At 64.9% G+C, this 46,787-nt stretch carries 44 protein-coding genes, 1 tRNA gene and 1 pseudogene; 31 read left to right on the top strand and 15 right to left on the bottom strand.

What is annotated here, in order from left to right; translation table 11 throughout:
- Positions 1 to 17 precede the first annotated feature (17 nt).
- A complete protein-coding gene (gene argH / locus DM373_RS22870; RefSeq protein WP_110995743.1) occupies positions 18 to 1,412 on the bottom strand; it encodes an argininosuccinate lyase in 1,395 nt (464 codons plus the stop codon).
- Between the two features lie 298 nt (positions 1,413 to 1,710).
- Here argH and DM373_RS22865 point away from each other — a divergent pair, with 298 nt between their 5' ends.
- The 7 genes from DM373_RS22865 to rsd all read left to right on the top strand — a co-directional run bounded on the left by DM373_RS22865 (position 1,711) and on the right by rsd (position 8,076).
- A complete protein-coding gene (locus tag DM373_RS22865) occupies positions 1,711 to 2,454 on the top strand; it encodes a LytR/AlgR family response regulator transcription factor (protein ID WP_110995742.1) in 744 nt (247 codons plus the stop codon).
- Between the two features lie 111 nt (positions 2,455 to 2,565).
- Positions 2,566 to 3,507 (top strand): hydroxymethylbilane synthase, encoded by a 942-nt coding sequence (gene hemC / locus DM373_RS22860; protein WP_110995741.1) that lies wholly within the window; start codon positions 2,566 to 2,568, stop codon positions 3,505 to 3,507.
- Positions 3,504 to 4,271: a uroporphyrinogen-III synthase gene (locus tag DM373_RS22855; protein ID WP_110995740.1), complete on the top strand. Its 768-nt coding sequence runs from the start codon at positions 3,504 to 3,506 to the stop codon at positions 4,269 to 4,271. The genes hemC and DM373_RS22855 overlap by 4 nt, the downstream gene beginning before the upstream one ends.
- 44 nt (positions 4,272 to 4,315) lie before the next feature.
- Complete coding sequence (locus DM373_RS22850; protein WP_110995739.1) at positions 4,316 to 5,413, top strand: uroporphyrinogen-III C-methyltransferase; 1,098 nt, start codon at positions 4,316 to 4,318, stop codon at positions 5,411 to 5,413.
- Positions 5,410 to 6,648 carry a heme biosynthesis HemY N-terminal domain-containing protein gene (locus DM373_RS22845; protein WP_110995738.1) on the top strand — a complete coding sequence of 413 codons (1,239 nt, stop codon included), beginning with the start codon at positions 5,410 to 5,412 and terminating at the stop codon, positions 6,646 to 6,648. The genes DM373_RS22850 and DM373_RS22845 overlap by 4 nt, the downstream gene beginning before the upstream one ends.
- Before the next feature lie 219 nt (positions 6,649 to 6,867).
- Entirely contained in the window at positions 6,868 to 7,374 is a 507-nt protein-coding gene (locus tag DM373_RS22840) for a disulfide bond formation protein B (RefSeq protein ID WP_110995737.1), read from the top strand.
- Positions 7,375 to 7,605: 231 nt separating this feature from the next.
- On the top strand, positions 7,606 to 8,076 hold the full coding sequence (gene rsd / locus DM373_RS22835; protein WP_110995736.1) for a sigma D regulator: 471 nt from the start codon (positions 7,606 to 7,608) through the stop codon (positions 8,074 to 8,076).
- 1 nt (position 8,077) lies between these two features.
- Here rsd and DM373_RS22830 read toward each other — a convergent pair whose 3' ends face one another.
- The gene (locus DM373_RS22830; RefSeq protein ID WP_110995735.1) at positions 8,078 to 8,737 is read right to left on the bottom strand and encodes an FKBP-type peptidyl-prolyl cis-trans isomerase; all 660 of its coding nucleotides are present in this window, start codon (positions 8,735 to 8,737) and stop codon (positions 8,078 to 8,080) included.
- A 224-nt stretch (positions 8,738 to 8,961) separates the two neighbouring features.
- Here DM373_RS22830 and DM373_RS22825 point away from each other — a divergent pair, with 224 nt between their 5' ends.
- Positions 8,962 to 9,966: an AlgP family protein gene (locus tag DM373_RS22825; RefSeq protein WP_110995734.1), complete on the top strand. Its 1,005-nt coding sequence runs from the start codon at positions 8,962 to 8,964 to the stop codon at positions 9,964 to 9,966.
- On the opposite strand, the gene DM373_RS22820 is transcribed toward DM373_RS22825, so the two are convergent.
- Positions 9,942 to 10,421, bottom strand: a complete 480-nt coding sequence (locus DM373_RS22820) for a TIGR02444 family protein (protein ID WP_110995733.1) — start codon at positions 10,419 to 10,421, stop codon at positions 9,942 to 9,944. The genes DM373_RS22825 and DM373_RS22820 overlap by 25 nt on opposite strands.
- Positions 10,422 to 10,471: 50 nt before the next feature.
- On the opposite strand from DM373_RS22820, the gene DM373_RS22815 reads away from it, so the two are divergent.
- From DM373_RS22815 to DM373_RS22805, 3 genes are all read left to right on the top strand, one after another.
- Complete coding sequence (locus DM373_RS22815; RefSeq protein ID WP_110995732.1) at positions 10,472 to 12,382, top strand: ATP-binding cassette domain-containing protein; 1,911 nt, start codon at positions 10,472 to 10,474, stop codon at positions 12,380 to 12,382.
- A complete protein-coding gene (locus tag DM373_RS22810) occupies positions 12,382 to 12,969 on the top strand; it encodes a mechanosensitive ion channel family protein (RefSeq protein WP_110995731.1) in 588 nt (195 codons plus the stop codon). The genes DM373_RS22815 and DM373_RS22810 overlap by 1 nt, the downstream gene beginning before the upstream one ends.
- 202 nt (positions 12,970 to 13,171) lie before the next feature.
- Positions 13,172 to 13,804 carry a LysE family transporter gene (locus tag DM373_RS22805; RefSeq protein ID WP_110995730.1) on the top strand — a complete coding sequence of 211 codons (633 nt, stop codon included), beginning with the start codon at positions 13,172 to 13,174 and terminating at the stop codon, positions 13,802 to 13,804.
- A gap of 108 nt (positions 13,805 to 13,912) precedes the next feature.
- Here the strand turns inward: DM373_RS22805 and DM373_RS22800 are convergent, their stop codons facing one another.
- Entirely contained in the window at positions 13,913 to 14,665 is a 753-nt protein-coding gene (locus DM373_RS22800; RefSeq protein ID WP_110995729.1) for a slipin family protein, read from the bottom strand.
- Between the two features lie 2 nt (positions 14,666 to 14,667).
- Entirely contained in the window at positions 14,668 to 16,008 is a 1,341-nt protein-coding gene (locus DM373_RS22795; protein ID WP_110995728.1) for an NfeD family protein, read from the bottom strand.
- A gap of 96 nt (positions 16,009 to 16,104) precedes the next feature.
- Between DM373_RS22795 and DM373_RS22790 the strand changes: the two genes are divergently transcribed.
- The 3 genes from DM373_RS22790 (at position 16,105) to DM373_RS22780 (ending at position 17,575) form a co-directional block, all read left to right on the top strand.
- Positions 16,105 to 16,563, top strand: a complete 459-nt coding sequence (locus tag DM373_RS22790) for an aminoacyl-tRNA deacylase (protein ID WP_110995727.1) — start codon at positions 16,105 to 16,107, stop codon at positions 16,561 to 16,563.
- A gap of 60 nt (positions 16,564 to 16,623) precedes the next feature.
- The gene (locus tag DM373_RS22785; RefSeq protein ID WP_110995726.1) at positions 16,624 to 16,866 is read left to right on the top strand and encodes a DUF2789 domain-containing protein; all 243 of its coding nucleotides are present in this window, start codon (positions 16,624 to 16,626) and stop codon (positions 16,864 to 16,866) included.
- A 70-nt stretch (positions 16,867 to 16,936) separates the two neighbouring features.
- Positions 16,937 to 17,575 carry an NADH:ubiquinone oxidoreductase subunit N gene (locus DM373_RS22780; RefSeq protein ID WP_110995725.1) on the top strand — a complete coding sequence of 213 codons (639 nt, stop codon included), beginning with the start codon at positions 16,937 to 16,939 and terminating at the stop codon, positions 17,573 to 17,575.
- 13 nt (positions 17,576 to 17,588) lie between these two features.
- Here DM373_RS22780 and DM373_RS22775 read toward each other — a convergent pair whose 3' ends face one another.
- The 5 genes from DM373_RS22775 to DM373_RS22755 all read right to left on the bottom strand — a co-directional run bounded on the left by DM373_RS22775 (position 17,589) and on the right by DM373_RS22755 (position 21,248).
- The gene (locus DM373_RS22775) at positions 17,589 to 18,026 is read right to left on the bottom strand and encodes a CBS domain-containing protein (RefSeq protein WP_110995724.1); all 438 of its coding nucleotides are present in this window, start codon (positions 18,024 to 18,026) and stop codon (positions 17,589 to 17,591) included.
- A gap of 173 nt (positions 18,027 to 18,199) precedes the next feature.
- Entirely contained in the window at positions 18,200 to 18,661 is a 462-nt protein-coding gene (locus DM373_RS22770; RefSeq protein WP_167409856.1) for a DUF805 domain-containing protein, read from the bottom strand.
- A gap of 21 nt (positions 18,662 to 18,682) precedes the next feature.
- The gene (locus tag DM373_RS29310; RefSeq protein ID WP_244215120.1) at positions 18,683 to 18,874 is read right to left on the bottom strand and encodes a hypothetical protein; all 192 of its coding nucleotides are present in this window, start codon (positions 18,872 to 18,874) and stop codon (positions 18,683 to 18,685) included.
- A gap of 351 nt (positions 18,875 to 19,225) precedes the next feature.
- Positions 19,226 to 20,956 (bottom strand): dipeptidase, encoded by a 1,731-nt coding sequence (locus DM373_RS22760; RefSeq protein WP_110995722.1) that lies wholly within the window; start codon positions 20,954 to 20,956, stop codon positions 19,226 to 19,228.
- 215 nt (positions 20,957 to 21,171) lie between these two features.
- Positions 21,172 to 21,248: transfer RNA gene (locus tag DM373_RS22755), tRNA-Arg, on the bottom strand.
- A 209-nt stretch (positions 21,249 to 21,457) separates the two neighbouring features.
- Between DM373_RS22755 and DM373_RS22750 the strand changes: the two genes are divergently transcribed.
- The 8 genes from DM373_RS22750 (at position 21,458) to DM373_RS22715 (ending at position 28,759) form a co-directional block, all read left to right on the top strand.
- Complete coding sequence (locus DM373_RS22750) at positions 21,458 to 22,207, top strand: GntR family transcriptional regulator (protein WP_110995721.1); 750 nt, start codon at positions 21,458 to 21,460, stop codon at positions 22,205 to 22,207.
- Positions 22,204 to 23,928 (top strand): fumarate reductase/succinate dehydrogenase flavoprotein subunit, encoded by a 1,725-nt coding sequence (locus tag DM373_RS22745; protein WP_110995720.1) that lies wholly within the window; start codon positions 22,204 to 22,206, stop codon positions 23,926 to 23,928. The genes DM373_RS22750 and DM373_RS22745 overlap by 4 nt, the downstream gene beginning before the upstream one ends.
- A gap of 174 nt (positions 23,929 to 24,102) precedes the next feature.
- Positions 24,103 to 24,348 carry a 4Fe-4S dicluster domain-containing protein gene (locus tag DM373_RS22740; protein WP_008096634.1) on the top strand — a complete coding sequence of 82 codons (246 nt, stop codon included), beginning with the start codon at positions 24,103 to 24,105 and terminating at the stop codon, positions 24,346 to 24,348.
- A gap of 124 nt (positions 24,349 to 24,472) precedes the next feature.
- A complete protein-coding gene (locus DM373_RS22735) occupies positions 24,473 to 25,879 on the top strand; it encodes an ABC transporter substrate-binding protein (RefSeq protein ID WP_110995719.1) in 1,407 nt (468 codons plus the stop codon).
- Between the two features lie 15 nt (positions 25,880 to 25,894).
- Positions 25,895 to 26,671, top strand: a complete 777-nt coding sequence (locus tag DM373_RS22730) for an ABC transporter permease (protein ID WP_110995718.1) — start codon at positions 25,895 to 25,897, stop codon at positions 26,669 to 26,671.
- Positions 26,671 to 27,522 carry an ABC transporter ATP-binding protein gene (locus DM373_RS22725; RefSeq protein ID WP_110995717.1) on the top strand — a complete coding sequence of 284 codons (852 nt, stop codon included), beginning with the start codon at positions 26,671 to 26,673 and terminating at the stop codon, positions 27,520 to 27,522. The genes DM373_RS22730 and DM373_RS22725 overlap by 1 nt, the downstream gene beginning before the upstream one ends.
- Entirely contained in the window at positions 27,519 to 28,484 is a 966-nt protein-coding gene (locus DM373_RS22720; RefSeq protein WP_110995716.1) for a HEAT repeat domain-containing protein, read from the top strand. Before DM373_RS22725 ends, DM373_RS22720 begins: the two co-directional genes overlap by 4 nt.
- The gene (locus DM373_RS22715; protein ID WP_110995715.1) at positions 28,484 to 28,759 is read left to right on the top strand and encodes a DUF971 domain-containing protein; all 276 of its coding nucleotides are present in this window, start codon (positions 28,484 to 28,486) and stop codon (positions 28,757 to 28,759) included. Before DM373_RS22720 ends, DM373_RS22715 begins: the two co-directional genes overlap by 1 nt.
- A 120-nt stretch (positions 28,760 to 28,879) precedes the next feature.
- Here DM373_RS22715 and DM373_RS22710 read toward each other — a convergent pair whose 3' ends face one another.
- Together DM373_RS22710 and DM373_RS22705 are read right to left on the bottom strand one after the other, a co-directional pair.
- Positions 28,880 to 29,743, bottom strand: a complete 864-nt coding sequence (locus DM373_RS22710; protein ID WP_110995714.1) for an ABC transporter ATP-binding protein — start codon at positions 29,741 to 29,743, stop codon at positions 28,880 to 28,882.
- Positions 29,740 to 31,332, bottom strand: coding sequence for an ABC transporter permease (locus tag DM373_RS22705; protein ID WP_208642825.1), 1,593 nt, complete (start codon positions 31,330 to 31,332; stop codon positions 29,740 to 29,742). Before DM373_RS22705 ends, DM373_RS22710 begins: the two co-directional genes overlap by 4 nt.
- A 298-nt stretch (positions 31,333 to 31,630) precedes the next feature.
- Between DM373_RS22705 and DM373_RS22700 the strand changes: the two genes are divergently transcribed.
- Entirely contained in the window at positions 31,631 to 32,671 is a 1,041-nt protein-coding gene (locus DM373_RS22700; RefSeq protein WP_110995713.1) for an ABC transporter substrate-binding protein, read from the top strand.
- A 36-nt stretch (positions 32,672 to 32,707) separates the two neighbouring features.
- Complete coding sequence (locus tag DM373_RS22695; RefSeq protein ID WP_110995712.1) at positions 32,708 to 33,613, top strand: TauD/TfdA dioxygenase family protein; 906 nt, start codon at positions 32,708 to 32,710, stop codon at positions 33,611 to 33,613.
- A gap of 199 nt (positions 33,614 to 33,812) precedes the next feature.
- Here DM373_RS22695 and elbB read toward each other — a convergent pair whose 3' ends face one another.
- Positions 33,813 to 34,481, bottom strand: coding sequence for an isoprenoid biosynthesis glyoxalase ElbB (elbB, locus tag DM373_RS22690; protein WP_110995711.1), 669 nt, complete (start codon positions 34,479 to 34,481; stop codon positions 33,813 to 33,815).
- Positions 34,482 to 34,594: 113 nt separating this feature from the next.
- Here elbB and DM373_RS29305 point away from each other — a divergent pair.
- A pseudogene (locus DM373_RS29305) lies at positions 34,595 to 35,221 on the top strand (sterol desaturase family protein); the annotation flags it as partial.
- A gap of 501 nt (positions 35,222 to 35,722) precedes the next feature.
- On the opposite strand, the gene DM373_RS22680 reads toward DM373_RS29305, so the two are convergent.
- Complete coding sequence (locus DM373_RS22680) at positions 35,723 to 36,367, bottom strand: DedA family protein (protein WP_110995710.1); 645 nt, start codon at positions 36,365 to 36,367, stop codon at positions 35,723 to 35,725.
- 208 nt (positions 36,368 to 36,575) lie between these two features.
- Here DM373_RS22680 and hemB point away from each other — a divergent pair, with 208 nt between their 5' ends.
- Positions 36,576 to 37,586 (top strand): porphobilinogen synthase, encoded by a 1,011-nt coding sequence (gene hemB, locus DM373_RS22675; protein ID WP_110995709.1) that lies wholly within the window; start codon positions 36,576 to 36,578, stop codon positions 37,584 to 37,586.
- A gap of 20 nt (positions 37,587 to 37,606) precedes the next feature.
- Complete coding sequence (gene ppk1 / locus DM373_RS22670) at positions 37,607 to 39,850, top strand: polyphosphate kinase 1 (protein WP_110995708.1); 2,244 nt, start codon at positions 37,607 to 37,609, stop codon at positions 39,848 to 39,850.
- A 184-nt stretch (positions 39,851 to 40,034) separates the two neighbouring features.
- Here the strand turns inward: ppk1 and ppx are convergent, their stop codons facing one another.
- Positions 40,035 to 41,537 carry an exopolyphosphatase gene (gene ppx, locus DM373_RS22665; RefSeq protein ID WP_110995707.1) on the bottom strand — a complete coding sequence of 501 codons (1,503 nt, stop codon included), beginning with the start codon at positions 41,535 to 41,537 and terminating at the stop codon, positions 40,035 to 40,037.
- Positions 41,538 to 41,782: 245 nt separating this feature from the next.
- Here ppx and trxA point away from each other — a divergent pair, with 245 nt between their 5' ends.
- The 4 genes from trxA to DM373_RS22645 all read left to right on the top strand — a co-directional run bounded on the left by trxA (position 41,783) and on the right by DM373_RS22645 (position 46,312).
- Positions 41,783 to 42,109, top strand: a complete 327-nt coding sequence (gene trxA, locus DM373_RS22660; protein ID WP_110995706.1) for a thioredoxin TrxA — start codon at positions 41,783 to 41,785, stop codon at positions 42,107 to 42,109.
- 308 nt (positions 42,110 to 42,417) lie between these two features.
- Positions 42,418 to 43,677: a transcription termination factor Rho gene (rho, locus tag DM373_RS22655; RefSeq protein WP_011536308.1), complete on the top strand. Its 1,260-nt coding sequence runs from the start codon at positions 42,418 to 42,420 to the stop codon at positions 43,675 to 43,677.
- Between the two features lie 200 nt (positions 43,678 to 43,877).
- Positions 43,878 to 45,344 (top strand): 4-hydroxy-3-polyprenylbenzoate decarboxylase, encoded by a 1,467-nt coding sequence (gene ubiD, locus DM373_RS22650; protein WP_110995705.1) that lies wholly within the window; start codon positions 43,878 to 43,880, stop codon positions 45,342 to 45,344.
- Entirely contained in the window at positions 45,344 to 46,312 is a 969-nt protein-coding gene (locus DM373_RS22645) for a CDP-6-deoxy-delta-3,4-glucoseen reductase (protein WP_110995704.1), read from the top strand. Before ubiD ends, DM373_RS22645 begins: the two co-directional genes overlap by 1 nt.
- The last annotated feature ends 475 nt before the right edge of the window (positions 46,313 to 46,787 follow it).

Below are 46,787 nucleotides of genomic sequence, written 5' to 3'. Positions count from 1 at the left end.
GTCCTACGGCTGATCGCTTAACGCGAAGCCAGCAGTTCCTTGCCGCGCACCACGGCCGCACGCACCTGCGCCGGCGCGGTACCGCCGATGTGGTTACGGGCATTGACCGAGCCTTCCAGCGTCAGTACGGCAAACACATCCTGCTCGATCTGGTCGCTGAACTGGCGCAGCTCGTCCAGGCTCATCTCGGCCAGGTCCTTGCCGGTGTCCACGCCATACTTGACCGCATGGCCGACGATCTCGTGGCAATCGCGGAACGGCAGGCCACGGCGCACCAGGTAGTCGGCCAGGTCAGTGGCGGTGGAGAAGCCGCGCAGGGCCGCTTCACGCATGATCGCGTGCTTGGGCTTGATCGCCGGGATCATGTCGGCAAAGGCGCGCAGCGAGTCGCGCAGGGTGTCGGCGGCGTCGAACAGCGGCTCTTTATCTTCCTGGTTGTCCTTGTTGTAGGCCAGCGGCTGGCCTTTCATCAGGGTCAGCAGGCCGGTCAGGGCGCCGAACACACGGCCGCTCTTGCCACGCACCAGCTCCGGTACGTCCGGGTTCTTCTTCTGCGGCATGATCGAGCTGCCGGTGCAGAAGCGATCGGGCAGGTCGATGAACTGGAACTGGGCGCTGGTCCACAGCACCAGCTCTTCGGAGAAGCGCGACAGGTGCATCATCGCGATGCTGGCGGCAGCGCAGAATTCGATGGCGAAGTCACGGTCCGAGACGCCGTCCAGCGAGTTGCCGGCCACGGCTTCGAAGCCCAGCAGCTTGCAGGTCAGTTCACGGTCGATCGGGTAGGTGGTGCCGGCCAGCGCGGCGCTGCCCAGGGGCATGCGGTTGGCGCGCTTGCGGCAATCGACCAGGCGCTCGTAGTCGCGGCTGAGCATTTCGAACCAGGCCAGCAGATGGTGGCCGAAGGTCACCGGCTGGGCGGTCTGCAGGTGGGTGAAGCCGGGCATGATGGTCTCGGCTTCGCGCTCGGCCTGCTCCAGCAGGCCCTGCTGCAGGCGGGTGATCTCGGCCAGGATCAGGTCGATCTCGTCGCGCAGCCACAGGCGGATGTCGGTGGCCACTTGGTCGTTGCGGCTACGGCCGGTGTGCAGCTTCTTGCCGGTGATGCCGATGCGGTCGGTCAGGCGTGCTTCGATGTTCATGTGCACGTCTTCCAGGTCGACGCGCCAGTCGAAACTGCCGGCCTCGATCTCGCCCTGGATGGTCTTCAGGCCATCGATGATGGTGTCGCGCTCGGCATCGCTGAGCACGCCGACCTGCGCCAGCATGGTGGCGTGGGCGATCGAACCCATGATGTCGTGGCGGTACAGGCGCTTGTCGAAATCGACCGAGGCGGTGAAACGGGCGACGAAGGCGTCGACGGGCTCACTGAAGCGGCCGCCCCAGGACTGATTGGTCTTGTCGGTGCTCATGGATTCACTCGTTGAAGGCGTGAACGAAAAAAGTGCCGCGATCATAGCAGGGTTGCGCCCGCCACCGCAGGGGCGCTGGTCGAGAGAATCGTCTGATAGAGAGGGTGCATGGCAGATTCAACGAATGAACGGCAGTGTTCCACGGACCGTCTACAGTTGGACAAAGGACTGGCGGTGAATCTGCCAGGCCAGTGAATCTTTGGCCTTCGCACCGGTCTGTAGCGTGACCGCTTACCAGTCACCCCACACCTGTCTACGCTATACCCGTGCGAGACTCACTCAGGAATCCAGCGCAATTATGAATGTCCTGATCGTTGATGACGAACCCCAAGCCCGCGAACGCCTGAGCCGGTTGCTCGGCGAGCTGGAGGGCTACACCGTGATGGAGCCCAGCGCCACCAACGGCGATGAGGCCCTGGCATTGATCGAAAGCCTCAAGCCCGACGTGGTGTTGCTCGATATCGGCATGCCGGGCCTCGATGGCCTGCAGGTCGCCGCGCGGCTGTGCGAGCGCGAGGCGCCGCCTGCCGTGGTGTTCTGCACCGGCGATGATGAATACGGCAGCCAGGCGTTCAAGGAAAGCACCCTCAGCCATGTCGACAAGCCGATCCAGCCCCAGGCCCTGCGCGACGCGTTGCGCCGCGCCGAAAAACCCAATCGTGCCCAACTGGCGGCGTTGACCCGGCCTGCCGGTGAAACCGGCGGCCCACGCAGCCACATCAGTGCCCGCACGCGCAAGGGCATCGAGCTGATCCCCCTGCCGCAGGTCATCTATTTCATCGCTGATCACAAGTACGTCACCCTGCGCCACGAGGCCGGTGAAGTTCTGCTCGATGAACCGCTCAAGGCGCTGGAGGACGAGTTTGGCGAGCGTTTCGTGCGTATCCACCGCAACGCCCTGGTCGCCCGAGAGCGCATCGAACGCCTGCAACGCACGCCGCTGGGGCATTTCCAGCTCTATCTCAAAGGCCTGGACGGTGACGCGCTGACCGTCAGCCGGCGCCATGTGGCCGGTGTGCGCAAGATGATGCAGGCACTCTGACAAGCCGGGTCGGGCCCGTGGGAGCGGGCTTGCCCCGCGGTTGACCCACATCTGCTTGCCCTTCGGCAGAGCTGTTATCATCGACAGCATTTCTCTGCATCGGGGCGCTTCATGTCCACTCGCGAAATCCGCATTGCCACCCGTAAAAGTGCCTTGGCCCTGTGGCAGGCCGAATACGTAAAAGCCCGCCTGGAGCAGGCCCACCCTGGCCTGCTGGTCACCCTGGTGCCGATGGTCAGCCGCGGCGACAAGCTGCTCGATGCGCCGCTGGCGAAGATCGGCGGCAAGGGCCTGTTCGTCAAGGAGCTGGAAACCGCCCTGCTCGACAACGAAGCCGACATCGCCGTGCATTCGATGAAGGATGTGCCCATGGACTTCCCCGAAGGCCTGGGCCTGTATTGCATCTGCGAGCGTGAAGACCCGCGCGATGCCTTCGTTTCCAATACCTTCCAAAGCCTCGAAGCACTGCCGGCCGGCAGCATCGTCGGCACCTCCAGCCTGCGTCGCCAGGCCCAGTTGCTGGCGCGCCGCCCCGACCTCGAGATCCGCTTCCTGCGCGGCAACGTCAATACCCGCCTGGCCAAGCTCGACGCCGGCGAGTACGACGCCATCATCCTCGCCGCCGCCGGCCTGATCCGCCTGGGCTTCGAGGACCGCATCACCGACACCATCAGCGTCGACGACAGCCTGCCGGCCGGTGGCCAGGGCGCGGTGGGCATCGAATGCCGCAGCGCCGACAGCGAGATCCATGCGCTGCTGGCGCCGCTGCACCATGTCGATACCGCCGACCGGGTGGTTGCCGAACGTGCCCTGAACAAACGCCTGAACGGTGGTTGCCAGGTGCCCATCGCCTGCTACGCGGTGCTCGAGGGCGAGCAGTTGTGGCTGCGTGGCCTGGTCGGCCAGCCATCCGGCGGCACCCTGCTGGTGGCCGATGCCCGCGCCCCGCGCGCCAATGCCGAGGCGCTCGGCGTGCAGGTGGCCGAGGACCTGCTCGGCCAGGGCGCCGAGGCGATCCTCAAGGAAGTCTACGGCGAGGCCGGCCACCCGTGAGCCCCTGGCGCCTGCTGCTGACCCGCCCTGAAGAGGACTGTGCGGCACTGGCGCAGTCACTGGCCGAGGCGGGCATTGCCAGTGCCAGCCTGCCGTTGCTGGTGATTGAAGCGATCGAGCCGGACACCGCGCAGCTTCAGCGCCTGCGCGGCATCGCCCAGGCGCAGGCGATCATCGTGGTGAGCAAGCCGGCTGCGCGCCTGCTGCTCGACCAGCTCGACCAGGCCGGCATCGCGCCACCGCCCGAGGGCTGGTTCACGGTGGGCGAGGCAACGGCGCGGATCCTCCAGGGCTGCGGGCTGCGGGTAACCTTTCCGGCGAGCGGTGATGACAGCGAAGCCTTGCTCGGCCTGCCGGCCCTGTGCGAGGCCATCGCGCGGCCTGAGCCCCGTGTCCTGATCGTCCGCGGCGTGGGAGGTCGCGAACTGCTGGCCGAGCGTCTTGCAGAGCAAGGTGCTAGTGTCGATTATCTGGAACTGTATCGCCGCTGCCTGCCGCATTATCCGGCGGGCACGCTGGCGCGCCGGGTCGATGGGGAACGCCTCAATGGCCTGGTGGTCAGCAGTGGGCAGGGTCTGGAACACTTGCAACAGATAGCGGGTGCGGATTGGCCACGGCTTTCACGCCTGCCCTTGTTCGTGCCCAGCCCGCGGGTCGCCGAACAGGCCCGCGCGTTGGGCGCCCAACAGATTGTGGATTGCCGTGGCGCCAGTGCCGCGGCCTTGCTGGCAGCCGTGCAGCGAACTGCTGTACCTGCCCCTTAAGGCGCTAAGCTTGAGCGATGCGCCGCCATGCAAAGGATGGATACGTGAGCGAAACGGTCTTGCCCCACACTGAACAGAACTCGGTGCCCGAGGCGCCGCAAACCACTACCGCACCGGCTGGACGCTCTGGCAGCGGGCTGGCGGTGCTGGCCCTGCTACTGGGCGCCGCCGGGGTCGCGATCGGCGGCTGGGGTGCCTGGCAGGTGCGCCAGTTGCAAAGTAGCGAACAGGGCCAGGGCGAGCATCTGCAAGCGCTCAACCAGCGGGCCGATGCGTTGCAGCAACGCGAGCAGCAGCTCACCACGCAACTGGCCAGCCTGCCCGCAGCCAGCGAGCTGGAGGACCGTCGGCGGCTGGTGGCGCAACTGCAGGGCGACCAGCAGCGGCTGAGCCAGCGCCTTGAAACCGCGCTCGGCGAAAGCCGCAAGGAATGGCGCCTGGCCGAGGCCGAGCACTTGCTGCGCCTGGCCACGCTGCGCCTTTCGGCACTGCAGGACATCGCCAGCGCCAAGGCGCTGGTCGAGGGCGCCGACGAGATCCTCCGCGAGCAGAGCGACCCGGGCGCCTTCGCCGCCCGCGAACAACTGGCGCGCAGCCTGGCCACGCTCAACAGCACCCAGCAGCCAGACCGCACCGGGCTGTTCCTCAAGCTCGCCGCCCAGCGTGAACAGGTGCAGCAGCTCAGTGCCCAGTCGCCGGAATTCGAGAGCCAGGCCGATGCCATGGGCGCGCTCACCGCCGACGGTGACGGCGCCAGCCGCTGGTCGCAGTGGTGGGCGGAGCTCTCCAAGTACTTCCAGATCGAGTTCAACGCCGACGACAACGTGCGCCCGCTGCTTTCCGGGCAGTCGCTCAACCAACTGCGCCTGGCGCTCAGCCTGACCATCGAGCAGGCCCAGTGGGCCGCGCTCAACGGCGAGGCCAAGGTCTACACCCAGGCGCTGGACGATGCGCGCAGCGTGCTGCTGGCCAACTTCAACCCGGACAACCCGCAAAGCAAAGCCATGCTCGACAGCCTCAACCAGCTGGCCGAGCAACCGGTGTCGGTGGTGACCCCAGACCTCAGCGAAAGCCTGGCCGCCGTGCAGGCCTACATCCAGCGTCGCCACCTGCCGGCCGAAGCTGAAGGGGCCAAGCCATGAAGCGCGTCTACCTGCTGGCGGTGCTGGCGATCGTGGTCGCCGCGGCGCTGGGCATCGCCATCGCCAAGCACAGCGGCTACGTGCTGATCGCCTACGGCGGCTTCCGCTATCAGTCGGGGCTGTGGGCGGCACTGGGGGCGCTGGTCGGCATCGTTGTATTGCTGTTGGTGCTGCGCTACCTGGTCGGGCTGGTGCTGACCTCCAGTGGCGTGGTCAACCCCTGGTCGCGGCGCAACCGTGGCCGCCGTACCCGGATCGCCATCGAGCAAGGCCAGCTGGACCTGGCCGAAGGCCGCTGGAGCAGCGCCCAGCGCCATCTGCAGCGCGCCGCCGAATCCGAACGGCAACCCCTGCTTTACTATCTTGGCGCCGCCCGCGCCGCCAACGAGCAGGGCCGTGTCGAAGACCGCGACAACCTGCTCGAGCGTGCGCTGGAGCGTCAGCCCCAGGCCGAGCTGGCCATTGCCCTCACCCATGCCCAGTTGCAGATGGACCGTGGTGAAAGCGAGGGTGCACTCGAAGCGCTGCAGGCCATGCAGGAGCGTCACCCGAACAACGCCCAGGTATTGCGCCTGCTGCAGCGCCTGCACCTGGAGCGCGATGACTGGCCGGCGCTGATCCGTCTGCTGCCCGACCTGCGCAAGCACAAGGTGCTGCCAGCCAACGAGCTGGCCGAGCTTGAGCGTCGCGCCTGGGGCCAGAACCTTGGCCTGGCGGTGGCCCGTGGCACCGACCCACAGACCGCGCGCCAGGCGTTGGAGCGCGCCTGGCAGCAGCTCACCGCGGCGCAGCGCCAGGAGCCAGGGCTGGTGCTGGCCTACGCCGAGCAGTTGCGCCAACTGGGTGCCCAGGGCGAGGCCGAGCAGGTGTTGCACGGCGCGCTCAAGCGCAATTACGAAAGCCACCTGGCGCGCCTTTATGGCTTGGTGCGCGGCGATGACCCGGCGCGTCAGCTGCAGGCTGCCGAGGGCTGGTTGAAAGACCATTCGCAGGATCCTAGCCTGCTGCTGACCCTCGGCCGGCTGAGCTTGCAAAACCGTTTGTGGGGCAAGGCCCGTGATTACCTGGAAAGCAGCCTGCGGTTGCAGCGCAACCCGGAAACCTGCGCCGAACTGGCGCGGCTGCTGGCCGGGCTGGGCGAAACCGAGCGCAGCAACCAGTTGTTCCAGGAGGGCTTGGGGCTGCTCGACGAGCGCCTGCTGGCCCTGCCGCTGCCTGAGGGCGTTCAGGCCTGACCGCTTGCCAAGCCCGTACGCTGTGCGGGCTTGGCGGGTGGTTCACATCTTCATGTGGTTAAGCGATTTTTCTTCGTCAGTCGCCGGATTATTCCTACCTTCCGCAGCATTGATTCGTTGCCAATCAGCGACTTGTCCGCGCTGTAGCGCCTTGATACAAAGCGCCCCTTTCCTCTACCGTTTCAAGTCACTTTTTCCTTTCGCGGACATCCATTGCCCATGTCGCTGGCCTGCTTGCGCAGCTTGTTCCTTCCCGCTTTCCTGGCTTCGTTTGCCGTGCTCGTGGCGTCGTTTCGCCTGGAGTCCGTCGTTGGCCTGGTACCCTGCGCCCTGTGCTTCAGCCAGCGCCTGATGCTCGGGTTGTACGCGCTGATCAGCCTGGTGGCAGTCATCCATTTGCCGGGGGTACGCGGCCTGCGCGGTTATGCGTGGCTGACGCTGCTGTGCGCGTTAGGCGGCGCGCTGCTGGCCGGGCGGCATGTCTGGTTGCAAAGCGAGCCGCTGCCGGTGGTGGATTGCCAACTGCCGGTGACGCATCTGATGCAGCGGCCGATTGGCGAAATCGCCAGGTTGCTGTTGCTCGGTAGCCCGGATTGCGTATCCATCAGTTGGAGCTTCCTCGACCTGACCTTGCCGGAGTGGAGCCTGCTGGCATTCCTGTTGCTCGCCGCGCTGCCGCTGTCGTGGCTACTGGCGTACCGGCTGCGCCAGCGCGCGGCAAGTTGATCCAGCGCAACGCGCAAGGTGTTGCTCGACCAACGGTGTGTGGGAAAGGGATTAAACGCTTGTATGAACTTTGTGTGCTGCGTACCTTGAAGGCCAAGTCGCACGGGAATAATCTCCCAGCACGGATACCGAAATCACAACTGCCCGATGCCGTCCTGCTGATGTCACCTTTGTGCCACGCACTTGTGTCGCGAGGTGCAGCGGCATCTACCCAGAAGGGAAGAGATCGCCATGCTCGATAGTTGCCAGAACGCCCAGGAACGCTGGGGCGGTGTTCACAAGCTGATCGATCGTTGGCTGGAGGAGCGCCAGGAATTGGTGCAAGCCTTCCGCGCATTGCGCGATGCCAAGCCGGCCTTTGCCGACAAGGACCAGAACCGCGATTTCTGCGGGGTGCTGGTCGATTACGTGTCAGCCTGGCACTTCGAAGTCAGCGAGCAGCTGGTCAGTGAAGCCAAGGCCTTTGGCGACACCCGCGGCCTGGAGCTTGCCACGCAGATCAACCCCCGCATCGATGAAAGCACCCAGATTGCCCTGGCTTTCAATGACCATTGCGACAAGGGCGAATGCACCGACCCCGAGCGTTTCGCCGAGAAGCTCGGCAAGCTGGGCAGCCTCTTGCACGAACGTTTCGAGCTGGAAGACTGCCTGATCGAAGTGCTGCACAACGCGCACAAGGCCGAGGACGCGGTGCAGGCCTGACTCAGTCGGCCACGGCCAGCAGTTCGATCTCGAACACCAGGGGGGTGTAGGGCGCGATCAGGTCGCCCGCACCTTCGGCGCCATAGGCTTGCGCCGAAGGGATCACCAGCCGCCATTTAGACCCCGCCTTCATTCTTGGCAGTGCCACCTGCCAGCCCTCGATCACCGAGCCGAGCTTGAACCACTGCGGTTTCTCGCTCTGGTCGAACACTGTGCCATCCGGCAGCTTGCCCACATACCGCACCTGCACGCTGCCGCTGGCTTTGGGCTGTGCGCCGGCGCCGCTGGCCAGCTCGCTGTAGAGGATGCCCTCGGGCAATGCGTGTACACCTGCACGGGCACGTTCTGCGGCCATGAAGCGTTTTTCTGCTGCCAGCAGCGTGTCCACCCGGGCCTGTTCGGCAGCCGCGTTGGCCTGTTCATCGTGCTGTTGCAGAAGTGCCTGCATGCGTGATTTGGCCACCCGTGGCGGTTCGCCCTGATAGGCCTGGCGCAAGCCTTCGACCAGCGCATCGAGTTGCAGGCCCGGCACTTCCTGGCGCAGCCGTTCGCCCAGGCTGGCGCCGATGCTGTAGGCCAGGTCATTGTCGGTATTACTTTCGGGGGCGGCCAGCGCAAGCGGGGCCGCCAGGCACAAGCCGAGCATCAGATAACGTGGCATGGTCGAGTCCTGCTGCAGTGAGGGCGAAGTATGCCAGCCTTGTTGGCGGAACATGTGTAAATGTCCGCAATACAATAATGACCAACTACACTTGTTTTTTGCTGCAAGACAACAACTTTGCCCAGGCATGCAACGCGGCGCTACCGATACTGTCAACATGCCCTAGCGGCGGTAGCAGCAGAAGCATAGTATGAGCCGCACTCTCGTCAGCCAGGAGGTAAATCATGTCGGCTAAAAAGAAGCCAGTCAGTACGCCATTGCACCTGCTTCAGCAACTTTCGGGCAGCCTGCTCGAACATCTGGAAGATGCCTGCTCTCAAGCGCTGGCGGATGCCGAGAAACTGTTGGCCAAGTTGGAAAAACAACGCGGCAAGGCACAGGAAAAACTGCACGGTGCCCGCCTGAAGTTGCAGGACGCCGCCAAGGCCGGCAAAGCCAAGGCACAAGGCAAGGCACAGAAAGCCGCTGGTGAACTTGAAAGCCTGCTCGAGTCGCTCAAGGATCGCCAGACCCAGACCCGTACTTATATTCAGCAACTCAAGCGTGATGCCCAGGAAAGCCTGAAACTTGCCCAGGGTGTCGGCAAGGTGCGCGAAGCGGCGGCCAAGGCCCTCGACCTGCGCGCGGCGGCACCGAAAGCTGCTGCCAAGCCGGCCACCAAGCCTGCAGCAGCAAAAGCCCCGGCTAAAGCCGCCGCTGCCAAGCCAGCCGCCAAACCTGCTGCTTCCAAAGCCCCGGCCAAAGCTGCCGCTGCCAAGCCGGCCGCCAAACCTGCTGCTGCCAAGGCCCCAGCCAAAACTGCCGCCGCCAAGCCAGCCGCCAAACCTGCTGCTGCCAAAGCTCCGGCCAAAACTGCCGCTGCCAAACCGGCCGCCAAACCTGCTGCTGCCAAAGCCCCGGCTAAAGCCGCCGCTGCCAAGCCGGCCGCCAAACCTGCTGCTGCCAAGGCCCCGGCCAAAGCTGCCGCTGCCAAGCCGGCCGCCAAACCTGCTGCTGCCAAGGCCCCGGTCAAAGCTGTCGCCGCCAAGCCGGCCGCGAAACCTGCCGCCGCCAAGCCTGCAGTGACCAAGGCGCCAGCCAAACCTGCCGCCAAGCCCGCTGCCGCCAAACCTGTCGCCAGCAAGCCAGCAGCGCCTGCCGGCAACGCAGCACCTGCCGCAGCGGCCAGCCCGGCTACACCAGCAGCACCTGCCAGCACCCCAGCTCAGTCGCCGTCCACGGCCTCCTGAAGCTCCCGGGCCGCGACGCGCAGCTGTTGCAGCGCGTCGTGGTCGCGGGCCTGGGTTGGTGCAAGCCGGTCCAACCATCCTTCGCTGTCGCCAGCTACAGCAGGCCACGCCTGCACCACCAGCGCCAAACGCTCCAGCAGCGTGCGTTCAGCCTGTAACTCCAGCGCCTTCACTTGATCGCGCAGCACGGCCAGTTGCGGGTCGGCCTGTGCGTGTTCGCGCCATTGCCGTCGCAGTGCCCGCAGCGGCATGACCACTTCCCGCTGCCAGGGGCCGGCCACGGCCTGCAGCGCCTGGATGCGTGTTTCGTCAACGGCCACGGCCTGAGCCTGCAGCCAGGTACCGCAAAGCAGCAGGCAGACATCGCCGCCCAGTTCCTGCAAGGTCAGGCAGGCTGCTTCGACGCCCGGCCGCGCATACAGCGCCAGGGCATGATTCCACAGGTCGGTGTGCATGGTTTCACTCGCGCCAGTGGTCAGCGAAGCTGGTAGACTCCGCGACCATCATGATCAGACTATCCAACCTCACTTTACAGCGTGGTCCGCAGCGCCTGCTAGAAGGCGCCGAGATGACCTTGCACACCGGTCACAAGGCCGGCCTGATCGGCGCCAACGGCGCCGGCAAATCCAGCCTGTTCGCCTTGCTGCGCGGTGAGCTGTCGCCCGATGGCGGCGACTGCCTGCTGCCCGGCGACTGGCGCATCGCCCACATGCGCCAGGAAGTCGATACCCTCGAGCGCATCGCCGTGGACTATGTGCTCGATGGCGACGTGCGCCTGCGCAAGGTCCAGGCCGAACTGGCGGCTGCCGAACAGGCGCACGACGGTACCGCGCTGGCACGCCTGCACAGTGAGCTGGACAGCGCCGACGGCTACACGGCCGACGCCCGTGCGCGCAAGCTGCTGGCCGGCCTTGGTTTCACCAACGAGCAGATGGACCGCCGCGTCGGTGACTTCTCCGGTGGCTGGCGGATGCGCCTGAACCTGGCCCAGGCATTGATGTGCCCGTCCGACCTGCTGCTGCTCGACGAACCGACCAACCACCTCGACCTTGATGCCATCCTGTGGCTGGAAGACTGGCTCAAAGGCTACCCGGGCACGCTGTTGCTGATCTCCCACGACCGCGACTTCCTCGACGCCGTGGTCGACCATGTGCTGCACGTCGAGCAGCGCAAGCTCAATCTCTACAAGGGCGGCTACAGCGCCTTCGAGCGCACCCGCGCCGAACGCCTGGCGCAACAGCAGCAGGCCTACGAGAAGCAGCAGGCGCAGCGCGCGCACATGGAAAAGTACATTGCCCGCTTCAAGGCCCAGGCCACCAAGGCCCGCCAGGCGCAGAGCCGGATCAAGGCCCTGGAGCGCATGGAAGAGTTGACGGCGGCGCATGTCGATTCGCCGTTCGACTTCGTCTTCCGCGAGTCGGAGAAAATCTCCAGCCCGTTGCTCGACCTGTCCGAAGCCCGCCTGGGCTATGGCGACAAGGCCATCCTCGAGAAGGTCAAGTTGCAGCTGGTGCCAGGCGCGCGCATCGGCCTGCTCGGCCCCAACGGCGCGGGCAAGTCGACGCTGATCAAGAACCTTGCCGGTGAGCTGCAGCCCTTGGCCGGTCGCCTGGTGCGCGGCGAGAACCTCGCCGTCGGCTACTTCGCCCAGCACCAGCTCGATTCGCTGGACGACAAGGCCAGCCCGCTGCTGCACCTGCAGCGCATCGCGCCCGCTGAGCGTGAGCAGACGCTGCGCGACTTCCTCGGTGGTTTCGACTTCCACGGCAACCGCGTCGACGAGCCGGTGGTCAACTTCTCCGGCGGCGAGAAGGCCCGCCTGGCCCTGGCACTGATTGCCTGGGAACGGCCCAACCTGCTGCTGCTCGACGAACCTACCAACCACCTCGACCTCGAGATGCGCCTGGCCCTGACGATGGCCCTGCAGGAGTTCGAAGGTGCCGTGGTGGTGGTCTCCCACGACCGTCACCTGCTCAAGAGCACCACCGACGACTTCCTGCTGGTGGCCGACGGTAAGGTCGACACCTTCGACGGCGACCTCGACGACTACAGCCGCTGGCTGGTCGAGTACCGTCAGCGCAACGCACCTGTCAGCACTGCACCGGTCAACCCGGACAAGACTGACAAGAAGGCTCAGCGCCAGGCCGCTGCCGCCCTGCGTCAGCAGCTGGCGCCGCACAAGAAGGCCGCCGACAAGCTCGAAGCCGAGCTCAACCAGGTGCATGCGCAGCTGGCAGAAATCGAGACCGCGCTAGGCGACAGCGGGCTGTACGAAGCCGCGCGCAAGGATGAGCTGCGCGACCTGCTGGCCCGCCAGACCAAGCTCAAGCAACGCGAAGGCGAGCTGGAAGAGGCCTGGATGGAGGCGCTGGAAACCCTGGAAAGCATGCAGTCCGAGCTCGAGGCGCTGTCCTGATGGAGGAACTGCGCTCCTTGCTGCCAGGGCAATGGATGGACACGTTCTGGCTGGGGTTGCAGATCCTGCTGATCCTGATCGTTGCGTTCATCCTGCAGCGCATGGTCGCCCGTGGGCTGAAGAGCCTGGGCGAACGCTACCCCTTGCCGCACGAGCTGATGGTGCCGGTGCGCGGTGCCCTGCGCTGGCTGATCATGGGCAGCGGCTTGCTGTTCGTGTTGGAGCGCATGGGCGTGTCCGCCACGGTGCTGTGGACGGCCTTGTCGGGCTTTGTCGCGGTGGCGGCCGTGGCCTTCTTCGCCATCTGGAGCGTGCTTTCCAACCTGCTGTGCGCGGTGCTGATCTTCACCGTCGGGCCATTTCGCATCGGCGATGTGGTCGAGCTGGTCGACACCACCGACAAGCCAGGGGTGAAGGGCCGAGTGATCGCCATCAACCTGCTCTACACCACGCTGATGGAAACCCCCGAGGCGGGCGGGGCGCTGGTGCAGGTGCCGAACAGCCAGTTCTTCCAGAAGGCTGTGCGGCGCTGGCGGGGGGCTGAGGCTTCGGTGGCACTGCAAGAGGCACCTGTCGAGAGCGACTGACAGGGTTTTGCTCGTTGCAATCGCGGGGCAAGCCCGCTCCCACGCCAATCATGGACTGCCGCGCAAAGAGTGGATGGGTGTTCAACAGATGGCGTGGGAGCGGGCTTGCCCCGCGATCGTTTCAAGCAGAAAAACTGCTGGTTATTTTTTCGCCAAAACCGTAGCTTAACGTTTTGTAACAAACGTTCGAGCGAGGTGTGTGATGTCGATGGAAACCTGGTTGGCCTTCTTTGCCGCGTGCTGGGTCATCAGTCTGTCGCCGGGTGCCGGGGCCATTGCCTCGATGTCCAGCGGCCTGCAGTACGGTTTTTGGCGTGGCTATTGGAACGCCCTGGGCCTGCAATTGGGCCTGATCCTGCAGATCGCCATCATCGCCGCCGGTGTCGGCGCCGTCCTCGCCGCCTCGGCCACCGCCTTCCAGCTCATCAAGTGGTTCGGTGTCGCCTACCTGGTTTTCCTCGCTTACAAACAATGGCGTGCACTGCCGATGGACATGAGCGACGAGTCCGGCGTGCGGCCAATCGGCAAGCCGCTGAGCCTGGTGTTCCGCGGCTTTCTGGTCAACGTCAGCAACCCCAAGGCGCTGGTGTTCATGCTCGCGGTGCTGCCGCAGTTCATCGACCCCCATGCACCGCTGCTGGCGCAGTACCTGGCGATCACCGTGACCATGATCAGCGTCGACCTGCTGGTGATGGCCGGCTATACCGGGCTGGCTTCGCGGGTGCTGCGCCTGCTGCGTACGCCCAAGCAGCAAAAGCGCATGAACCGCACCTTCGCCGGCTTGTTCATCGGCGCGGCGACCTTCCTCGCCACCCTGCGCCGCGCGCCAATCTGATCGATAGTGCTGAATATTCGCGGGTAAACCCGCTCCCACAGGTGCACCACTACTCTCCAGGTCAGTGGTGCACCTGTGGGAGCGGGTTTACCCGCGAATGCCGCAACGCTATTTGGGTTTGTCCACCAATCCCTTGAGCAGATCCAGCGGCAGTGGAAACACGATGGTCGAGCTCTTGTCCCCGGCGATGGAGCCCAGCGTCTGCATGTAGCGCAGCTGCATCGCCCCGGGTTCCTTGCCCAGCATCTGCGCCGCCTGCATCAGCTTCTCCGAGGCCTGCAGCTCACCCTCCGCGTGGATCACCTTGGCCCGTCGCTCGCGTTCGGCTTCTGCCTGGCGGGCGATGGCGCGGATCATCGATTCGTTCAGGTCGACATGCTTGATCTCGACGTTGGCCACCTTGATGCCCCAGGCATCGGTCTGGGCGTCGAGCACTTCGCGGATGTCGCCGTTGAGCTGTTCGCGCTCGGCCAGCAGTTCGTCCAGCTCGTGCTTGCCAAGCACCGCGCGCAGGGTGGTCTGGGCCAGCTGGCTGGTGGCCGCGAGAAAGTCCTCGACCTGGATGATCGCCTTCTGTGGGTCGAGCACACGGAAGTACAGCACCGCGTTGACCTTGACCGAGACGTTGTCGCGGGTGATCACGTCCTGTGGCGGCACGTCGAGCACCACCGTGCGCAGGTCGACCCGCACCATCTGCTGGATCCCCGGGATCAGGATGATCAGCCCCGGGCCTTTGACCTGCCAGAAGCGCCCAAGCTGGAACACCACGCCGCGCTCGTATTCGCGCAGGATGCGCAGCGCCGACAGCAGCAGTAGCGCCACCAGCACGACCAGTGTGCCGAAACCGAATTGCATGAACATCGTCACTCTCCTGGCGCCGTTGGCGCGGTGGCGCTGACTTCCAGCATCACGCCGTTGCGTGCGGTCACCCGCACATGCTGGCCGGGTTGCAGTGGCGTGGCGCACTGCGCCTGCCATTGTTCGCCCTGGGCCTGTACCGAGCCGTGGAACGGGTTGTCCGCCTGCACGAAGGTCACCGTGACCAGGCTGCCCACCAGCCCGGCGTCACCACTGACCAGGGCTCTGCGGCGTGCCTTGATCGCCATGCCCAGCACGCCGCCGAGCAGCAATGCCGAGAGCACGGCGAGGCTTGCGATCAGCGCCAGCGGGATGCCGAAGCCGGGGGCGTCGGTGTCCATCAGGATGACGGCGCCGGCAATGAACGCGACGATGCCGCCGAAACCGACCACGCCGAAGCTGGGCAGGAACGCCTCGGCGACCATGAACGCCAGCCCGAGCAGGATCAGTGCCACGCCGGCATGGCTCACCGGCAGCAGCTGCAGCGCATACAGCGCCAGCAGCAGGCAGATGCCGCCGACCACGCCGCCGACCCCGGTGCCGGGGTTGATGAACTCGAACAGCAGGCCGTACACCCCGATCATGATCAGGATCAGCGCCACGCTGGGGTTGGTGATCACTGCCAGCAGGCGCGTGCGCCAGTCCGGCAGGTGCTCGACCACAGTGGCTCCGACGGTTCTCAGTTGTATGGTCTGGCCGGCGGCAACCAGGCTCTGGCCATCGAGCTGGCGCAGCAGTTCCGGCAGGTCGCTGGCCACCTGGTCGATCACTTTCAGGCGCAGGGCCTCGCTGGCCGACAGGCTGACCGCCTCGCGCACGGCCTTTTCCGCCCAGTCGGCATTGCGCCCGCGCAGCTGGGCCAGGCCACGGATGTAGGCGGCGGCGTCGTTGACCTGTTTACGGGCGAGGGTGTCTTCGTTGTTGTCGGCGGCCTTCTCGGGGCTCCCCGGCATGCCGATCTGCACCGGCGTGGCGGCGCCCAGGTTGGTGCCGGGGGCCATGGCCGCGATATGGCTGGCGTACAGGATGTAGGTGCCGGCGCTGGCCGCCCGGGCACCGCTGGGGGCAACGTAGGTGGCCACCGGCACGGGGCTGGCAAGGATGGCCTTGTTGATCTGGCGCATGGCGCTGTCGAGCCCGCCGGGGGTGTCGAGGCGGATCACCAGCAATTGCGCGCCCTGCGCCTGTGCCTGTTGCAGCCCGCGCAGCAGGTAGTCGGCGCTGGCCGGGCCGATGGCGTCGTCGATGCTCAGCAGCCACACGCTCCCCCCGGGCGCGGCTTGCCCACCCGGGGCAAAGCCGAGCAGCAACAGCAACAGCAACACGCGCCAGCCGTGAGCGATCACCTGTCGTCACCTCATGGGGGCCTGTAATTGAAGTTTAGCTGTGGCCGCTTGCCTGCGGCCTAAACTTGAAGGTGGGGGCGAAACCGGAGGTGCATCATGCGTATGGCCAAGACCCTTCAGCAGCGCCTGGACCAGGCCAACTGCGACTACGACATTGTTCCCCACCCACACTCGGCCACCAGCCTTGAGTCAGCCCGGACGGCAGGCGTCCCTGCTGAACGGGTCGCCAAGTCGGTCATGCTCGATGACCGCCATGGCAACTACATCATGGCCGTGCTGCCGGCCAACCGGCATCTGGACATGACCGAGGTGCGGATGACCGGCGCCTGGCAACTGACCCGTGAAAGTGCGCTACCGATGCTGTTCGGTGATTGCGAACGTGGCGCCGTGCCGGCACTGGGAGATGCCTATGGCATGAAAATGCTGCTCGATTCGAGCCTTACCCGCCAAGGCGATGTCTATCTTGAGGCGGGTGACCACGATCACCTGATTCACATGAGCATGGAGCAATACTTGAAACTGGTGCCGCACGCTGAAGTGCGCGAACTGAGCTGATGCTCGCAACCAACGCCGGGCTGGCGTCGTGGACGATCGGCCCGGCCCAAGGAGTGAACCATGGAAGCGCCGATCCACAAGTTTTCCGAACTGTTCAAGCAACTGGGCCTGCCCGACGACCCTGTCGGTATCGACCAGTTCATCACCAGCCACTCGCCCCTCAAGGGTGATGTGAAGCTGGTCGACGCACCCTTCTGGAACGACGCCCAGCGAGGCTTCCTGAGGGACAGCATCAATGAGGATGCCGACTGGGCAGAGCTGTTCGATCAGCTCAATGAAGCCTTGCGTCGCCCCCGTAAATAAAGCGCCGAGCGGCACCTGATGGGTGACGGGGCCGTTGCTATGCTCAGGAAAACAACAAGGGGATGGCGCGATGAAAGATCCCTACGCACCGGGTTTCTGGTGCACCGTGACGATCCTGGGCACCCTGACCGCCGGTTACTTCTACGGTATCCGGCACACCCAGCAGATGAACCAGGCCGTGCAGTTCCTGTATGCCGCCGCCGCCATCACCGCGGCGGTTGCCTTGTGCGGGCTGGCATGGATCGCCTGGGAATACCTGCACCTGAACAAGCGCGAAGTCGCCCAGGGCCGAACGTTGCTGACCATCTGGAACACCAAGGTCGCCCTGCGCCGGGTCGAAACCGTGTTCGACCGCTATTTCTGGGGCAGCTACTGGCATTCCGGGCGGACCTTCGAAGAAGTCATGGGCGAACTCAAGGGCACGCCACTGGAGCAGAGCCTCGACGCCCTCAAATTGCAGTGCCGTGAGCTCGACCGGGAAATCCACGATCACCACCATCACTGGCTGGCCAATGCCCGCGACCTGTCCAGCGTGGCCACGGCCATGGCCCGTGAGCGCTATCAGCTGGACCTGTGTGACGCGCCGATACGGGATGGCGGCAATACCGCCGTGCTCAATCGCGATCTGGAAGTGCTGATTTACACCTGGTCGGCGCGCCTGCGCAGCTTCGACCATCAGCTGGACGAGCTGGAGCGCGCCTATCACTAGTCACTAGCGAGGGTCATTCGCCGCGGATGTACTGCTCCAGTTGCTGGATCAGGTTGGCCTGCTCGGCGATGGTTTCCTTCACCAAGTCGCCGATCGACAGCAGCCCCAACAGCGCGCTGCCATCCACTACCGGCAGGTGGCGCAGGTGGCGATCGGTCATCAGTTGCATGCAGTAATCAAGCTTTTCCTTCGGCCCTACAGTGACCACTGGCGCGCTCATGATTTCACGCACCGGAGTGGCGGCCGAAGAGCGCCCTTTGAGCACCAGCTTGCGAGCATAGTCGCGCTCGCTGACGATCCCCACCACCCGGTTGTCTTCCACCACAGGCAGTGCGCCGACGTTTTTCTCCGCCAGCATTTTCAAGGCATCCAGTACCGAGTCATCAGGGCCGATGGTGTAGACGGTCTGATGCTGGGACTTGGTCTTGAGGATTTGTTCGACGTTCTTCATACGGGCCTCGGCGGGTGGAAAAAGCGCTGTGTCGGAGTAAATAAAGCATCCGGTACGGCGCTCTGCACGGTAATGCAGGAAACGGCATCGAGACGATTGAAAAACGTCATGGTTGCAGGCGCATGAAAAAAGGCGGCCCGAAGGCCGCCTTGTCATTCCTGCGCAGGCTGCACTCAGACCAGGCCTTTGGGGCTCGGGCCGAAGCGGTTGTTGCCAGGAGTGCCGTCCTTGAACAGGAATACCAGGCCAGCGATCGGCACCAGCAGCCACCAGCCGCTGTGATTGCTGTCATGCATTCGGCGCACAGCAACGGCAATGCCCGGGATCATGACCGCCAGGGTGTACACCAGGCTCAGCAGCGGTTTGGTGCCGAGCACGTTATCGAGGTAGCCGATGGCGATCGTGATCAGCAAGTTGAACAGCACGAACATCCAGTATTCCTTGCGGCGTGCACGGCCTTTGAACACTGCGTACTTCTTCAGGACTTCGAGATAGGGAATGCCGTTGCTCACTCCGACGCTACCTGCGAAGCCACCGTTGGTGGCAGTGGCGGCCTGGGTTGCGCCGCAGCCTGGGCAGCTCAAGGCCGATTGATGGATCTGTTTGGCGCAGCCTCGGCAGAACACCATGCTCATTTGTTTTCCCTCACATTTGGATTAGCTTGCGGATTTCAGGCCGACCAGGCGCAGCAGCCAGATGCTTGCCGTGACAACGCCGGCGCTCGCCAAGCCGTTGCCGGGTTTGTTCTGGTTGATGCCGACGACACCGAGGATCAGGCTTGAGCTTGCGAACAAGCCTGGCCCCAGGAGGGTTTCGCCCTCCCGGGCGGAATCATCGAACAGGGTCATGGCACACAGAATGCCAAGCATCAGGGAAACGATACCCATCCACGGCGATTCGCCGCGCTCAGGTCTCGTGGAGGACGTTGCGTGCTGTTGAGCACTGCATTGGGGCCAGGCAGGTGCCGTTTTGTGCATCTGCCTGGCACAGCTGCGGCAATAACCATTGCTATCGCAAATCCTTTTGTGGCGTTCGCCGAACGCATCCCTGTTCGCATACCGTGTCACCCGTCCGGGTGGCCGGCGCAGAGATTACTATATATTTCATGGGTGGCGAAATAGTGGCGTCAAAAAATTCGCGCCCGTCCTGCAGCAACGAAAAAGGCGCCCGCAGGCGCCTTCCGGTTGCAAGTTCGAGGCTCAGAGCTTCGGCATCTGCCCGATCCGCGCCACCATCTCGCTGACGATCTGCAGATCGAGCATGAACTGCTCCACGGTCTTGAACTCGTTGTCGTTGTGCCCGGTGTACTTCACGTCCGGCATGGCCAGGCCGAACTGCACGCCGTTGGGCAGGTCATGCACCGAGGTGGCGCCGGCAGAGGTGCCGAACTCGTGCTTCATGCCCAGGTTCTCGCTGGCCACCGCAAGCAGGGCCTTGACCCATTCGCCCTGCGGGTTGCGGTACATCGGCTCGTCCAGGCTGTAGTCGAACGCCACAGCGGTCTTGCTCTTGGCCGTCCAGCTGTCGAGCTTGCCGGAAATCTCGCCCTTGAGCGTGTCCAGCGCCTTGCCTTTGGGGATGCGCAGGTTCACCGCCAGCTTCAGCGCCTTGTCATCCAGGCCGACGAAGGTCAGCGAGGTGGTCAGCGGGCCCATGAACGCGTCCTTGAAGCCCACGCCGAGCTTGTTGCCCAGGTAGTCCAGGCCCCAGTTGTCGGCGGCGTAGCGGGCGGCGTCGGTGATGTGGTTGTGCTTGAGCGGCACCTGTTTGCCCAGGCCGTTGAGGAACACCAGCATGCGCGCCACCGGGTTGACCCCCGACTCGGGCTCGGAGGAGTGGGCCGACACGCCGGTCACGGTCAGCAGCACCTGCTTGCCGTCGACCTTGGCGTCGATGCTGAAGTTGCCACCGTTGTGTTTGACGAAAGCAGCACCGGCCTTGTTCAGGGCCTTGGCCAGCTCGGCCGGCTTGTCGCCGATCAGGGTCGCCACCGAGTTGCCGGGGATCTGGTTGGTGGCCAGGCCACCGGTCAGGTTCACCACCTCGGCGCCCTTGCCGCTGCCGGCACGCTTGGCGAAGGTGGCCATGACCGTGCCGTAGCCTTTCTCGGCGATCACCACCGGGTAGCCGCCGTCCAGTGCCAGGTTGTAGTCGGGCGTGGCGTTGCGCTCGAAGTAGTAGGGGATGGCGTCGCCGGTGGTTTCCTCGGTGGTGTCCACCAGCAGCTTGAACTGGCGAGCCAGCGGCAGCTTCTCATCCTTGGCCACTTTCAGCGCATAGAGCGCGACGACGATGCCGTTCTTGTCGTCCTCGGTGCCGCGACCGTACATGCGATCGCCCACCAGGGTGACCTTGAACGGGTCGAGCTTGGTGCCGTCGGCCAGCTTCCAGTTGGCCGGGGTGACCGGTACCACGTCGGCGTGGGCGTGGATGCCGATGACTTCCTTGCCTTCGCCGAGGGAGATCTCGTAGACACGGTTGTCGATGTTGCGGAAGGTCAGGCCGAAGCCCTCGGCCAGGGACTTGATCTTATCGGCGATCTTGAGGAACTCGGGGTTCTCGTGCTGCTCCACTCCCTCTTTGCGATAGGTCGGGATCTCCACCAGCTCACGCAGGGTTTCGGTGGCGGCCTTGCCGTACTTGATGCGCGTGTACAGGCCCAGCAGGCGGTTGATCTCGTCCTGTTGCTCGGCTGCCAGCGGCTTGCCGGCCAGGTACTGCTTGAGGGTTTCGTCGAGCTTGTCGGCCTTGGCAAGGTCACTGCCGGCCAGCTTGCCGAGGAACTGCTTGAAGTCGGCCGGGTCGCTGCCGTCGTAGGCCTTGATGATGGCGGCGGACTGTTGCTGGGACAGGTTGGCCTGGGCCGGGATCGAGAACATGGCCACGCTGGCCAGCAGCAGCGATGTGGCGCAGAGCTTGGTAAATGGCATGGTCGTGCGCATTCCTTTGCAAGTGAGGGGAGTGTGTCCGTTTACGCAAACGGAAGATGCCCACGCTAACACCAATGACTGCCTGCGGGGGAGAGGTGGCAATGTGCACTCAGTCGCAAATCGGCAGGCACAAAAAAGCCCCGCCGGTGTGAACCGGGCGGGGCTTTTGGCGCGCTGTCAGTGATACAGGGGTGCCGCTGACAGCGTGAAATTCATGGCGCACTCGGCGGGATTCGAACCCACGACCCCTGCCTTCGGAGGGCAGTACTCTATCCAGCTGAGCTACGAGTGCAACGGGCCGCATGATACCCATCTGTGCAGGTGACGTCCATCGCCTTGATATGAGGGTGTTTTTCCAGGGAGCCCGAGCGCGGGGCAAGCCCGCTCTCACGCTGGGAACCTGATCTATCCATATGCAATCTTGGTATTTCTCACGGCGCTGTTATGCCCGCTATCTTCTGGTTACAACTTGTTATAACAAGTCAGCCGACAGAGAAGACCATGGCCGAACTGCTCCCGCTTTCTCCCGTACCGCTCTACACCCAGCTCAAGGAACTGCTGCGCGAGCGCATCCTCGACGGCAGCTACCCACCGCACAGCCGCATGCCCTCGGAAAGCGAGCTGGGCAAGGCCTTCGACGTCAGCCGCATCACCGTGCGCCAGGCCCTGGGCGACCTGCAGAAGGAAGGGCTGATCTTCAAGATCCATGGCAAGGGCACCTTCGTCGCCAAGCCCAAGGCGTTCCAGAACGTCAGCACCCTGCAGGGCCTGGCCGAGTCGATGACACAGATGGGCTACGAAGTGCTCAACCGCCTGCGCAGTTTCCGCCATGTACCGGCCAGTGCGCTGGTGGCGCAGCGGCTGCAGGTCGAGGAAGGCAGCCTGGTCACCGAGATCCGTCGGGTGCGCCTGATCAACCGCGAGCCGGTGTCGCTGGAAATCACCTGGCTGCCGCACAACGTCGGCGAGAAGCTGGAGAAGGCCGACCTGGTCACCCGCGACATCTTCCTGTTGCTGGAGAACGACTGCGGCCTCGCCCTCGGCCATGCCGACCTGGCCATCGACGCGGTGCTCGCCGACAGCGACCTGACCCAGGCGCTGGGCGTGGAAGAGGGCGCGCCGATCATGCGTATCGAGCGCCTCACCCACACCGCCGACGGCGCCCCGCTGGACTTCGAACACCTCTATTACCGCGGCGACGCGTTCCAGTACCGCCTGCGCATCGACCGCCAGAAGGGGGGCAAGGCATGAGCATTCAGCCCCAGGACTACGACATCGTCGTCATCGGTGGCGGCACCGCCGGGCCCATGGCCGCGATCAAGGCCAAGGAGCAGGACAAGACCCTGCGCGTGCTGTTGCTGGACAAGGCCAACGTCAAGCGCAGCGGCGCCATCAGCATGGGCATGGACGGCCTGAACAACGCCATCATCCCCGGGCATGCCACGCCCGAGCAGTACACCAAGGAAATCACCGTCGCCAACGACGGCATCGTCAACCAGGCGGCGGTGCATGCCTACGCCACCAAGAGCTTCGAGACCATCGAGCAGCTCGACCGCTGGGGCGTGAAGTTCGAGAAGGACGAAACCGGCGACTACGCGGTGAAGAAGGTCCACCACATGGGCGCTTATGTGCTGCCCATGCCCGAGGGCCACGACATCAAGAAGGTGCTGTACCGCCAGCTCAAGCGCGCCCGGGTGGAAATCAGCAACCGCATGGTGTGCACCCGCGTGCTGCTCGATGCTGCAGGCGCCGCCGCCGGGGTGCTCGGTTTCGACTGCCGCAGCGGCGAGTTCCGGGTGATCCGCGCCAAGGCGGTTGTGCTCGCCTGCGGCGCCGCCGGGCGCCTGGGCCTGCCGTCGTCGGGCTACCTGATGGGTACTTACGAAAACCCCACCAATGCTGGTGACGGCTATGCCATGGCCTACCACGCAGGGGCGGAGCTGGCCAACCTGGAATGTTTCCAGATCAACCCGCTGATCAAGGACTACAACGGCCCGGCCTGCGCCTACGTCACCGGCCCCTTGGGCGGCTACACCGCCAACAGCAAGGGCGAGCGCTTCATCGAGTGCGACTACTGGAGCGGGCAGATGATGTGGGAGTTCCACCAGGAACTCGAAGGCGGCAACGGCCCGGTGTTTCTCAAGCTTGACCACCTGGCCGAGGAGACCATCCAGAACATCGAAGAGATCCTGCACAGCAACGAACGCCCCAGCCGTGGCCAGTTCCACGCCGGGCGCGGCACCGACTACCGCCAGCACATGGTCGAGATGCACATCTCCGAGATCGGCTTCTGCTCCGGGCATTCGGCCTCGGGGGTGTGGGTCAACGAAAAGGCCGAGACCAGCGTCAAGGGCTTGTACGCCGCCGGCGACATGGCCGCGGTACCGCACAACTACATGCTCGGCGCTTTCACCTATGGCTGGTTCGCCGGGGTGAATGCCGCGCAGTACGTGGCCGGGCGAGAGTTCGCCGAGGTTGACGCGCAGCAGGTCGAACGCGAACAGGCGCGGGTGTTCGCACCCTTGCAGCGTGAGCACGGCCTGCCGCCGGCCCAGGTCGAGTACAAGCTGCGACACATGGTCAACGACTACCTGCAGCCGCCCAAGGTGACCAAGAAGATGGAAATCGGCCTGGCGCGCTTCGCCGAAATCGAACGCGACCTTGAGCAGATGAAGGCCAACAACCCCCATGAGCTGATGCGTGCCATGGAGGTTTCGGTAATCCGCGACTGCGCCGAGATGGCCGCGCGGGCCTCGCTGTTTCGCAAGGAGAGCCGCTGGGGGCTGTACCACCACCGAGTCGATTTCCCCGAGCGCAATGATGGCGAGTGGTTCGTGCATTGCCATCTGAAGAAGGGCGAGGACGGTGAGATGACCAGCTTCAAGAAAGCGGTGGAGCCGTACCTGATCCCGCTGGATGCCGAGGAACAGACCGCGTACGACCGGCTGCGTGTAAAGGCCGATGCCGCATAGGCAACACCGAACCCTGTGGGAGCGGGTTTACCGGAGTGCCGGACCACCGCGAAGAATCCAACACGGTGCATGGCACCGGCTTCGCCGGTGTTCGCGGGTAAACCCGCTCCCACAGGGAAATCTGCAAGCCTTTAGATAAAGGGCGCCCAAGAAGGCCCCAAGGACCCCGTGAAAATGGCCTATCAACCCCAGGAAATCTTCTTTCGCAGCAGCGCCCCGGTGACCATCGACGAAGACAAATGCATCGCCGAAAAAGGCTGCACGGTCTGCGTCGAGGTCTGCCCCATGGACCTTCTGGCCATCAACCCGGCCACGCAGAAGGCCTACATGGCCTTCGACGAATGCTGGTACTGCATGCCCTGCGAGAAGGACTGCCCCACCGGCGCGGTGAAGGTCGATATCCCGTACCTGCTGCGCTGAACCCGAACCACCCGCCATCCGGCCGAACCACCGGACGCCCACCTGCAATGCCCCTCGTTTCCCACCACCCATGCCGGGCGGCGGAGACGACTCAAATACCTAGAACGATTCGAGGGGAATACCCATGCGCCTTGTAGCAACCGTGGCCGGCCTTGCGCTGGCAATCACCGGCCTGAACGCCAGCGCCGAAACCATCCGTATCGCCATCGGCACCCAGGACACCACCATCAACTGCGCCACCGGCGGCCTGTTGATCCGCGAGCTGGGCCTGCTCGACAAATACCTGCCCCATGACGGCAAGTACAAGGACGCTCAGTACCAGGTCGAGTGGAAGAACTTCACCAGCGGCGCGCCGCTGACCAACGAGATGGTCGCCGGCAAGCTCGACTTCGGCGCCATGGCCGACTTCCCCGGCTCGTTCAACGGCGTCGCCCACCTCGACGCCGGCAAGCGCAGCCTGTTCATCAGCGTGCTGTCCGGCAGCGTGCACGGCAGCGGCAACGGCATCGTGGTGCCGGCCGCCTCCAGCGTGCAGTCGCTGGCCGAACTCAAGGGCAAGACCATTTCCGTGCCGTTCGCCTCCACTGCCCACGGCATGCTGCTGCGCGCGGTCGCCGCCCAAGGCTGGGACCCGCAGAAGGACGTGAAGATCATTGCCCAGGCCCCGGAGATCGCCGGTTCCGCCCTGCGCAGCAACCGCATCGAGGCCCATGCCGACTTCGTGCCCTTCGCCGAGCTGTTCCCCAACCGCGGCTTCGCCCGCAAGATCTACGACGGCGCCCAGGCCAACGCGCCGACCTTCCACGGCGCGCTGGTGGACGCCGACTACGCGAAAAAGTACCCGGAAGTGGTCACCGCCTACCTGCGTGCCAGCCTCGAAGCCGACCGCCTGCTCGCCGCCGAGCCCGAGAAGTACAGCGAGCTGATCGAAAAGGTCACCGGCATCGAGGCCGAGGTGAACTACCTGTTCCACGGCCCGCTCGGCCTGCAGACCCGCGACCTCACCTGGAAGCCCGAGTACCGCCAGGCCGTGGCCACCTCCATCGACACCCTCAAGCTGCTGAAGAAGACCGACCGCGGTCTGGATACCGCGCAATTCATCGACGACCAGTACATCCGCAGCGCCTACAAACAGGCCGGGCAGGACTACGACAAGGCGCTGAAAAACTACGACCCGCTGCCACTCAAGGCCGTTGATGCCGCGACCGGCAAAGCCATTACCGACTTCAGCCGCCTGGCGCAGATCTGGGTGCGCGGCGAGGACAAGGTGCGCCATTACGCCTCCCCGGAGGCCGCGCTCACCGCCCTGGCCCAGCTGGAGCAGGAGGGCAAGGACATCCGCGCGATCTACGCCCAGGCCGCCGACAGCGGCATCAAGCTGCTGGCCAACCAGGCCTGGTTCGTGCGCAACGGCCAGGGCCAACTGGCGGCCTTCCTGCTCAAGGACCAGGCCGAGCAGTACGCCAGGGCCCATGGCGGCGAGGCGCTGGACTTCGTCCATGCCAACCAGAAGCTGCTTGCCCAGCGCTGACCGGGAGCCGCCGCCATGACCCGTGACCTTGCGCGCTGGCCCCTGCGCCTGGCTTCGCTGCTGGCCTGCCTGCTGTTCTGGCAGCTGGCCGCGCGCCACAAGCTGGACCTGCTGCTGCTCACCTTCACCTACGTGCCCACACCCGGCGAGGTGCTCGACGCTGCCTGGCAACTGCTGGCCTCCAACACCCTGCTGGCGCACCTGGGCAGCAGCCTGGCGCGGGTGTTCGCCGGCTACGGCGTGGCGGCGCTGCTGGGGGTGAGCCTGGGCCTGTTGATCGGCCGTTCGAAGTGGCTGGAGGACACGCTGATGCCGCCGCTGGAAGTGCTGCGGCCGATCCCGGCGGTGGCCTGGATCCCGTTGGCGATCCTGATGTTCCCCTCATCGGAGCTGTCGATGGTGTTCATCACCTTCACCGGTGCGCTGTTCCCGATCCTGCTCAATACCGTGCACGGCGTCGAGGCGATCGACCCGCGCCTGGTGGCCTCGGCGCGCAGCCTGGGCGCCGGGCGCTGGGCGATCCTGCGCGAAGTGGTGCTGCCGGGCGCGCTGCCGAGCATCGTCACGGGGCTGGCCATCGGCATGGGCACCTCGTGGTTCTGCCTGGTGACCGCCGAGATGATCGCCGGGCAGTTCGGTATCGGTTACTACACCTGGGAGTCCTACACCTTGCAGAACTACCCCGACATCATCGTCGGCATGCTGCTGATCGGCGTGCTGGGCATGGGCAGCAGCGCGCTGGTCAAGCGCCTTGGCGCGCTGGCCACGCCGTGGATACGGAGGAGCGCGTGATGAGCAGTCATCAACAGCTACCCGGGCGTATCGAGGCGCAGGGGCTGTCGATTCGCCTGGGCCATGGGCGTGACGCGTTCGAAGCGGTGCAGGCGCTGGACTTTGCCATCGCCCCGGGCGAGTTCGTGTGCATCCTCGGGCCCTCCGGTTGCGGCAAGTCCACGTTGCTCGGCGCGTTGGCCGGGCACCTTACGCCGGCCGGTGGCCAATTGCGGGTGGACGGGCAAGCGGTCGATGGCCCCTCGCCGCAACGGGGCATGGTGTTCCAGCACCACACCCTGTTGCCGTGGCGCAGCGTGCTCGACAACGTGGCCTTCGGCTTGAAGATGCAGGGGCAGGGCAAGGCCGAGCGCCGGTACCAGGCGGCCGAGATGCTGCAGCTGGTCGGCCTGGCTGACTTCGCCCAACGCTGGCCCAGCCAGTTGTCCGGCGGCATGCAGCAGCGCGCCGAGATCGCCAGGGTGCTGATCAACCGCCCGCGCCTGCTGTTGATGGACGAACCCTTTGGCGCCCTCGATGCGCAGACCCGTGCGCGCATGCAGGAACTGCTGCTGGATATCTGGGCGCGCATCCGCACCACGGTGGTGTTCGTCACCCATGACATCGACGAGGCGTTGTTCCTGGCCGACCGCATCCTGGTGATGAGCCCCCGGCCTGGGCGCTTTATCGAAGACCTGCGGCTGGACTTCGCCCGCCCGCGGCGCGCGAGCCTGCTGACCAGCCCCGAATTCACCCACCTCAAACGCCATTGCCTGGCGCTGCTGCGCCATGAAGAAGGCCGCGAACTGCCGCGCCTGACACCCTTGGGCCTGCCCGACACCGACCATCCTCCGCTGCGGATTGCGCTATGACCGAACGAAGCACAGACAACCTCGACATCATCGACCTGCTGCCACGCCTGAACGACCTGGATGCCGGCGTGCGCCGCATCGCCCTGATCGAACTGGCCGACCTGGAAGACCCGGACGGCCTGCCCTGGCTCACCGATGCGCTGTTGGTCGACGCCAACGCTGAGGTGCGCGCCGAAGCCGCGCGCTTGCTCGAAGCCTGGGAAGCACCGGAAGTGGTGCAGGGCCTGTGCGCGGCATTGGCCGACCCAGCCGAGCCGGTGCGCCTGGCGGCCGCCCAGAGCCTGAGCGAGCTCAAGACCCAGGAGGCCGGGCAACTGATCCTGCCCTGGGCCAGCCATGCCGATGCGTTCGTGCGGGCCAGCGCCCTGCGCGCCCTGCGCGAGCTGCGCCTGGAGGATGCCGCGGTGCCTGCGTTGCAGGCGTTGGCGGATGTGGATGCCGGTGTGCGCCGCGAAGCGGTGGGTATCCTGGGCTGGCTCAAGCATGCGCCGGCCTTGCCCGCGCTGGCGCAGCTGGCAGCCAACGAGCCGGATACCGACGTGCGCCGCGCCGCCATTGGCGCGTTGGGCCTGGCCCGGGATGCCCGTGTGCTGCCGGCGCTGATCGGCGCCTTGGCCGATGAGGCCTGGCAGGTGCGTGAAGAGGCGGCGACCACCCTGGGCAAGGTCGGCCAAGCTGAAGCGGGCCAGGCCTTGATCGCGGCGCTGGCCGACAGCTACTGGCAGGTGCGCTTGCGCGCGGCGCGGGCCTTGGGCCGGCTGCGCCATGTGGCAGCGCTGGATGGGCTGGCGCAGTTGCTTGGCCATGGCATCGCCAACCTGCGCAAGGAGGCGGCGCTGGCGCTGGGTGAGCTGGGTGAAGCCCGGGCTTTGCCGGCGTTGCAGGCGGCCGAGGCCGACAGCGATCCGGAAGTGCGCAAGGCGGTGCGCATCGCCCTGGCGCAGTTGCAGGGGGTGGTGTGATGGACGCGCCCAGCGCCTTGCGCAATCGCCGCGAGCGCGGTGAGTTGCTGGTGCAGTGGGGTGAGGTTGAGCAGGTAATCAGCCACGCCCGGCTGCGTGGTGCCTGCCCCTGCTCACAGTGCCGGGCGGCGCGGCTGAAGGGCGCGATTTCGCTGGTGGGCGAGGATGTGCGGGTGGCGCGGATCGAGGCCCAGGGGTATGGGGTGCAGCTGGTGTTCAGCGATGGGCATGAGCGGGGGATCTATCCTTGGGCCTATCTTCGCGAACTGGGCTGAAATCAATCGCGGGGCAAGCCCGCTCCCACGCTGTGCTACCCCCAGGAAGGTGGACACCAATCCAACCCTTGGGGGCAATTCGTGGGAGCGGGCTAGCCCCGCGATAGGGCCGGTACAGGCTTAAAGAGCAATCAGCTCCGGCCGCAACCCTTCCACCCTTTGCACCACCGGCCGCAGATACCCGCCATCCCCGGTAATCTGGTGCAGCACCTTCTCGCGCAAGCCATGCAGCGCCACCCCGGTGCGTTGGCGCGGATGCGGCAGCCCGATCTGCACCACCGCCTTGATCCGCCCCGGCCGCGGTTCCAGCACCACCACCCGGTCGGCCAGGTAGGTCGCCTCTTCGGCATCGTGGGTCACCAGCAGAATGGTCACCCCCGAGCGCTCACGGATTGCCAGCAGCTCGTCCTGCAACTGCTGGCGGGTCAGTGCATCGAGGGCACCGAACGGCTCGTCGAGCAGCAGGATGCGCGGGCTGGCCACCAGCCCCCGGGCGATCGCCACGCGCTGGGCCATGCCACCGGAGAGCTGGTGCGGATAGGCCGATTCGAATCCGACCAGCCCCACCAGTTGCACGAACTCATGCACCCGGCGGGCGCGCTCGCCCTGGGTGAGCTTGTCGTTGACCAGCCCAAGGGCGATGTTCTGCTCCACCGTCAGCCAGGGGAACAGGCGGTGCTCCTGGAACACGATGCCGCGCTCGCCGCCGATGCCGCTGACCACCTGGCCATCGACGCGGATCTGGCCGCTGTAGTCGTTGTCCAGGCCCACCAGCAGGCGCAGCAGGGTGGACTTGCCGCAGCCCGACGAGCCGACGATGGCGATGAATTCGCCCTGCTCGATCGACAGGTCGAAGTCGCGAATGGCTTCGAACGGCTGGCCGTCCACGCTGAAGGTCTTGCCGACTTTTTCGAAGCTGACCAGCGGCGGTGTGGCGTCAGGTTGGTTGGCCGCGTGCAGGGCCGGGGTAATGAAGGCGTTCATGCGGATCTCCAGCGCGTGGCGCGCGATTCGAGGCGTTGGCCAAGGTGGCCGAGCAGGGCGCCGACCAGGCCGATCAGGACCATGGCGGCCATCACCTGGTCCATGCGGAACAATTGCTGGGCGCCGATCATCAGGCTGGCGATGCCGCCGTCCGAGGGCATGAAGTATTCGGCGCCGATGGTGCCTAGCCAGGCGTAGATCAGCGATAGCCGCAGGCCGGCGAAGATCGCCGGCGCAGCGCCCGGCAGCACCAGCAGGCGTAGGCGTTGCACCAGGCCCAGGCGCAGCGCCTGGGCCGCCTCGCCCAGCTGTGGCGACAGGCTGGCGATGCCGCGCTGGGTGGCGATCAGCAGCGGGAAGAACGCCGCCAGGGCGACGAACACCAGCTTGGCGCCTTCCCCCAGGCCGAACCAGGCGGTGAGCAAGGGGACCCAGGCAAACAGCGCCACCTGGCGCAGCGCCGACAGGCTCGGGCCGAGCAGGCGCTCGCTGCGTTGCGACAAGCCCAACAGCAGCCCCAGGGCAAAGCCCGCGCCGCCACCGAGCAGCAAGCCGGCCAGGGTGCGTTGCAGGCTAAGAAGTAAGGCTTCGCTCAGCGAACCATCCAGCAGCCCGGCAGACAGGCTGCGCAGTACATCCAGTGGCGAGGCGAGGATGTTGGCGTCTACCCAGCCGAAACTGTTGGCGGCCTGCCACAGGGCCAACAACGCGGCGGGCAGCAGCAGGCTCTGCCAGCCCTTGGTAATGCCGCCACGCGGCTGTTCGCCGGTGGCCGGTTGCGGCCAGTACAGCAGGCTGCGCTCCAGGCGCGAGAAGCCACGGTCCATCACCGCGCCAACCAGGCCGATCAGCAGGATGCAGAGGAACACCAGGTCGAGCATGAACAGCTGGCGGCCCCAGACCATCAGGTAGCCGATCCCTTCGCTGGAGGCCAGCAGCTCGACCGCCAGCAGCGACGTCCAGCCGGTGGCCAGGGCCAGGCGTACGCCGGCGAGGAAGGCGGGCAGGGCAGCCGGCAGCAGCAGGCGCAGGAACAACAGGTGCGCGGGCAGGCGCAAGGTGGCGGCGGCTTCGCGCAGCTTGGGTTGGGCGTCGCGCACGCCGACCAAGGTGTGCAGAGTGACCGGTACCACCACCGCCTTGACCAGCACCACCAGCTTGAGCACCTCGCCAATGCCGAAGAACAGCATGAACAGCGGGATCCAGGCCAGCGTGGGGATTTGCGCCAGGGCCACGAAGGTCGGCAGCACCAGTGTCTGCGCCCGCCGCGAAGCCCCCAGCCAGGTGCCCAGCAGCAGGCCACTGGCGATGCCCGCCAGCAACCCCCACAGCAGGCGCTGCAAGCTTATCCACAAGTGGCTCCACAGCTCCCCGGAGCCAAACTCCAGGGCGCTCTGCCAGACCAGCGACGGCGCCGGCAGGATCTGCTCGCTCATCCAGTGCTCGCGGCTGGCCACCAGCCACAACGCCGCCAGCAGCAACGGCACGACCCAAGGCAGCGCGGCATGGCCGTAGGATCGGCCTTGCGCCGCGAAAGGGCCGCGCAGCGGCCCCAGTAGCCATCTGGGCTTGCTCAAAACTCCGCTCATCAGGCCATCTCCCAAACCGTTCCTTGTTTATTCATTTATGGAATTAAAAATTCACACAAATAGCATTCAAGAGATAAGAGCATGCACCCCCTGCATCGGGAAGCCCCAACCCGTTGCGTTTTCCTCATATTTTCCATGCGCTGTCTGCAAGCCGCCCCAAGGCCCGCATGGCCGCTGATTTATGCCTTCTGGTTACTGAAAGATGACGTATTGATCTTTGGAGGTTCTAACCCGACCTGCCTAGCTTCTGGCCAAAGCGCCGGCCATCGCCGGTGGCAGCTTGCCAAGGAGCCTTGCCATGAAAACCCCCTTTCGCCACCTGCTCACCCCGCTGCTCGCCGGCTTGCTGAGCGCCTTGCCGCTGGCGGCGCTGGCCGCGCAGCCCGACGTGATCCGTATTGCCGTGCCCGACCTCAGCGCCGGCAGCAAGCCCAGCGCCGGTGGCGTGGTCGATGTATTGCGTGACCAGCAGTTGCTGGAAAAAGAGTTTGCCAAGGACGGCATCCGTATCGACTGGCGCTTCTTCAAGGGCGCCGGCCCCGTGGTCAACGAGGCGTTGGCCAACGGCCAGGCCGACTTCGCCTACCTGGGTGACCTGGCCGCCATCATCGGCAAGGCCAACGGCCTGGACACCCGCGTGCTGCTGGCCGGGGTGCGCGGGGTGAAGAGCTACCTCGGCGTGGTGCCGGGCTCGGGCATCCACAGCCTGGCGGACCTCAAGGGCAAGCGCGTGGCGGTGTTCCGCGGTACCGCCAACCAGCTGTCGTTCGCCAGCGCCCTGGCCAGCCAGGGGCTGTCCGAGCGTGAGCTGAAAGTCATCAACCTGGACTTCAACGCCGCCAACGCCGCGCTGGCGGCCAAGCAGATCGACGCCACCTGGGGCCTGTCCAACCTGTTGTCGCTGCGCGAACGCGGCCTGGTCGAGCTGCCGGTCAACTCCCGCGACCTCAAGGGCGCCGGCAGCACCCAGGCGGTGCTGCTGGGTACCGGCGACTTCATCCGCCAGCACCCCGAACTGGTGCAGCGCCTGGTCAATGCCCAGCTGCAGGCGGTGAAGTGGCTGCGCGACGAGCACAACCGCGACGCCTACATCGACCTCGTGGCCACCACCGCCAACTGGCCGAAGAGCATCCTGCGCGATGACCTGGCCCAGGAAAACCTTGCCGCCTATTTCGACCCGCGCCTGGATGCCGGCTTCGTCGGCCTGCTGCAACAGGGCGTGGACCTGGCCGCCAAGGAACGCCTGATCCGCCGGGATTTCCAGGTAAGCGAGTGGGTAGAACCGCGCTTCCTCGATGCCGCCCTGCGACAGGACCAGGCCGTGCAGGCCGCCCGCTGATTCAAAACCCCGACAAAAACCCTGAGGACCACGATCATGAGCAACGCCGCACTGGCTACAGCGCCACACACCCTTGAGCTGGACATCCACCCCGTCGCCGGGCGCATCGGCGCCGAGATCCGTGGCGTCAAACTGTCCGCCGACCTTGACCCGGCCACCATCGACGCGATCCAGGCGGCGCTGGTGCAGCACAAGGTGATCTTCTTCCGCGGCCAGGACCACCTCGATGACATCGGCCAGGAGGCCTTCGCCCAGCTGCTGGGCGAGCCGATCGCCCACCCCACGGTGCCGGTGGTGGACGGCACCAGTTACTTGCTCCAACTCGATGGCGCCGAGGGCCAGCGGGCCAATTCCTGGCACACCGATGTGACTTTCGTCGACGCCTACCCCAAGGCCTCGATCCTGCGCAGCGTGGTGGCCCCGGCTTCGGGTGGCGACACGGTATGGGCCAACACCGCCGCCGCCTACCAGGAGCTGCCGGAACCCCTGCGCGCGCTGGCCGACCAGCTATGGGCAGTGCACAGCAACGAGTACGACTACGCCAGCGTGAAGCCGGACGTGGACCCGGCCAAGCTCGAGCGCTACCGCAAGGTGTTCACCTCGACGGTGTACGAAACCGAGCACCCGGTGGTGCGGGTGCACCCGATCAGCGGCGAGCGGGCGCTGCAGCTGGGGCATTTCGTCAAACGCATCAAGGGCTATTCACTGGCCGATTCACAGCACCTGTTCGCGGTGTTGCAGGGGCATGTGACGCGCCTGGAGAACACCGTGCGCTGGCGCTGGCAGGCGGGGGATGTGGCGATCTGGGATAACCGCGCGACCCAGCACTACGCGGTGGACGACTATGGCACCCAGCCGCGCGTGGTGCGCCGGGTCACCCTGGCGGGCGAGGTGCCGGTGGGGGTGGATGGGCAGTTGAGCCGGACCACCCGCAAAGGCTGAGGCCACAGAAAGGGCCGCTTTGCGGCCCTTCGCGGGTAAATCGCAGCGGCGAACCGCCGCTCCCACAGGTTTCGCGCCAACTTGAAGCCTTGCGCGATCCTGTGGGAGCGGGTTTACCCGCGAAGGGCTGCAAAGCAGCCCCAACAAGTGTGATGAAGCGCTAACTGACTGGCATTAGCCGCTGGCGGCCCTGTAGGGTTTACTTGTCACCTTCGTGGGTCAGCTCCAGCACCCGATCCACCAGCTTGTAGATGCCACCAGCGGCTTCGCTGATCGACTTGGCCAGCATGTAGGCCGGGGTGGTCACCAGCTTGCGCTGGGTGTCTTCGACGATGTCATGCACATCGCACTCCTGGTGGGTGCCGCCCATTTTCACCACAGCCGCGCTGGTGCCGGTGTCGTTACCGATGGTGCAGACCACGCCCGGGCCGTAGATCTTGGCGGCCAGGGCTGGCGAGATGCACATCAGGCCGACCGGCTTGCAGGCATCGGCGAAGGCTTCAGCCAAGGCGAGCACGTCGGGGTTAACGCTGCAGTTGACGCCTTCGACGGCGAAGTTGGAGAGGTTCTTCGCGGCGCCGAAACCGCCGGGTACGATCAGCGCATCGAAGTCCTCGACCTTGGCCTCGCGAATGTCCTTCACCTCGCCCCGGGCGATGCGTGCCGACTCGACCAGCACGTTGCGCGACTCGGGCATTTGCTCGCCGGTCAGGTGATCGATCACATGCATCTGCGCGATGTTCGGTGCGAAGCACTGCACCTGGGCGCCGCGCTGGTCGAGGCGCAGCAAGGTGATCACGCTCTCGTGGATTTCGGCGCCGTCATAGACGCCACAGCCGGAAAGGATCACCGCTACTTTCTTGGTCATGCTCATTACTCCAGTGTCGAGGCGCTAAATGTCCTCTAGTTTGGCAGATGTGGCCATAGGGGTTCAGCCAGGCGCGGCCTAATCTCTTGCGACAACCCTGGAGACTGCCGCCGATGGACCTGATTCTGCTGGCTGTGCCGCTGTTCTTTGTGCTGATCGCCGTGGAGCTGGTCGCCGACCGCGTGCGCGGCCAGCGCAACTACCAACTGGCCGATTCGATCAACAGCCTGAGCACCGGCGTACTGTCGACCAGTACCGGCCTGCTGACCAAGGGCGTCGGGCTGCTCACCTATGCCCTGGCCTGGGAGCACCTGGCGCTGCTGCGCCTGCCGCCCGAAGCCTGGTGGGTGTGGGTGGGCGCCTTCGTGCTCTACGACTTCTGCTATTACTGGCTGCACCGCTTGGGCCACGAGCGCAACGTGCTGTGGGCGGCGCATTCGGTGCATCACCAGAGCGAGGAATACAACCTCACCACGGCGCTGCGCCAGACCAGCAGCGGCTTCATCTTCTCGTGGATCTTCTACCTGCCGCTGGCGCTGCTCGGCGTGCCGCCGGTGGTGTTCATCACCGTGGCGTCGCTGAACCTGCTGTATCAGTTCTGGGTGCATACCCGCCATGTGCCCAAGCTGGGCTGGCTCGAATGGGTGTTGATCACGCCGTCCAACCATCGTGTCCACCATGCGCAGAATCCTCGCTACTTGGATTGCAACTACGGCGGTGTGTTCATCTTCTGGGACCGGCTGTTCGGCACCTTCCAGGAGGAGGACGACGATGAGCCGGTGATTTTCGGCGTGACCACGCCGCTGGCCAGCTGGAACCCGCTGTGGGCCAACCTGCAGTTCTATGCGCAGCTCTGGGCGGATGCCCGTCGTACCGGCCGCCTGTGGGACAAGCTGCGCATCTGGTTCATGCCAACCGGTTGGCGCCCGGCGGATGTGGCGGCGGCTGATCCGCACCCCAAGCAGGACCTGGCGCGCTTTCGCAAGTTCGCCATCGCCCTGCACGGCATGCAGCAGCTGTACGTGGTTGTGCAGTTCGCGGTCTACGTGGCGCTGGGCAGCTACTTGATGGACGTGGCCGAGCGGGTGCCGTTCGCCGCGCTGCTGCTGGGCTGGGCGGTGATGGCGTTGGGTTTGTTCGCGTTGGGCGCGGCGCTGGAAGACCGGCCCTGGGCAGGGCGCATGGAGCTGCTGCGGCTGCTTTTGAATGCGCCGGCACTGTATCTGGCCGGCGCTTCGGGGTTAGTGCTGGTCACGCCCCTGGCTTGGGGGCTGCTCCTGGCTTACAGCTTGCTCAGCCTGTGCTTCCTGGCCTTCTGCCGCCGCGCGGCGCTCGGCGCGCTGGGTACGGAAGCGTCGGCGCAGCCAGAGCAGCAAGCCCAGGCCCAGCAGGGCGCCGAGCACCCATAGCTCGTACTTCTTGATGCTGCCCAGCATGCCTTCGAGGATGGCGCCGAAGTGGTAGGCGGCAAGCCCCAGCGCGAGGGCCCAGACGGCGGCGCCAATGCCATTGAGCAGCAGGTAGCGGCGTGGCGGGTAGCCGGACAGGCCGATGGCCACCGGCATCACCGTGCGCAGGCCGTAGACGAAGCGGAAACTCAGGACCCAGAGGTCGGGGTGGCGGCGGATATGCTCCAGCGCCCGGTCACCCATGGCCTGCCAGCGCGGCTTGCGGGCGAGGATCTTGCGCCCGTGGCGGCGGCCCATGAAGTACCACAGCTGATCGCCCGCATAGCTGCCGCAGAACGCCACCAGCACCACCAGCTTGATGTCCATGTATTCGCGGAACGCCAGAAAACCTGCGAGCACGAGAATGGTCTCGCCTTCGAAGAACGTGCCGAGAAACAGGGCGAAATAGCCGAAATCGTTCAGGAATTGTTGAAGCATTTTCTGACGTGCTGGCGAAATGAACGCGCAGCCTACCCCTTCGTGCTCGTTCGGGAAAGTGTCCAAATGTGTCTCGACGTGAACATTTCCTACAAGGACAATGACTGCGGCCACAAGTCGCAGGGTTGCCCTTGGGTGTAACACAGGCGTCATAATGGCCGCTTATAACTGTCGCGCTCGCCCGCCTGCGCGGGCTCAGGAGTCTGCCGTGAGCTTTACCCCCGCCAACCGTCTGTTTCCTGCCACCCGCCTGCGTCGCAACCGCCGGGACGACTTTTCCCGTCGTCTGGTTCGCGAAAATACCCTGACCGTCGATGACCTGATCCTGCCGGTATTCGTACTGGACGGCGAAAACCGCCGTGAAGAAGTACCCTCGATGCCGGGCGTCGAACGCCTGTCGATCGACCTGCTGCTCGAAGCCGCGCAGGGCTGGGTGGAACTGGGCATTCCGGCGCTGGCGCTGTTCCCGGTAACGCCGACCGAGAAAAAATCCCTCGATGGCGCCGAAGCCTGGAACCCGGACGGTATTGCCCAGCGTGCCACCCGCGCCCTGCGCGCGCGCTTCCCGGAGCTGGGGGTGATCACCGACGTGGCGCTGGACCCGTTCACCACCCACGGCCAGGACGGCATCCTCGATGAAGAGGGTTACGTTCAGAACGACATCACCGTCGATGCCTTGGTGCGCCAGGCCCTGTCCCACGCCGACGCCGGCGCCCAGGTCGTGGCCCCGTCCGACATGATGGACGGCCGCCTCGGTGCAATCCGCGAGGCCCTGGAACTGGCCGGCCACGTCAACGTGCGCATCATGGCCTACTCGGCCAAGTACGCCAGTGCCTACTACGGCCCGTTCCGCGACGCGGTCGGCTCGGCGCTGAACCTGGGCAAGGCCAACAAGGCGTCCTACCAGATGGACCCGGCCAACAGCAACGAAGCCCTGCATGAAGTGGCCCTGGACCTGGCCGAAGGCGCCGACATGGTCATGGTCAAGCCGGGCATGCCGTACCTGGACATCGTCCAGCGGGTGAAAGCCGAGTTCAAGGTGCCGACCTTCGCCTACCAGGTCAGTGGCGAGTACGCCATGCACATGGCCGCGATCCAGAACGGCTGGCTCAGCGAAGCCGTGATCCTCGAATCCCTTACCGCATTCAAACGGGCAGGTGCCGATGGCATCCTGACGTATTTCGCCGTGCGCGCCGCTCAAATGTTGAGAGGGCAATAACGCCCTCACAGGAACCTCAGATGAATAACGAAGTGCTCACACCTGTCGCGATCAAGGATGCCCAGGCCGTGCCCGAAGAGATGGTGCAGACCCCGCCCGACCTGCCGCCGGCAGCAGAGGCCGAGCCTGCGCCTGTGGTCGAAACCGTGGCCCCCGCACCTGCGCCGGCCCCGGCAATCGCCGTGCCGAGCCTGGACGACAGCAGCCTGTACATTCATCGCGAGCTTTCCCAGCTGCAGTTCAACATCCGCGTGCTGGAGCAGGCGCTGGATGAGTCGTACCCGCTGCTTGAACGGCTGAAGTTCCTGCTTATCTTCTCCAGCAACCTGGACGAGTTCTTCGAGATCCGCGTGGCGGGCCTGAAGAAGCAGATCAACTTCGCCCGTGAGCAGGCGGGGGCCGACGGCCTGCAGCCGCACCAGGCGCTGGCGCGGATCAGCGAGCTGGTGCATTTCGAGGTGGAGCGCCAGTACGCGATCCTCAACGACGTGCTGCTGCCGGAGCTGGAAAAATACCAGATCCGCTTCATCCGCCGCCGTTACTGGACGACCAAGCTCAAGACCTGGGTGCGCCGCTACTTCCGCGACGAGATTGCCCCGATCATCACCCCGATCGGCCTCGACCCGACCCACCCGTTCCCGCTGCTGGTGAACAAGAGCCTGAACTTCATCGTCGAGCTCGAGGGCGTCGATGCCTTCGGCCGCGACTCGGGCCTGGCGATCATCCCGGCGCCGCGCCTGCTGCCGCGGGTGATCCGTGTGCCGGAAGAGGTCGGCGGCGCTGGCGACAACTATGTGTTCCTGTCGTCGATGATCCATGCCCACGCCGATGACCTGTTCCAGGGCATGAAGGTCAAGGGCTGCTACCAGTTCCGCCTGACCCGTAACGCCGACCTGGCGCTGGACTCCGAAGAGGTCGACGACCTGGCGCGCGCCCTGCGCGGCGAGCTGTTCTCGCGCCGCTATGGCGACGCGGTACGCCTCGAGGTGGCCGACACCTGCCCGAAACACCTGTCCGACTACCTGCTCAAGCAGTTCAGCCTGAGCGAGAGCGAGCTGTACCAGGTCAACGGCCCGGTCAACCTGACCCGCCTGTTCAGCATCACCGGCCTCGACAGCCACCCGGAGCTGCAGTACACGCCGTTCACCCCGGCGATCCCCAAGCTGCTGGTGAATGCCGACAACATCTTCAGCGTGATCGGCAAGCAGGACATCCTGCTGATGCACCCGTTCGAGTCCTTCACCCCGGTGATCGACCTGCTGCGCCAGGCCGCCAAGGACCCGCACGTGCTTGCCGTGCGTCAGACCCTGTACCGCTCGGGCGCCAACTCGGAGATCGTCGACGCCCTGGTGGACGCGGCGCGTAACGGCAAGGAGGTCACCGCGGTGATCGAATTGCGCGCACGCTTCGACGAAGAGTCCAACCTGCAGATGGCCAGCCGCCTGCAGGCCGCCGGCGCAGTGGTGATCTACGGGGTGGTGGGCTTCAAGACCCACGCCAAGATGATGCTGATCCTGCGCCGCGAGCAGGGCGAGATCGTGCGTTACGCGCACCTGGGTACCGGCAACTACCACGCCGGCAACGCCCGCCTGTACACCGACTACAGCCTGCTGACCTCCGACGACGCCCTCACCGAGGACGTCGGCAAACTGTTCAGCCAGCTGATCGGCATGGGCAAGACCCTGCGCATGAAGAAGCTGCTGCACGCGCCGTTCACCCTGAAGAAGGGCATGCTCGACATGATCGCCCGGGAGACCCAGTTCGCCCTGGACGGCAAGCCTGCGCACATCATCGCCAAGTTCAACTCGCTGACCGATGCCAAGATCATCAAGGCGTTGTACAAGGCCAGCCAGTCGGGCGTGCGCATCGACCTGGTGGTGCGTGGCATGTGCTGCCTGCGTCCGGGCATTCCGGGGGTGTCGCACAACATCCACGTGCGCTCGATCATCGGCCGCTTCCTCGAGCACACGCGGGTGTTCTACTTCCTCAATGGCGGCGAGGAGCAGATCTACCTGTCCAGTGCCGACTGGATGGAGCGCAACCTCGACAAGCGTGTGGAGACCTGCTTCCCGGTGGAAGGCAAGAAATTGCTGCTGCGGGTGAAGAAGGAACTGGAAGGCTACCTGACCGACAACACCCAGGCCTGGACCCTGCAGCCGGACGGGCGCTACGTGCGCAGCTCTCCGACCGGCAACCAGAACCCGCGCAGTGCCCAGGCGGCGTTGCTGGAGCGGCTGAGCAACCCGGTGCTGAACGTACGCTAGATGTGATGGCGAGCCGCTTCCCCTGTGGGAGCGGCTTCAGCCGCGAAGCAGGCGACGCGGTGGATGGCACGTCAGGTCAATGCGTGGGAGCGGGCTTGCCCCGCGATGACGGTGTCAAGTTGACCATCGTCATCGCGGGGCAAGCCCGCTCCCACGTCGTTTTCGTGTGAAGCCCGGCTCTTGATTACCTGACGCTCAGCACAAACCCTACCCGGGCCAGCCACTCCGCCTCGTTGGCGAAATCGGCCTGGGTCAGCTGGTTCTGCTCCAGCCAGCCGTCAGGGAACACCACCTCCAGGCTGTCATCGGCCGCTTGCAGTTCCACCTTTGGCATCTGCTGGGTGCCGCGGATGTGGTGGAACAGGATGGCGAAGCGCAGCAGCACGCACAGGCGAATCAGCTTGATGCCTTCGTCGCCGAACTCGGCGAACTTGTCCTTGGGGATGTTGCGGCGGTGGCCGCGCACCAGCAGGGCCATCATCTGCTGGTCCTCGCGGGAGAAGCCCGACAGGTCGGAATGCTCGAGCAGGTAGGCGCCGTGCTTGTGGTAGTGATAGTGGGCGATGTCCAGCCCCACTTCGTGCACTTTCGCGGCCCAGCCCAGCAGATCGCGCCAATTGCCCTCTTCAAGGTCCCACGCCTTGGCTACCTGGTCGAAGGCGTGCAAGGCCTTGCGCTCGACGCGCGCGGCCTGGCCCTGGTCGACGTGGTAGCGCTCCATCAGCGAGTTCAGGGTGCGTTCGCGTACGTCTTCATGGTGGTGGCGGCCCAGCAGGTCGAACAGCACGCCTTCACGCAGGGCGCCGTCGCAGTGGTCCATGCGTGCCAGCTCCAGGGCGTCGAAGATGGCCTCCAGGATCGCCAGGCCGGCCGGGAAGATCGCCCGGCGGTCGGGCTTGACTCCTTCGAAGTCGATCTTGTCGGTTTCGCCCAGCTTGAACAGTTTGCGCTTGACCCAGGCCAGGCCCTCGGCGTTGACCTCGCCGTTGCCCAGGCCGCCGGCCTTGATCGCCGCGCCGATTGCACGGATGGTACCGGACGAGCCGATGGCCTCGTCCCAGGTCAGGCGGTGCAGGGCGTTCTCGATGCTCATCAGCTCCAGGCGTGCGGCAGTGTAGGCCTGGGCATAGCGCGCAGGGGTGACCTTGCCATCGCGGAAGTAGCGCTGGGTGAAGCTCACGCAGCCCATCTGCAGGCTTTCGCGCAGCAGCGGTTCGAAGCGCTGGCCGATGATGAACTCGGTGCTGCCGCCGCCGATGTCGGCGACCAGGCGCTTGCCGGGGGTGTCGGCGAGGGTGTGGGAAACCCCCAGGTAGATCAGGCGCGCTTCTTCACGGCCGGAGATGACCTCGACCGGGTGGCCGAGAATGGCTTCGGCGCGCAGGATGAATTCATTGCGGTTGCGCGCTTCGCGCAGGGCGTTGGTGCCGACGATGCGCACCGCACCGGCCGGCATGCCGTTGATCAGTTGGGCGAAGCGCTTGAGGCACTCCAGGCCCCGTTGCATGGCTTCTTCGCTGAGCTTGCGCTCTTCGTCGATCCCGGCAGCGAGCTGAACCTTTTCCCCGAGCCGCTCAAGAATGCGGATTTCCGTGTGATGGGCCTTGGCCACGACCATATGGAAGCTGTTGGAGCCCAGGTCGATGGCGGCGATCAGAGACAGGTTCTTCGCGGTGGTATGCGGCATGGTCTGGGGGTTCTCGGTCGTTAACCTGGCAATCGTGCCACGATCGTGGCCATCCGCCAACGCGCAGCACTGCAAGGCTTGATGCATGGCAATGTGATAGCGATGTTATGACGGCGATATGACAGTTTCGATTCGTGGGGTCTTGCACAACTATAGATACAGTCAATCGTCCGTGGCTTCCTGTCGCGCCAGGGTGCGGCTATGATGGGCAACGTTTTTTACTGCTTACGACCTTGGAGATTTCCATGAGCGACAAAATCAAACACGTCAGCGACGCCAGCTTCGAAGCCGACGTACTCAAGGCCGAAGGTGCGGTGCTGGTCGACTACTGGGCTGAATGGTGCGGCCCATGCAAGATGATCGCTCCGGTACTGGACGCCATCGCCGAAGACTACGCAGGCAAGCTGACCGTCGCCAAGCTGAACATCGACGAAAACCAGGAAACCCCGGCCAAGCACGGCGTGCGCGGCATCCCGACCCTGATGCTGTTCAAGAACGGCAACGTTGAAGCCACCAAGGTCGGCGCCCTGTCCAAATCGCAGCTGCAGGCGTTCATCGACGCCAACCTGTGATGTGAAAAAGCCCCGCAAATGCGGGGCTTTTTTTATCTGGCGCAGTTGATCTGCGTGGGAGCGGGCTTGCCCCGCGATGGCGGCAGCCCAGATAAAAACCTGTCGCTATGTGTGGTCAAAACCACTAGACGTCGAAAAAAGCAAGTGTTACATTCGGCCTCGCACTGCTTCTTTCAGTGCCCTCTGCACGCCGTCGCCGAAGCATCCCAATTCGAATCAGTACGCGATCCTGTCGCCATCTAGCGGCGCGGCCTCATTAAGCCAAAGCTTAACTCTCTCCCTTCTTACATGATTACGTCACTCCCCTTATGAACCTGACTGAACTCAAGCAAAAGCCGATTACCGATCTTTTGGAAATGGCCGAACAGATGGGCATCGAAAACATGGCCCGTTCGCGCAAACAGGACGTGATTTTCGCCCTGTTGAAAAAGCACGCGAAAAGCGGCGAAGAGATCTCGGGTGACGGCGTGCTGGAGATTCTCCAGGATGGTTTCGGTTTCCTGCGTTCCGCCGATGCCTCTTACCTGGCCGGCCCCGACGATATCTACGTTTCGCCCAGCCAGATCCGTCGCTTCAACCTGCGCACCGGCGACACCATCGTTGGCAAGATCCGCCCACCGAAGGAAGGGGAGCGTTACTTCGCCCTGTTGAAGGTCGACACGATCAACTTCGATCGCCCGGAAAACGCGAAGAACAAGATCCTGTTCGAAAACCTGACGCCGCTGTTCCCGAACAAGCGTCTGAAGATGGAAGCCGGCAACGGCTCCACCGAAGACCTCACCGGTCGCGTCATCGACCTGTGCGCTCCAATCGGCAAAGGCCAGCGTGGCCTGATCGTCGCGCCGCCAAAAGCCGGTAAGACGATCATGCTGCAGAACATCGCGGCCAACATCACCCGCAACAACCCCGAGTGCCACCTGATCGTCCTTTTGATCGACGAGCGCCCGGAAGAAGTGACCGAGATGCAGCGCACCGTGCGCGGCGAAGTGGTCGCCTCCACCTTCGACGAGCCACCGACCCGCCACGTGCAGGTTGCCGAAATGGTCATCGAGAAGGCCAAGCGCCTGGTCGAGCACAAGAAGGATGTGGTCATCCTGCTCGACTCCATCACCCGTCTGGCCCGTGCCTACAACACCGTGATTCCGAGCTCCGGCAAGGTGCTGACCGGTGGTGTCGATGCCCACGCCCTGGAAAAGCCGAAGCGCTTCTTCGGTGCCGCGCGTAACATCGAAGAGGGCGGCTCGCTGACCATCATCGCCACCGCGCTGGTCGAGACCGGCTCGAAGATGGACGAAGTGATCTACGAAGAGTTCAAGGGCACCGGCAACATGGAGCTGCCTCTGGACCGCCGCATCGCCGAGAAGCGTGTGTTCCCGGCCATCAACATCAACAAGTCCGGCACCCGCCGCGAAGAGTTGCTGACCGCCGACGACGAACTGCAGCGCATGTGGATCCTGCGCAAGCTGCTGCACCCGATGGACGAAATCGCCGCCATCGAGTTCCTGGTCGACAAGCTCAAGCAGACCAAGACCAACGACGAGTTCTTCCTGTCGATGAAGCGCAAGTAAGCTTCACTTCTGGCTGCAACTGGGGCTGTTGTGCAGCCCTTCGCGGGTAAACCCGCTCCCACAGGTTCCGTGCGATCTGTGTGGGAGCGGGTTTACCCGCGAAGGGCCGCGCAGCGGCCCCAAGTCATTTTTGGCCTTTACCCCTTCAACGGCGCTACACTCTGCCCCCCGACCGACATGCCCCCACACGAGGCCCTTGCATGCAGTATCGCGATTTGCGCGACTTCATCCGTGGCCTGGAACAGCGCGGTGAACTCAAGCGCATCCAGGTTCCCATCTCCCCTGTCCTGGAAATGACCGAAGTCTGCGACCGCACCCTGCGCGCCAAGGGCCCGGCATTGCTGTTCGAAAAGCCCACCGGCTTCGACATCCCGGTGCTGGGCAACCTGTTCGGCACCCCCGAGCGCGTGGCCATGGGCATGGGCGCCGAGTCGGTCAGCGAGCTGCGCGAAATCGGCAAGCTGCTGGCGTTCCTCAAGGAGCCCGAGCCGCCGAAGGGCTTGAAGGACGCCTGGTCGAAACTGCCGATCTTCAAGAAAGTCGTGTCGATGGCGCCGAAGGTGGTCAAGGACGCGGTGTGCCAGGAGGTGGTGGTCGAGGGCGATGACGTCGACCTCGGGCAACTGCCGATCCAGCACTGCTGGCCGGGCGACGTGGCGCCACTGATCACCTGGGGCCTGACCGTCACCCGCGGCCCGAACAAGGACCGGCAGAACCTTGGTATCTATCGCCAGCAGGTGATCGGCCGCAACAAGGTCATCATGCGCTGGCTGAGCCACCGCGGCGGTGCCCTGGACTACCGCGAGTGGTGCGAGAAGCACCCCGGCCAACCCTTCCCGGTGGCCGTGGCCCTGGGTGCGGACCCGGCGACCATTCTTGGTGCCGTGACCCCGGTCCCGGACACCCTGTCCGAATACGCCTTCGCCGGCCTGCTGCGGGGTAACCGCACCGAGCTGGTGAAATGCCGTGGCAGCGACCTGCAGGTGCCGGCCACCGCCGAGATCATCCTCGAAGGTGTGATCCACCCGGGCGAAATGGCTCCGGAAGGGCCGTACGGTGACCACACCGGTTACTACAACGAGGTGGACAGCTTCCCGGTGTTCACTGTCGAGCGCATCACCCATCGGCAAAAACCGATCTACCACAGCACCTACACCGGGCGGCCGCCGGATGAGCCGGCGATCCTCGGCGTGGCGCTGAATGAGGTGTTCGTACCGATCCTGCAGAAGCAGTTCCCCGAGATCGTCGACTTCTACCTGCCGCCGGAAGGCTGCTCGTACCGCATGGCGGTGGTGACCATGAAAAAGCAGTACCCAGGCCACGCCAAGCGCGTGATGCTGGGTGTCTGGTCGTTCCTGCGACAGTTCATGTACACCAAGTTCGTTATCGTTACCGACGACGATATCAACGCCCGCGACTGGAACGATGTGATCTGGGCCATCACCACGCGCATGGACCCCAAGCGTGATACGGTGATGATCGACAACACCCCCATCGATTACCTCGACTTCGCGTCGCCGGTGTCGGGGTTGGGGTCGAAGATGGGCCTGGATGCCACGCACAAATGGCCGGGCGAGACTACACGCGAATGGGGCCGGGTCATCGTCAAGGACGAGGCCGTCACCCGCCGTATCGATGAGCTGTGGGATCAGTTGGGAATAGATTGATGCAGGTAACCTTGCAGCCGTCCGGCGCGGTGCTGGCGGTGGAACCGGGCGAAAGGATTCTGGATGCGGCGCGGCGCCTGGGCTACGACTGCCCGAACAGCTGCCGTAACGGCAACTGCCATGTCTGCGCCGCGCTGTTGGTGGAAGGGCGTATCCGCCAGGAGGGCGTCATTCGCGATCACGGTGAACTGTTCACCTGCATCGCCGAGCCGCTGGAGGACTGTGTCTTGCTGTGGGACGGTGTGCTGGCCCTGGGCGAGCTGCCGGTGCGCAAACTGGCCTGCACCGTCAGCGAGTGCGTCGACGTCGGTGGCGATGTCTGGCGCGTGCGCCTGCGCGCACCCGCTGGCAAGCCGCCGCGTTACCACGCCGGGCAGTACCTGATGATCGAGCGTGAAGGGGCGGACAAGGCCGCATTCTCGCTGGCCTCTGCGCCCCATGGCGGGCGTGAGCTGGAGCTGCATGTGCTGGCGCGCGAAAGCAGCGCCGTGCAGTTGATCGAGCAGTTGCGGCGCAATGGCCTGGCGCGCATCGAGCTGCCCTTCGGTGATGCGCATCTGGCCGAACTGCCCGATGGCCCGCTGGTGCTGATTGCCGCCGGTACCGGCATGGGCCAGATGCACAGCCTGGTCGAGCACTGCCGCGCCCAGGGCTTCAAGCACCCGGTGCACCTGTACTGGGGCGTGCGGCGGCCCGAGGACTTCTATCAGATCGAGCACTGGGCCGAGTGGGAGCGCCTGCCCAACCTGTTCCTGCACAAGGTGGTCAGTGACCTGTGCGGTTGGGAAGGGCGTTGCGGCCTTCTGCACGAAGCGGTCTGCGAAGACATCGGCGACCTCAATCAGGTGCACGTCTACGCCAGTGGCTCGCCGAACATGGTCTACGCCACCCTCGATGCGCTGGTGGACGCCGGCATGGACCCGCATCGCATGCGCGCCGACGTGTTCGCCTACGCCCCGCGCGGTTGATAACCAGGCGGCACACCGCAAGGGTGTGCCGTTATTAATAACCAACTTTTTCCCGTTGATTATATGGCGTGGATTATTGCCGGGACGGTTAATAACTTTCGCTATACTCGAAACATTACTTCCCGTTCGGCGGAAGATTGAATGAAATCTTGCATTCAGGCTTGAGACCGACGTGCGATCTACTTTACGTTAGGCGCAGTGGCATTCGCGGGTGAACCCGCTCCCACAGGGCCACCGTTGCTTTTGTGGGAGCGGGTTTACCCGCGAATACGTTGGCTCAGGCTCTGCGGTAATCGCGATAGAACGCGCACTTCAGTAGTTCACAGGAAATAATGGCGGCAGCTCATGTCGACACTTGAAAGTTTGTCCTGGCAAATCTCATATCCCCCGTCGCTCGATTTCGGGCAACAACTGACCCGCGAACAACTGCAGCACTCGATGCGGCAAACAATGGCCCAGCACACGGGTGGCCCGG

Origin of the sequence: Pseudomonas sichuanensis (genome assembly GCF_003231305.1) — a bacterium.
Taxonomy (GTDB): domain Bacteria; phylum Pseudomonadota; class Gammaproteobacteria; order Pseudomonadales; family Pseudomonadaceae; genus Aquipseudomonas; species Aquipseudomonas sichuanensis.
The sequence above is the reverse complement of the archived record's forward strand: the minus strand, read 5'-3'. Positions and strand labels throughout refer to the sequence as shown.

Excerpts from the sequence above, each read along its gene's own strand:
- argH (WP_110995743.1), bottom strand. The coding sequence starts at position 1,412 with ATGAGCACCGACAAGACCAATCAGTCCTGGGGCGGCCGCTTCAGTGAG.
- DM373_RS22865 (WP_110995742.1), top strand. The coding sequence starts at position 1,711 with ATGAATGTCCTGATCGTTGATGACGAACCCCAAGCCCGCGAACGCCTG.
- hemC (WP_110995741.1), top strand. The coding sequence starts at position 2,566 with ATGTCCACTCGCGAAATCCGCATTGCCACCCGTAAAAGTGCCTTGGCC.
- DM373_RS22845 (WP_110995738.1), top strand. The coding sequence starts at position 5,410 with ATGAAGCGCGTCTACCTGCTGGCGGTGCTGGCGATCGTGGTCGCCGCG.
- DM373_RS22840 (WP_110995737.1), top strand. The coding sequence starts at position 6,868 with ATGTCGCTGGCCTGCTTGCGCAGCTTGTTCCTTCCCGCTTTCCTGGCT.
- rsd (WP_110995736.1), top strand. The coding sequence starts at position 7,606 with ATGCTCGATAGTTGCCAGAACGCCCAGGAACGCTGGGGCGGTGTTCAC.
- DM373_RS22830 (WP_110995735.1), bottom strand. The coding sequence starts at position 8,737 with ATGCCACGTTATCTGATGCTCGGCTTGTGCCTGGCGGCCCCGCTTGCG.
- DM373_RS22825 (WP_110995734.1), top strand. The coding sequence starts at position 8,962 with ATGTCGGCTAAAAAGAAGCCAGTCAGTACGCCATTGCACCTGCTTCAG.
- DM373_RS22820 (WP_110995733.1), bottom strand. The coding sequence starts at position 10,421 with ATGCACACCGACCTGTGGAATCATGCCCTGGCGCTGTATGCGCGGCCG.
- DM373_RS22815 (WP_110995732.1), top strand. The coding sequence starts at position 10,472 with ATGATCAGACTATCCAACCTCACTTTACAGCGTGGTCCGCAGCGCCTG.
- DM373_RS22810 (WP_110995731.1), top strand. The coding sequence starts at position 12,382 with ATGGAGGAACTGCGCTCCTTGCTGCCAGGGCAATGGATGGACACGTTC.
- DM373_RS22805 (WP_110995730.1), top strand. The coding sequence starts at position 13,172 with ATGTCGATGGAAACCTGGTTGGCCTTCTTTGCCGCGTGCTGGGTCATC.
- DM373_RS22800 (WP_110995729.1), bottom strand. The coding sequence starts at position 14,665 with ATGTTCATGCAATTCGGTTTCGGCACACTGGTCGTGCTGGTGGCGCTA.
- DM373_RS22790 (WP_110995727.1), top strand. The coding sequence starts at position 16,105 with ATGCGTATGGCCAAGACCCTTCAGCAGCGCCTGGACCAGGCCAACTGC.
- DM373_RS22785 (WP_110995726.1), top strand. The coding sequence starts at position 16,624 with ATGGAAGCGCCGATCCACAAGTTTTCCGAACTGTTCAAGCAACTGGGC.
- DM373_RS22780 (WP_110995725.1), top strand. The coding sequence starts at position 16,937 with ATGAAAGATCCCTACGCACCGGGTTTCTGGTGCACCGTGACGATCCTG.
- DM373_RS22775 (WP_110995724.1), bottom strand. The coding sequence starts at position 18,026 with ATGAAGAACGTCGAACAAATCCTCAAGACCAAGTCCCAGCATCAGACC.
- DM373_RS22770 (WP_167409856.1), bottom strand. The coding sequence starts at position 18,661 with ATGAGCATGGTGTTCTGCCGAGGCTGCGCCAAACAGATCCATCAATCG.
- DM373_RS29310 (WP_244215120.1), bottom strand. The coding sequence starts at position 18,874 with ATGACCCTGTTCGATGATTCCGCCCGGGAGGGCGAAACCCTCCTGGGG.
- DM373_RS22760 (WP_110995722.1), bottom strand. The coding sequence starts at position 20,956 with ATGCCATTTACCAAGCTCTGCGCCACATCGCTGCTGCTGGCCAGCGTG.
- DM373_RS22750 (WP_110995721.1), top strand. The coding sequence starts at position 21,458 with ATGGCCGAACTGCTCCCGCTTTCTCCCGTACCGCTCTACACCCAGCTC.
- DM373_RS22745 (WP_110995720.1), top strand. The coding sequence starts at position 22,204 with ATGAGCATTCAGCCCCAGGACTACGACATCGTCGTCATCGGTGGCGGC.
- DM373_RS22740 (WP_008096634.1), top strand. The coding sequence starts at position 24,103 with ATGGCCTATCAACCCCAGGAAATCTTCTTTCGCAGCAGCGCCCCGGTG.
- DM373_RS22735 (WP_110995719.1), top strand. The coding sequence starts at position 24,473 with ATGCGCCTTGTAGCAACCGTGGCCGGCCTTGCGCTGGCAATCACCGGC.
- DM373_RS22730 (WP_110995718.1), top strand. The coding sequence starts at position 25,895 with ATGACCCGTGACCTTGCGCGCTGGCCCCTGCGCCTGGCTTCGCTGCTG.
- DM373_RS22725 (WP_110995717.1), top strand. The coding sequence starts at position 26,671 with ATGAGCAGTCATCAACAGCTACCCGGGCGTATCGAGGCGCAGGGGCTG.
- DM373_RS22720 (WP_110995716.1), top strand. The coding sequence starts at position 27,519 with ATGACCGAACGAAGCACAGACAACCTCGACATCATCGACCTGCTGCCA.
- DM373_RS22715 (WP_110995715.1), top strand. The coding sequence starts at position 28,484 with ATGGACGCGCCCAGCGCCTTGCGCAATCGCCGCGAGCGCGGTGAGTTG.
- DM373_RS22710 (WP_110995714.1), bottom strand. The coding sequence starts at position 29,743 with ATGAACGCCTTCATTACCCCGGCCCTGCACGCGGCCAACCAACCTGAC.
- DM373_RS22705 (WP_208642825.1), bottom strand. The coding sequence starts at position 31,332 with ATGAGCGGAGTTTTGAGCAAGCCCAGATGGCTACTGGGGCCGCTGCGC.
- DM373_RS22700 (WP_110995713.1), top strand. The coding sequence starts at position 31,631 with ATGAAAACCCCCTTTCGCCACCTGCTCACCCCGCTGCTCGCCGGCTTG.
- DM373_RS22695 (WP_110995712.1), top strand. The coding sequence starts at position 32,708 with ATGAGCAACGCCGCACTGGCTACAGCGCCACACACCCTTGAGCTGGAC.
- elbB (WP_110995711.1), bottom strand. The coding sequence starts at position 34,481 with ATGACCAAGAAAGTAGCGGTGATCCTTTCCGGCTGTGGCGTCTATGAC.
- DM373_RS22680 (WP_110995710.1), bottom strand. The coding sequence starts at position 36,367 with ATGCTTCAACAATTCCTGAACGATTTCGGCTATTTCGCCCTGTTTCTC.
- ppk1 (WP_110995708.1), top strand. The coding sequence starts at position 37,607 with ATGAATAACGAAGTGCTCACACCTGTCGCGATCAAGGATGCCCAGGCC.
- ppx (WP_110995707.1), bottom strand. The coding sequence starts at position 41,537 with ATGCCGCATACCACCGCGAAGAACCTGTCTCTGATCGCCGCCATCGAC.
- trxA (WP_110995706.1), top strand. The coding sequence starts at position 41,783 with ATGAGCGACAAAATCAAACACGTCAGCGACGCCAGCTTCGAAGCCGAC.
- rho (WP_011536308.1), top strand. The coding sequence starts at position 42,418 with ATGAACCTGACTGAACTCAAGCAAAAGCCGATTACCGATCTTTTGGAA.
- ubiD (WP_110995705.1), top strand. The coding sequence starts at position 43,878 with ATGCAGTATCGCGATTTGCGCGACTTCATCCGTGGCCTGGAACAGCGC.
- DM373_RS22645 (WP_110995704.1), top strand. The coding sequence starts at position 45,344 with ATGCAGGTAACCTTGCAGCCGTCCGGCGCGGTGCTGGCGGTGGAACCG.